The 57,241-nt window shown below is 72.1% G+C and carries 43 protein-coding genes, 1 tRNA gene and 1 pseudogene (1 of these 45 cut by a window edge); 25 read left to right on the plus strand and 20 right to left on the minus strand.

The features are described from left to right. The 3 genes from ACFW5B_RS15420 to pyk form a co-directional block, all read left to right on the plus strand. A protein-coding gene (locus ACFW5B_RS15420; RefSeq protein ID WP_386439012.1) for a lysine N(6)-hydroxylase/L-ornithine N(5)-oxygenase family protein crosses the window boundary here: on the plus strand, positions 1 to 408 show its 3' portion. The gene continues 1,029 nt to the left of window position 1, outside the view; 408 of the gene's 1,437 nt are visible here — the last part of the coding sequence; the start codon falls outside the window, past its left edge; its stop codon occupies positions 406 to 408. 615 nt (positions 409 to 1,023) lie between these two features. Further along, positions 1,024 to 1,740 carry an SIMPL domain-containing protein gene (locus tag ACFW5B_RS15425; RefSeq protein WP_386439016.1) on the plus strand — a complete coding sequence of 239 codons (717 nt, stop codon included), beginning with the start codon at positions 1,024 to 1,026 and terminating at the stop codon, positions 1,738 to 1,740. A 145-nt stretch (positions 1,741 to 1,885) separates the two neighbouring features. Then, entirely contained in the window at positions 1,886 to 3,322 is a 1,437-nt protein-coding gene (gene pyk / locus ACFW5B_RS15430; RefSeq protein WP_386439018.1) for a pyruvate kinase, read from the plus strand. Positions 3,323 to 3,374: 52 nt separating this feature from the next. Here pyk and ACFW5B_RS15435 read toward each other — a convergent pair whose 3' ends face one another. After that, complete coding sequence (locus tag ACFW5B_RS15435) at positions 3,375 to 4,163, minus strand: helix-turn-helix domain-containing protein (RefSeq protein ID WP_386439021.1); 789 nt, start codon at positions 4,161 to 4,163, stop codon at positions 3,375 to 3,377. A gap of 84 nt (positions 4,164 to 4,247) precedes the next feature. After that, a tRNA-Leu gene (locus tag ACFW5B_RS15440) sits at positions 4,248 to 4,330 on the minus strand. Positions 4,331 to 4,419: 89 nt separating this feature from the next. Here ACFW5B_RS15440 and ACFW5B_RS15445 point away from each other — a divergent pair. Beyond that, positions 4,420 to 5,073: an ANTAR domain-containing response regulator gene (locus tag ACFW5B_RS15445; RefSeq protein WP_386439023.1), complete on the plus strand. Its 654-nt coding sequence runs from the start codon at positions 4,420 to 4,422 to the stop codon at positions 5,071 to 5,073. An 88-nt stretch (positions 5,074 to 5,161) separates the two neighbouring features. Here ACFW5B_RS15445 and ACFW5B_RS15450 read toward each other — a convergent pair whose 3' ends face one another. The 7 genes from ACFW5B_RS15450 to ACFW5B_RS15480 all read right to left on the minus strand — a co-directional run bounded on the left by ACFW5B_RS15450 (position 5,162) and on the right by ACFW5B_RS15480 (position 14,231). Beyond that, entirely contained in the window at positions 5,162 to 5,878 is a 717-nt protein-coding gene (locus ACFW5B_RS15450) for an ABC transporter ATP-binding protein (protein ID WP_362830646.1), read from the minus strand. Next, positions 5,875 to 6,765, minus strand: coding sequence for an ABC transporter ATP-binding protein (locus ACFW5B_RS15455; RefSeq protein ID WP_386439027.1), 891 nt, complete (start codon positions 6,763 to 6,765; stop codon positions 5,875 to 5,877). Before ACFW5B_RS15455 ends, ACFW5B_RS15450 begins: the two co-directional genes overlap by 4 nt. A gap of 5 nt (positions 6,766 to 6,770) precedes the next feature. Further along, the gene (locus ACFW5B_RS15460; RefSeq protein ID WP_386439029.1) at positions 6,771 to 8,567 is read right to left on the minus strand and encodes a branched-chain amino acid ABC transporter permease; all 1,797 of its coding nucleotides are present in this window, start codon (positions 8,565 to 8,567) and stop codon (positions 6,771 to 6,773) included. Between the two features lie 5 nt (positions 8,568 to 8,572). After that, positions 8,573 to 9,502, minus strand: a complete 930-nt coding sequence (locus ACFW5B_RS15465) for a branched-chain amino acid ABC transporter permease (RefSeq protein ID WP_386439032.1) — start codon at positions 9,500 to 9,502, stop codon at positions 8,573 to 8,575. 127 nt (positions 9,503 to 9,629) lie between these two features. Beyond that, entirely contained in the window at positions 9,630 to 10,850 is a 1,221-nt protein-coding gene (locus tag ACFW5B_RS15470) for a branched-chain amino acid ABC transporter substrate-binding protein (RefSeq protein WP_386439122.1), read from the minus strand. Between the two features lie 486 nt (positions 10,851 to 11,336). Next, positions 11,337 to 11,810, minus strand: a complete 474-nt coding sequence (locus ACFW5B_RS15475; protein ID WP_386439035.1) for a PaaI family thioesterase — start codon at positions 11,808 to 11,810, stop codon at positions 11,337 to 11,339. A 123-nt stretch (positions 11,811 to 11,933) separates the two neighbouring features. Beyond that, complete coding sequence (locus ACFW5B_RS15480; RefSeq protein WP_386439038.1) at positions 11,934 to 14,231, minus strand: FdhF/YdeP family oxidoreductase; 2,298 nt, start codon at positions 14,229 to 14,231, stop codon at positions 11,934 to 11,936. A gap of 260 nt (positions 14,232 to 14,491) precedes the next feature. Between ACFW5B_RS15480 and polA the strand changes: the two genes are divergently transcribed. Continuing rightward, positions 14,492 to 17,230, plus strand: a complete 2,739-nt coding sequence (gene polA / locus ACFW5B_RS15485; RefSeq protein ID WP_386439041.1) for a DNA polymerase I — start codon at positions 14,492 to 14,494, stop codon at positions 17,228 to 17,230. A gap of 187 nt (positions 17,231 to 17,417) precedes the next feature. After that, positions 17,418 to 18,116 (plus strand): rhomboid-like protein, encoded by a 699-nt coding sequence (locus ACFW5B_RS15490; RefSeq protein WP_386439124.1) that lies wholly within the window; start codon positions 17,418 to 17,420, stop codon positions 18,114 to 18,116. 43 nt (positions 18,117 to 18,159) lie between these two features. Here the strand turns inward: ACFW5B_RS15490 and ACFW5B_RS15495 are convergent, their stop codons facing one another. Beyond that, on the minus strand, positions 18,160 to 19,137 hold the full coding sequence (locus ACFW5B_RS15495; RefSeq protein WP_386439043.1) for a DUF4184 family protein: 978 nt from the start codon (positions 19,135 to 19,137) through the stop codon (positions 18,160 to 18,162). A gap of 150 nt (positions 19,138 to 19,287) precedes the next feature. Here ACFW5B_RS15495 and ACFW5B_RS15500 point away from each other — a divergent pair, with 150 nt between their 5' ends. The 3 genes from ACFW5B_RS15500 (at position 19,288) to ACFW5B_RS15510 (ending at position 22,507) form a co-directional block, all read left to right on the plus strand. Further along, positions 19,288 to 21,141: a lytic transglycosylase gene (locus ACFW5B_RS15500; protein WP_386439046.1), complete on the plus strand. Its 1,854-nt coding sequence runs from the start codon at positions 19,288 to 19,290 to the stop codon at positions 21,139 to 21,141. A gap of 181 nt (positions 21,142 to 21,322) precedes the next feature. After that, positions 21,323 to 21,457, plus strand: a complete 135-nt coding sequence (locus tag ACFW5B_RS15505) for an SPW_0924 family protein (protein ID WP_386439125.1) — start codon at positions 21,323 to 21,325, stop codon at positions 21,455 to 21,457. A gap of 75 nt (positions 21,458 to 21,532) precedes the next feature. Beyond that, entirely contained in the window at positions 21,533 to 22,507 is a 975-nt protein-coding gene (locus ACFW5B_RS15510; RefSeq protein WP_386439127.1) for a DUF3068 domain-containing protein, read from the plus strand. A gap of 6 nt (positions 22,508 to 22,513) precedes the next feature. Here the strand turns inward: ACFW5B_RS15510 and hrpB are convergent, their stop codons facing one another. Beyond that, a complete protein-coding gene (gene hrpB, locus ACFW5B_RS15515) occupies positions 22,514 to 25,129 on the minus strand; it encodes an ATP-dependent helicase HrpB (RefSeq protein WP_386439049.1) in 2,616 nt (871 codons plus the stop codon). 81 nt (positions 25,130 to 25,210) lie between these two features. Then, complete coding sequence (locus ACFW5B_RS15520; RefSeq protein WP_386439052.1) at positions 25,211 to 26,032, minus strand: class I SAM-dependent methyltransferase; 822 nt, start codon at positions 26,030 to 26,032, stop codon at positions 25,211 to 25,213. Between the two features lie 374 nt (positions 26,033 to 26,406). Here ACFW5B_RS15520 and rpsA point away from each other — a divergent pair, with 374 nt between their 5' ends. From rpsA to ACFW5B_RS15545, 5 genes are all read left to right on the plus strand, one after another. Then, the gene (gene rpsA / locus ACFW5B_RS15525) at positions 26,407 to 27,924 is read left to right on the plus strand and encodes a 30S ribosomal protein S1 (RefSeq protein ID WP_384437751.1); all 1,518 of its coding nucleotides are present in this window, start codon (positions 26,407 to 26,409) and stop codon (positions 27,922 to 27,924) included. A gap of 433 nt (positions 27,925 to 28,357) precedes the next feature. Then, complete coding sequence (locus ACFW5B_RS15530) at positions 28,358 to 29,311, plus strand: PAC2 family protein (RefSeq protein ID WP_386439056.1); 954 nt, start codon at positions 28,358 to 28,360, stop codon at positions 29,309 to 29,311. 326 nt (positions 29,312 to 29,637) lie between these two features. Beyond that, the gene (coaE, locus tag ACFW5B_RS15535) at positions 29,638 to 30,228 is read left to right on the plus strand and encodes a dephospho-CoA kinase (protein ID WP_386439060.1); all 591 of its coding nucleotides are present in this window, start codon (positions 29,638 to 29,640) and stop codon (positions 30,226 to 30,228) included. A gap of 23 nt (positions 30,229 to 30,251) precedes the next feature. After that, positions 30,252 to 30,713: a cupin domain-containing protein gene (locus ACFW5B_RS15540; protein WP_386439063.1), complete on the plus strand. Its 462-nt coding sequence runs from the start codon at positions 30,252 to 30,254 to the stop codon at positions 30,711 to 30,713. Positions 30,714 to 31,208: 495 nt separating this feature from the next. Beyond that, positions 31,209 to 31,622 (plus strand): tetratricopeptide repeat protein, encoded by a 414-nt coding sequence (locus ACFW5B_RS15545; protein ID WP_386439066.1) that lies wholly within the window; start codon positions 31,209 to 31,211, stop codon positions 31,620 to 31,622. A 333-nt stretch (positions 31,623 to 31,955) separates the two neighbouring features. On the opposite strand, the gene ACFW5B_RS15550 is transcribed toward ACFW5B_RS15545, so the two are convergent. Further along, positions 31,956 to 32,270 carry a DUF6343 family protein gene (locus ACFW5B_RS15550; protein ID WP_386439069.1) on the minus strand — a complete coding sequence of 105 codons (315 nt, stop codon included), beginning with the start codon at positions 32,268 to 32,270 and terminating at the stop codon, positions 31,956 to 31,958. A gap of 47 nt (positions 32,271 to 32,317) precedes the next feature. Beyond that, positions 32,318 to 33,875: pseudogene (locus ACFW5B_RS15555) on the minus strand (UvrD-helicase domain-containing protein). A gap of 516 nt (positions 33,876 to 34,391) precedes the next feature. Between ACFW5B_RS15555 and ACFW5B_RS15560 the strand changes: the two are divergent. From ACFW5B_RS15560 to ACFW5B_RS15570, 3 genes are read left to right on the plus strand one after another with little or no spacing between them, the layout of a single operon-like run. Next, the gene (locus tag ACFW5B_RS15560) at positions 34,392 to 37,334 is read left to right on the plus strand and encodes a DEAD/DEAH box helicase (RefSeq protein WP_386439072.1); all 2,943 of its coding nucleotides are present in this window, start codon (positions 34,392 to 34,394) and stop codon (positions 37,332 to 37,334) included. Further along, positions 37,331 to 38,788 (plus strand): SWIM zinc finger family protein, encoded by a 1,458-nt coding sequence (locus tag ACFW5B_RS15565; protein ID WP_386439074.1) that lies wholly within the window; start codon positions 37,331 to 37,333, stop codon positions 38,786 to 38,788. Before ACFW5B_RS15560 ends, ACFW5B_RS15565 begins: the two co-directional genes overlap by 4 nt. A gap of 14 nt (positions 38,789 to 38,802) precedes the next feature. Next, positions 38,803 to 40,731, plus strand: coding sequence for a helicase-associated domain-containing protein (locus ACFW5B_RS15570; RefSeq protein ID WP_386439077.1), 1,929 nt, complete (start codon positions 38,803 to 38,805; stop codon positions 40,729 to 40,731). A gap of 157 nt (positions 40,732 to 40,888) precedes the next feature. Here ACFW5B_RS15570 and ACFW5B_RS15575 read toward each other — a convergent pair whose 3' ends face one another. Continuing rightward, positions 40,889 to 42,514, minus strand: a complete 1,626-nt coding sequence (locus tag ACFW5B_RS15575) for an FAD-dependent monooxygenase (RefSeq protein ID WP_386439080.1) — start codon at positions 42,512 to 42,514, stop codon at positions 40,889 to 40,891. A 747-nt stretch (positions 42,515 to 43,261) separates the two neighbouring features. Between ACFW5B_RS15575 and ACFW5B_RS15580 the strand changes: the two genes are divergently transcribed. The 4 genes from ACFW5B_RS15580 to ACFW5B_RS15595 all read left to right on the plus strand — a co-directional run bounded on the left by ACFW5B_RS15580 (position 43,262) and on the right by ACFW5B_RS15595 (position 46,549). Further along, positions 43,262 to 44,206, plus strand: a complete 945-nt coding sequence (locus ACFW5B_RS15580) for a zinc-binding alcohol dehydrogenase family protein (protein ID WP_386439083.1) — start codon at positions 43,262 to 43,264, stop codon at positions 44,204 to 44,206. A gap of 147 nt (positions 44,207 to 44,353) precedes the next feature. After that, positions 44,354 to 45,283 (plus strand): IclR family transcriptional regulator C-terminal domain-containing protein, encoded by a 930-nt coding sequence (locus tag ACFW5B_RS15585; protein ID WP_386439086.1) that lies wholly within the window; start codon positions 44,354 to 44,356, stop codon positions 45,281 to 45,283. Positions 45,284 to 45,322: 39 nt separating this feature from the next. After that, the gene (locus ACFW5B_RS15590) at positions 45,323 to 45,961 is read left to right on the plus strand and encodes a uridine kinase (RefSeq protein ID WP_386439088.1); all 639 of its coding nucleotides are present in this window, start codon (positions 45,323 to 45,325) and stop codon (positions 45,959 to 45,961) included. A 129-nt stretch (positions 45,962 to 46,090) separates the two neighbouring features. Further along, the gene (locus tag ACFW5B_RS15595) at positions 46,091 to 46,549 is read left to right on the plus strand and encodes a type II toxin-antitoxin system PemK/MazF family toxin (protein ID WP_386439090.1); all 459 of its coding nucleotides are present in this window, start codon (positions 46,091 to 46,093) and stop codon (positions 46,547 to 46,549) included. A 13-nt stretch (positions 46,550 to 46,562) separates the two neighbouring features. Here ACFW5B_RS15595 and ACFW5B_RS15600 read toward each other — a convergent pair whose 3' ends face one another. The 3 genes from ACFW5B_RS15600 to ACFW5B_RS15610 form a co-directional block, all read right to left on the minus strand. Further along, a complete protein-coding gene (locus ACFW5B_RS15600; protein WP_386439093.1) occupies positions 46,563 to 47,105 on the minus strand; it encodes a DUF1697 domain-containing protein in 543 nt (180 codons plus the stop codon). A gap of 52 nt (positions 47,106 to 47,157) precedes the next feature. Then, positions 47,158 to 47,751: a methylated-DNA--[protein]-cysteine S-methyltransferase gene (locus ACFW5B_RS15605; protein WP_386439095.1), complete on the minus strand. Its 594-nt coding sequence runs from the start codon at positions 47,749 to 47,751 to the stop codon at positions 47,158 to 47,160. Positions 47,752 to 47,833: 82 nt separating this feature from the next. Then, the gene (locus tag ACFW5B_RS15610; RefSeq protein ID WP_386439097.1) at positions 47,834 to 48,721 is read right to left on the minus strand and encodes a glycerophosphodiester phosphodiesterase; all 888 of its coding nucleotides are present in this window, start codon (positions 48,719 to 48,721) and stop codon (positions 47,834 to 47,836) included. Positions 48,722 to 49,317: 596 nt separating this feature from the next. Between ACFW5B_RS15610 and uvrB the strand changes: the two genes are divergently transcribed. The 4 genes from uvrB to ACFW5B_RS15630 all read left to right on the plus strand — a co-directional run bounded on the left by uvrB (position 49,318) and on the right by ACFW5B_RS15630 (position 55,651). Then, positions 49,318 to 51,450, plus strand: coding sequence for an excinuclease ABC subunit UvrB (uvrB, locus tag ACFW5B_RS15615; protein WP_386439099.1), 2,133 nt, complete (start codon positions 49,318 to 49,320; stop codon positions 51,448 to 51,450). A 238-nt stretch (positions 51,451 to 51,688) separates the two neighbouring features. Continuing rightward, positions 51,689 to 52,267, plus strand: a complete 579-nt coding sequence (locus tag ACFW5B_RS15620) for a TerD family protein (protein ID WP_386439100.1) — start codon at positions 51,689 to 51,691, stop codon at positions 52,265 to 52,267. Positions 52,268 to 52,367: 100 nt separating this feature from the next. Further along, complete coding sequence (locus ACFW5B_RS15625; protein WP_386439102.1) at positions 52,368 to 54,452, plus strand: TerD family protein; 2,085 nt, start codon at positions 52,368 to 52,370, stop codon at positions 54,450 to 54,452. 215 nt (positions 54,453 to 54,667) lie between these two features. Then, complete coding sequence (locus tag ACFW5B_RS15630) at positions 54,668 to 55,651, plus strand: TerC family protein (protein ID WP_386439103.1); 984 nt, start codon at positions 54,668 to 54,670, stop codon at positions 55,649 to 55,651. A gap of 90 nt (positions 55,652 to 55,741) precedes the next feature. On the opposite strand, the gene ACFW5B_RS15635 is transcribed toward ACFW5B_RS15630, so the two are convergent. Both ACFW5B_RS15635 and ACFW5B_RS15640 read right to left on the minus strand, forming a co-directional pair. Next, positions 55,742 to 56,398, minus strand: coding sequence for an MBL fold metallo-hydrolase (locus ACFW5B_RS15635; protein WP_386439105.1), 657 nt, complete (start codon positions 56,396 to 56,398; stop codon positions 55,742 to 55,744). A gap of 9 nt (positions 56,399 to 56,407) precedes the next feature. Then, a complete protein-coding gene (locus ACFW5B_RS15640) occupies positions 56,408 to 57,151 on the minus strand; it encodes a maleylpyruvate isomerase family mycothiol-dependent enzyme (RefSeq protein WP_386439107.1) in 744 nt (247 codons plus the stop codon). Between the last annotated feature and the right edge of the window lie 90 nt (positions 57,152 to 57,241).

Below are 57,241 nucleotides of genomic sequence, written 5' to 3' on the forward strand. Positions count from 1 at the left end.
CACCTCCAGCAAGGCACCCGCTCCCGCCTCACCACCGACGCCGTCGTCCTCGCCACCGGCTACCGCGAACGCCGCATGGACACCCTGCTCGCCGCCCTCGACCCCTACGTACGCCGCGACGCCGGCGCCCGCCCCCGCATCGACGCCCACCACCGCATGCTCCTCGACCCCGCGGTCTCCGGCTCGGTCTACGTCCAGAACGCCGAAACCCACACCCACGGCGTGGGCACCCCCGACCTCGGCCTCGCCGCCTGGCGCAGCGCCACCATCCTCAACTCCCTCACCGGCAACACCCCCTACCCGCTCCCCACCCGCACCGCCTTCACCACCTTCGGCCTCCCCCAGCCCACCACCGGCCGCACAGGCAGCGTCCCCCGCCAGGGCTCCACCCTCGTCCCCCGCCGCTGACCCCACCGCCCGACCGGGCCGGCGCCCCGCCCACCCCCGCCGCCCGGCCGGGCCCAGAGGCGCCCCGCCACGCATACGGCCGGAAGGCCGGGCACGGGGACCTCGCTTCTCCGGCATCCCTCGCCGCCCTCATGCCGCTTGCGGCCCGCGTATCCCTCCCCTCGCTCGGATGTGTGCACGGCAGCGGAAAACCCCGCTCGCCGCGAACTTCCGCCGCATCGGAATCCCATAAGGAATTCGCGATTCCCTTCCCCGGTGCCGCGCCGCGTCATGGCCGATCGCATTCCTCGCCGCGCCGCCGCCCGCGCGACCGCCCGAGCCATCGGCTGCACCGGACCGCCCGCATCCGTGATCGGACCACCTCGCGCGCGAATCCGCCGACTGCGTTCCCTTAACGGGGCACCCGTATCCATCAGCAGCGTGCGCTGCCGCATTTCCTCCCGCCGCATCCGCATCCGCCCCGCATCCGCCCCCGCATCCTCGCCACCGGCCGCGGAAATCCTCGCCGCCCCCGGACGGATGACCCGCCCCCGGCCGCCCCGATGTGCGACCCTTCACCACCCGCACTCCCCAACCCACACCGCACACCCGACCCGCACCACCCGGGAGCCACCGATGACCGACCCCGCAGTCCCCACCACCGGCGCCGCCCCCACCGCCCTTCCCTACGGCACCCCCGACGCCCCTCGCCTCGCCGTACGCGGCGAAGCCCGGCTCGAAGTCGACGCCGAAATCGCCCGCATCGCCGTCACCGTCAGCGCCCGCGGCACCGACCGCACCACGGCCCTCACCGACCTCACCCGCCGCAACGAAGCCGCCCTCACCCTCATCAAGAGCTACGGCGACGCCATCGAGAAGCTCGAAACCGGCACCTTCAGCCTCACCCCGCAGCTCACCGACAAAGGCCGCCACGAACGCATCCGCGCCTACCACGGACACGTCACCCACACCGCCACCCTCAACGACTTCACCCTGCTCGGCGAACTCACCACCCGCCTCGCCGACCTCGACCTCACCCGCGTCGACGGCCCCTGGTGGGCCCTGCGCCCCGACTCACCCGCCCACCGGGCCGCCCGCACCCAGGCCGTCCACGAAGCCGTCCAGCGCGCCCGCGAATACGCCGAGGCCCTCGGCGCCCGTCTGGACGCCCTCCTGGAAGTCGCCGACCTGGGCGCCGAGAACAACGCCCCCACCGCCCCCGTCATGCGCTCCGTCGCCGGCTACGGCGGCGCGACCCAGGAATCCGCCCCCGCCCTCGACCTCGAACCCCAGCGCCAGACCGTCTACGCCCACCTCAACGCGCGCTTTACGATGACCCGTCCCGCACTGTGAGACCCTGCCGCGCGAGGGCTATATTCCGCTCATCGGAGCGCCTTCGCGCGCATTCCAATACTTGTCAACAGCCTTTCACCCAGCGCTCGTTGAGCAGTCACTTCCTTACAGTTCCCTACCGCTCGGTAAGTCGTAGGGTCGAAACATGCGCCGAGCAAAGATCGTCTGCACTCTGGGACCCGCCACCGACTCGTACGAGCAGATCAAGGCCCTCGTCGACGCCGGAATGAACATCGCCCGCTTCAACCTCAGCCACGGCACTTACGCCGAACACGAGGCGCGATTCGACCGGGTCCGCAAAGCGTCCGAAGAAACCCGCCGCAGCGTCGGCATCCTCGCCGATCTTCAAGGTCCGAAGATCCGCCTCGGCCGATTCCGCGAAGGCCCCGTACTTCTCGAACGCGACGACGAGTTCACCATCACCGTCGAACCGTCCGTCGAAGGCGACCGCGCGATCTGCGGCACCACCTACGACGGCCTCGCCGCCGACGTCACCACCGGCGAACGCATCCTCGTCGACGACGGCAAGGTCACCCTCGAAGTCATCGACGTCGACGGGCCGCACGTCCGCACCAGGGTCATCGAAGGCGGCATGGTCTCCGACCACAAAGGCCTCAACCTCCCCGGCGTCGCCGTCTCCGTCCCGGCCCTCTCCGAAAAGGACCAGGACGACCTCCGCTGGGCCCTGCGCTACGGCGCCGACCTCATCGCCCTCTCCTTCGTCCGCAGCGGCCGCGACATCGAAGACGTCCACCGCATCATGCGCGAGGAGAACCGCTTCCTGCCCGTCATCGCCAAGGTCGAAAAGCCCCAGGCCGTCGACAACATCGACGACATCGTCGCCGCCTTCGACGGCATCATGGTCGCCCGCGGCGACCTCGGCGTCGAAATGCCCCTCGAAACGGTCCCGATCGTCCAGAAGCGCGCCATCAAGCTCGCCAAGCGCAACGCCAAACCGGTCATCGTCGCCACCCAGATGCTCGACTCGATGATCGACAACTCCCGCCCCACCCGCGCCGAGGCCTCCGACGTCGCCAACGCCGTCATCGACGGCACCGACGCCGTGATGCTCTCCGGCGAGACCAGCGTCGGGAAGTACCCCACCGAAACCGTCAAAACCATGAGCCGCATCGTCGAGGCCGCCGAGGAAGACCTCCTCGCCAAGGGCCTCCCGCCGCTCACCGAGGCCAACAAGCCCCGCACCCAGGGCGGCGCCGTCGCCCGCGCCGCCGCCGACATGGGCGACTTCCTCGGCGCCAAGCTCCTCGTCGCCTTCACCCAGTCCGGCGACACCGTCCGCCGCCTCTCCCGCTACCGCTCGCCCATCCCGCTCCTGGCCTTCACCCCCGACCCGGCCACCCGCTCCCAGCTCAACGTCAGCTGGGGCGTGGAGACCTTCCTCGGCCCGACCGTCGACTCCACCGACGAGATGGTCGCCCAGGTCGACGAGCAGCTCCTCCGGATCGGCCGCTGCCAGAAGGGCGACGTCGTCATCATCACCGCCGGCTCCCCGCCCGGCGTCCCCGGCTCCACCAACCTCGTCCGCGTCCACCACATCGGCGAGGACGACACCCCGAAGTAGCCCCACCCGCACCACGCTCCCACTGGGCCGAGGTACCTGACTGCCGTCCCTGTCAGTACTTCGGCCCGATGTGTCGGTCCATGAGCGCGACGGAGGCCTTGCGGGCGACGGAGATGTTGAACGGGTCGCTGCCGCGGGCGAGGGTCGTCCACTCGGCCCCGACCTTGGTGAGGGTGTCCGAACAGAGCCTGCGGATGTCGTCGGACTTGTTGGTGAAGAGGTACCGCGGGTATTCGTAACGCTTGCGCTCGCCGCCCACGAGCCGGGTGGTCCAGTTGGTGATCCGGCAGCCGTCGGAGTGGATCAGCCCGCGGAGGAACTCCCACGGGTGTGCGTCCACGATCTGCTGCTGCCAGGGTTCGAGCACGATCGGTCGCTCGTGCTTCTTGCCCTCACCGTGCTGCGGGAACATGCACCATAAGTGCTTGGAGTAGACCTTCACGTTGTGGCAGCCGGTCCTGCTGACGCGGCAGACGGAGTTGTCGGGGAAGACCGCGCGCATGGCGGCTTCGCAGTCGTCCATGAGGCCCGGCCAGCCGTCGCCGCACGTGATCATGAGACTTGGCACCCGGTGAGCCGAGTACCGGATGATGTGGCCGTCGCCGAGGTAGAGGGCGAGGAGGTAGGCGTAGGCGGCCGCGTCGAGTTCGCGCCCGTCGCACCGTGGGCATTTCGGGTTGTGGGCGCCCGGACACTCTCCGCGCTCGGCGCGGTCCAGGTGTCGCCAGTAGCCGATGGTGCCGAGAGGGACGCCCAGCGTGCGGGCCACCTCCGCGTTCCTTGCCCCCGCGCGGAGTTGGGCGATTGCCTGGTGTCGCACGTCTGTGCCGTGGAAGTGCATGACATCACTGTGCGTGACGAAGCGTGAGAAGGAAACGAAAGCGCGTGCGAATCACGCGAAGGTGCAATTCCACTTGTTCAAAGGTGCCCGGTGTGGGATTCGAACCCACATGCCCAAGGGCACGGCTGTTTGAGAGCCGCGTGTCTGACCAGTTCCACCAACCGGGCCGGTTGCGAGAGACACCCTACCGCGTGCGTCATGACGGCCGCCTCTAGGTAGGCTGCAATGGCACCACCTGCCTGGAATGAGGAGTCCCGTGAGCGCCGCCGAGCCCGAGCAGCCCGTCGCCGATGACGATCAGTCGCATGTCCCGCCGCTGACCACGCGGGTCGTGATCGCCGAGGACGAGGCCCTCATCCGTCTCGATCTCAAGGAGATGCTGGAGGAGGAGGGCTACACCGTCGTCGGCGAGGCCGGGGACGGGCAGACGGCCGTGGAGCTGGCCCGGGAGCACCGTCCCGATCTGGTGATCCTGGATGTGAAGATGCCGGTGCTGGACGGTATCTCGGCGGCCGAGAAGATCGCCGAGGAGAGCATCGCGCCGGTGCTGATGCTGACCGCGTTCTCGCAGCGTGAGCTGGTGGAGCGGGCGCGGGACGCGGGTGCGATGGCGTATCTGGTGAAGCCGTTCTCCAAGAGCGATGTCGTGCCGGCGATCGAGATGGCGGTGAGCCGGTTCACCGAGCTGAAGACGCTGGAGAAGGAGGTCGCGGACCTCACTCAGCGGCTGGAGACCCGGAAGCTGGTGGACCGGGCGAAGAGCATTCTGCAGACGCAGTACGGGCTGACGGAGCCGGCCGCGTTCCGGTGGATCCAGAAGACGTCGATGGACCGGCGGCTGTCGATGCAGCAGGTCGCGGAGGCGGTCATCGAGGATGCCGAGGAGAAGAAGCAGCAGAAGGAGCAGTAGGGACCGGTAGCGGTTCCTGCGAGCGCGCGAGCGGCCCCGTACCGGTGTTGACCGGTGCGGGGCCGCTCGCTTTGTGGTGCGGGGCGGGTCAGTCCTCGCCGAGGTAGGCCTTGCGGACGGATTCGTCGTGGAGGAGGGAGGCGCCGCTGCCGGAGTGGACGATGCGGCCGATTTCCATGACGTGTCCCTGGTCGGCGAGGGAGAGCGCGGCCTGCGCGTTCTGTTCGACGAGGAGGATGGTGGTGCCCTGGGAGCGGAGTTCGCGGATGGTTTCCATGATCTTCTGCATCATGATCGGGGAGAGGCCCATGGAGGGCTCGTCGAGCATGAGGAGTTTGGGACGGGACATCAGGGCGCGGCCCATGGCGAGCATTTGCTGTTCGCCGCCGGAGAGGGTGCCGGAGGCTTGTTTGCTGCGTTCGCCGAGGATGGGGAAGAGGTCGTAGACGCGCTGGATGTCCTTCTCGATGCCGTCGGCGTCCTTGCGGAGGAAGGCGCCGAGCTTGAGGTTCTCGGCGATGGTGAGGCGGGGGAAGAGGCGGCGGCCTTCGGGGGAGTGGGCGAGGCCGCGTTCGACGATCTTGTGGGCGGGGACGCCGTTGAGGGGTTCCCCGTCGAAGGTGATCTTTCCGGCGAGGGGCTTGAGGAGGCCGGAGAGGGTGCGCAGGGTGGTGGTCTTTCCGGCGCCGTTGGTGCCGATGAGGGTGACGGCCTGGCCCGCTTCGACGGAGAACGAGATGCCTTTGACGGCTTCGATCTTGCCGTAGGCGACGCGGAGGTCCTCGACCTCGAGCAGTGCGGTCATGGGGTGTCTCCGGTCTGTCCCTGGGCCGGCCGGTCGGTGGGTGCCGGCCCGTCTGCTGCGTCGGGTGCTGCGCTCTCGTCGGGGGCCGCGACGTCCTCGACGGGGGTGCCCAGGTAGGCGGCGATGACGCGTTCGTCGGCCTGGACGACGTCCGCGGTGCCTTCGACGAGTTTCTGGCCCTGGACGAGGACGGCGACGCGGTCGCACATGTTGAAGATGAAGCGCATGTCGTGCTCGATGACGAGGACGGCGATGCCCTGGGCGCGGATGGCGAGGACGAGGTCCTGGGTGGCGCGGGTTTCCTGGGGGTTCATGCCGGCGGTGGGTTCGTCCAGCAGCAGCAGTCCGGGTTCGCTGGCGAGGGCGCGGGCGATTTCGAGCTTGCGCTGTTCGCCGTAGGGGAGGTTGCGGGCGAGGTGGTCGCGTTTGTGGGCGAGGCCGGTGAACTCCAGGAGTTCCATGGCGCGTTCCTCGCTGCCGCGTTCGGCCTTCTTGAAGCCGGGGCCGCGGAGGAGGGCGGACCAGAGGCCTTCCTTGGTGCGGGTGTGCCGGCCGACGAGGACGTTTTCCAGGACGGTCATGTTGGCGAAGAGCCGGATGTTCTGGAAGGTGCGGGCGACGCCGGCCTGGGTGACGAGGTGGGGTTTGTGGGAGAGGCGGGTGCCTCGGTAGCTGACGGTGCCTTCGGTGGGCACGTAGAGGCCGGTGAGGCAGTTGAAGAAGGTGGTTTTTCCGGCGCCGTTGGGGCCGATGAGGCCAACGATTTCGCCGGCGCCGACGGTGAGGTCGACGCCGCGTACGGCGGTGAGTCCGCCGAAGCGCATGGTGACGCCGTCGGCCTGGAGGACGGTGTCGGTGGCGGATGCGAGGGTGGTTGGTGTGGTCATGGTCGTCACGCCTTTGCCTTGGTGGCGCCGAGGGTGGCGTCTGCGTCCGGGAGGCGCTGGTCGGGCACGTCGAGTTGGCCGGTCTCGTGGAACTCCAGCTGTTTCCTGCGGTCCGGGATGAGGCCTTCGGGCCGGTAGCGCATGAGGAGGACGAGGGCGATGCCGAAGAGGAGGAGCTGGTAGTCCTGGATGAAGTCGAGCTTGGCCGGGATGAGGAAGAGGAGCGCGGCGCCGACCAGGGGGCCGCTGAGGGTTCCCATGCCGCCGAGGATGACCGCGGCGAGGAGGAAGGCGGAGTTGGGCGGCTGCGGCCCGGCGAACTGGAACTGTTCGGGGGTGGCGGTGGTGACGACGTGGGCGTGCACGGTGCCGGCGAGTCCGGCGAGTGCGGCGCCCAGGGCGAAGGCCATCAGGCGGAGCCGGAAGCTGTTGATGCCCATGGCGACGGCGGCGGTCTCGTCCTCGCGGATGGCGATCCAGGCGCGGCCGATGCGGGAGGCGGCGGCGCGGCGGAAGACGAGGACGACGAAGGCCGTCACGAGGATCATCAGCAGGTAGTAGTTGCCGTAGGTGGCGATGGGGATGCCGAGGACGGTGTGGGGTTCGCCGAAGTTGAACCCGAAGATTTCGAGGTTGGGGATGTTGGGGATGCCCATGGCGCCGTTGGTGACGTCGGGGCCGGTGGTGCCGTTGAGGTTGAGCATGGCGATGCGGAAGATCTCACCGAAGCCGAGGGTGACGATGGCGAGATAGTCGCCGCGCAGGCGGAGGGTGGGGGCGCCGATGAGGACGCCGAAGACGAGGGAGGCCGCGGCGCCGGTGAGCAGGGCCGCCCAGAAGGGGAAGTGGAGCCCGAGGGCGGATTCGGGGGAGCCGGAGACCAGGGCGGCCGCGTAGGCGCCGACGCCGAGGAAGGCGACGTAGCCGAGGTCGAGGAGGCCGGCGAGGCCGACGACGACGTTGAGGCCCAGGGCGACGGTGGCGAAGATCAGGATGTTGGCCCCGATGATCGTGTACTGGTCGGTGTCCTGGGTGAGGGGGAAGCAGGCGGCGGCGATGAAGGCCGCGCCGAGGGCCACCCCGCGGTGGGTGTGGGTGAGTGCGGTGAGCCGCGCGATCAGTCCGGCCCGGTTGAGGGCGGGGATGGCCAGCACCATGAAGAGCAGGTAGCCGACGAAGGGGGCACCGTCGTCGGTGTCGATGCCGTAGGTGAAGGCGAGCAGCCCGGCGGCGAACGCGGCGGCGATGATCAGGATCTCGGCCCAGGAGGGGAGTTCGCGGGTGCGGCGCCGTAGGGGGGAGGCGGCGAGGCTCGCGGTGAAGCGCTGCCAGGGGTTGGCCGGCGGTGCGTCGGCGGTCTGGTCGGGCGGCAGGGCGAGGGCGCCGGCGAGGGTGATCAGGGAGGCCGCGCCCGCCACGGCGCCGCCGGGTTCGAGGTTGACCAGCCCGCCGAGTTCGACGGCTATGGAGAGCAGGGTGAACCAGGTGGCCGCGAAGGTGGCCAGGGCGGCCAGGAGGGTGGGGGCGTGGCGTCCCGCGGGGGTGAGCCACTGCAGGCCGCGGACGCCGAGGGCCGCGAGGGCGAACAGCAGGGTGAGGACGCCGCCGGCGAGGGTGACGATCTGCAGCCCGGCGGGGGAGAGGTAGTAGGTGAGGTCGCCGGGGAAGTCGCTGCTCCAGGTCCAGGCGAGGGCGGTGCTGGCGGTGGTGGCCAGGGCGCCGGCGGCGGTGAGGAGGCGCGCGGTGCGCCCGGGGAGCGGGATCAGGCCGCGGGCGGGGGTTGTGGTGGTGTGGGTGGTCATCGGTATCACGCCCGATCCGCGACGCGTTCGCCCAGGAGGCCTTGTGGTCTCAGCAGGAGTACGAGGATGAGGAGGACGAAGGCCCAGACGTCCTTCCAGGCTCCGCCGCCGAATTGCTGCATGCCGGGGATTTCCTCGATGTAGGCGGTGGCGAGGGCTTCGGCGACGCCGAGGACGACGCCGCCGAGCATGGCGCCGTAGATGTTGCCGATGCCGCCGAGCACGGCCGCGGTGAAGGCCTTGAGGCCCATGATGAAGCCCATGCGGAACTGGACCTCGCCGGTGCGCAGTCCGTAGGCGACGGCGGCGACGCCGGCGAAGGCGGCGCCGATGGCGAAGGCGAGGACGATGATCCGGTCGGTGTTGATGCCCATGAGGCGGGCGGTGTCGGGGTCCTGCGCGGTGGCCTGCATGGCGCGGCCGCTGCGGGTCTTCGCGACGAAGAAGCCGAGGGCGATCATGCAGGCGGGGGCGGCGACGAGGACGAAGATGTCGCCGCGCTGGACGGTGGCGCCGAGGATGTCGAAGGCGTGGCCCTTGAACTGGGGGAAGACGCGGGCCTGTTTGCCGTCGGGGTACCACTTCCAGATGGCTTGCTGGAGGGCGATGGACAGGCCGATGGCGGTGATGAGGGGGGCGAGGCGGGGGGCACCGCGCAGGGGTCGGTAGGCGAATCGTTCCGCGGCGATGCCGACGAGGACGGATACGGCGATGCCGCCGAGGAGCATGGCCGGCAGGGCGAGGATCAGTGAGGTGCCGGTCGGCAGCGCCAGGTAGACGCTGAGGGCTCCGAAGCCGCCGACCATGAAGATCTCGCCATGGGCGAAGTTGATGAGCTGGACGATTCCGTAGACCATCGTGTAGCCGATCGCGATGAGTCCGTACATCGCGCCGAGGATGAGTCCGTTGGCCAGCTGTTGCGGCAGTTCGCTCACCGCAGGGCCTCCGTTGCGTGGGAGTGAGGAGAGTCCGGGGTGTCCCGGTGTGCCACGGGCCGCGCCAGGGGTCGTTCGGGGGCGTCCTGGCGCGGCCCGGGTGGGGTGGTGCGGTGTTGCCGGTCGGTCAGCTCTTGTCGAACTTCTTGAATTCGGCGCTGAATCGGGAGGCCCAGGCGCCCTTGCTGACCTGGTAGGCGGTGATCATGGTGTTCTTGGTGTCGCCGTACTTGTCGAAGGCGATGGGGCCGGTGACACCGTCGAAGCTGACCTTGTTCATGGCGTCGACGACCTTCTTGCGGGCGTCGTCGGGGAGCTTGCCGCCGTTGTCCGCGACGACGCTCTTGACGGCCTGGATGATGGCCCAGGTCGAGTCGTAGGTGGAGCCGCCGTAGGCCTCGTAGGACTCCTTGAAGCCGGCGGCCTTGTAGGCGTCGATGAACTTCTTGGCGGAGGGGAGTTCCTCGACGGGCTTGCCGACGGAGGAGGCGTAGTCGCCCTCGGCCTTCTTGTTCAGCTTGATGTAGTCGCCGCTGTACATGCCGTCGCCGCCCATGAGCGGGACGGTGACGCCGCCGTCCTTGAGCTGCTGGCTGAGCGGGCCGGAGGCCGGGTACTCGCCGCCGTAGAAGACCAGGTCGGGCTTGGCGGACTTGACCTTGGAGACGACGGCCTTGAAGTCACGGTCGTCGGGGCTGACGTGCTCGGAGCCGGCGATCTTGCCGCCGAGCTTCTTGAACTGGTCCTTGAAGGAGGAGGCCAGGCCGACGCCGTAGGTCTTCTGGTCGTCGATCACATAGGCCTTCTTGACCTTCATCTTCTCCCACGCGTACTGGCCGTCGAAGGCGCCCTGCACCTCGTCGGTGGTGGCGGTGCGGAAGTAGGTGGGGAAGGGACGGACGCGCTTGTTCTCTTTCCAGTCCTTGCCCTGGGTCAGGTCGGGCGTGGTGTTCGCCGGCGAGATCAGGGTGAGGTTGTTCTGCTTGGAGACCTGCTGCATGGACTGGGCGACGCCGGAGTTGAGCGGGCCGACGATGCCGAGCACGTCCTTGTCGCCGGCGAGCTTGGTGGCGTTCTGCTGGCCGACGTTGGGGAGGGCCTTGTCGTCGAGGGCTTCGAGCTTGAAGGTGACGCCCTTGACCTCGCCGGACTTGTTGGCGGTGTCGATGGCGAGCTGGGCGGAGTTGCGGATGCCCAGGCCCAGGGCGGAGAGCTCGCCGGTGGTGGGGGCGTCGAGGCCGATGACGACGGTTGTCTTGGAGCCGTCGCCGCTCTTGTTGTCGCCGCGGGAGCCGCACGCGGAGAGCGTGAGGGCGCCGGCGGTGACTGCGGTGGTGAGGAGAAGCAAGGAACGGTGACGCACGGATCAGTCCTTTCCCTGGCACGGCCACGGCTGTCGCATGGCCGTTCCGCGGCCGGACTGTGCTGGGCAGCGGGAGTGCGTGCTTCGTCAGGGAGCCCGGCGGCGCGGTGACTGGCGGTGACTCTAAGCCGGTGTCCGTCGTACCGGCAGAGGCGCCGACCAGGATGTGACGCTCTTGTTATGACCTTCGATGAGTGTTATGCGGTTATGGTCCTTACACCGCAGGGCGAACGCGATCGGAGCGCGAACTCGCACTTCCACGGGGGAATGGGGCGCGTGGTGACGCAGCGGCGTCCGGATAGCGGATGCGCCGGGTGCGGCGGTGCCGGTGCCCGTGGGGGGTACGGAAGTTGGACCGGGCGGCCCCTCGGGCCGGTGTCACGCAGCGTTACGAAAACGCGGACGGCCCCGCTCCCGGGATCCGGGGGCGGGGCCGTGGCGGTGGCCGTAACAGGTCGGCCGGGGTGGGGGTCAGGCGCGGTAGGCGTCGGCGTCCACGTCGCGCAGCATGCAGGTCAGACGGGCGGTGCAGACCCGCTTGTCCTGCTCGTCGGTGATCACGATCTCGTAGGTGGCGGTGGAGCGGCCACGGTGTACGGGGGTGGCGACGCCGGTGACCATTCCGGAGCGCGCGCCGCGGTGGTGGGTGCAGTTCAGGTCGACTCCGACGGCGAGCTTGGTGGGGCCGCCGTGGAGCATGGCGCCGACGGAGCCGAGGGTCTCGGCGAGGACGGCCGAGGCACCACCGTGCAGCAGCCCGTAGGGCTGGGTGTTGCCCTCGACGGGCATGGTGCCGACGATCCGCTCGGGGGCGGCTTCGGTGACCTGCACGCTCATCCGCTCGCCGAGGTGCCCGGCGGAGAAGAAGGCGGGCAGGTCGAGGCCGAGGCCCGCCCACTGGTCGAGGATCTCCTGCGGAAACCTGGTCGTGCTGCGCTCACCCATGCCTGTGGCTCCGTTCGCTTCCGTTCGCTCACCCGTGATCGTCGTCGATCCGTGCCTGTTCCTATCAGGCCCCTGAGCAAGCGCTCAGCGCGGGGTGGTGCTTCCCGCGGCCCGGCCGGGGCGTCAGTCCTCGCGGGGGCTCTCCAGGCGGATCACGACGGACTTGGAGGCGGGGGTGTTGCTGGTGTCGGCGGTGTGGTCCAGGGGGATGAGGACATTGGTCTCGGGGTAGTAGGCGGCCGCGCAGCCGCGGGCCGTCGGGTAGTGCACGACGCGGAAGCCGGGCGCGCGCCGCTCGCTGCCGTCCGTCCATTCGCTGACCAGGTCGGTGTACGCGCCGTCGGCCAGGCCCCGTTCGCGGGCGTCGTCGGGGTGGACGAGCACCACCCGGCGGCCGTTCTTGATGCCGCGGTAGCGGTCGTCGAGGCCGTAGATCGTGGTGTTGTACTGGTCGTGGGAGCGCAGCGTCTGCAGCAGCAGCCGTCCTTCGGGGACGGTGGGGTAGGAGACGGGCGCCGCGGTGAAGTTGGCCTTCCCGGTGGCGGTGGGGAAGCTGCGGCTGTCCCGGGGTGCGTGCGGGAGGGCGAAGCCCCCGGGGCGGGCGACGCGGGTGTTGAAGTCCTCGAAGCCCGGGATGACGCGGGCGATGCGGTCCCGGATCGCCGCGTGGTCCTGCGCGAACGCCTCCCAGGGGGTGCGGCTTTCGGCGCCCAGGACGCGGCGGGCCAGACGGGCGACGATGGCCGTCTCGGACAGCAGCTCGGGGCCGGCCGGCTCCAGGCGGCCGCGGGAGGCGTGCACCATGCCCATGGAGTCCTCGACCGTCACGAACTGTTCGGTGCGCTTCCCGTCCGGGCCGGTGCGTACGTCGCGTTCCGTACGGCCCAGCGTCGGCAGGATCAGTGCGCGGGCGCCGGTGATCACATGCGAGCGGTTGAGTTTGGTGGAGACGTGGACGGTCAGCCGGGCGCGGCGCATCGCGGCCTCGGTGACGTCCGTATCGGGCGTCGCGGCGACGAAGTTGCCGCCCATCGCGAAGAACACCTTGGCCTGCCCGTCGCGCAGGGCGCGGATGGCGCGGACGACATCGAGTCCGTGCTCCCGGGGCGGGGCGAAGCCGAACTCCTTCTCCAGGGCGTCGAGGAAGGCGGGCGCGGGCCGTTCGAAGATGCCCATGGTGCGGTCGCCCTGGACGTTGCTGTGGCCGCGTACGGGGCAGACGCCGGCGCCGGGGCGGCCGATGTTGCCGCGCAGCAGCAGGAAGTTGACGACTTCCTGGATGGTGGGGACGGAGTGCTTGTGCTGGGTCAGGCCCATGGCCCAGCACACGATGGTGCGGCGCGAGCCGAGGACCATGTCGAGGGTGCGGTCGATCTCCGCGCGGGTCAGGCCGGTGGCGCGCAGCGTCTCGTCCCAGTCGTCGCCGGCCCGCGCCAGCGACGCGAACTCCTCGAAGCCGTGGGTGTGTTCGCGGATGAAGTCCTCGTCGAGGGCGCCTTCGGTGTCGAGCAGGAGGCGGTTGAGGGCGCGGAAGAGCGCCTGGTCGCCGCCGAGGCGCACCTGGAGGAAGAGGTCGGTGAGCGCGGTGCCGCGGGCCAGACCGCGCGGGGTCTGCGGGTTCTTGAAGCGCTCCAGTCCGGCCTCGGGCAGCGGGTTGATCGAGATGATCTTCGCGCCGCCGGCCTTGGCCTTCTCCAGGGCGGTCAGCATCCGCGGGTGGTTGGTGCCCGGGTTCTGGCCGGCGACGATGATCAGGTCGGCCTGGTAGAGGTCCTCCAGGAGGACGCTGCCCTTGCCGATGCCGATGGTCTCCGTCAGGGCGGAGCCCGACGACTCGTGGCACATGTTGGAGCAGTCGGGGAGGTTGTTGGTGCCGAATTCGCGGGCGAAGAGCTGGTAGAGGAAGGCGGCCTCGTTGCTGGTGCGGCCGGAGGTGTAGAAGACGGCCTCGTCGGGGGAGGTGAGGGCGGTCAGTTCCTCGCCGATGATGTCGAAGGCCCGCTCCCAGCTCACCGGTTCGTAGCGCTCGGCGCCCTCGGCGAGGTACATGGGGTGGGTGAGGCGGCCCTGCTGGCCGAGCCAGTAGCCGCTGCGGGTCGCGAGATCGGCGACGGAGTGCGCGGCGAAGAAGTCCGGGGTGACGCGGCGCAGGGTGGCTTCTTCGGCGACGGCCTTGGCGCCGTTCTCGCAGAACTCGGCGGTGTGCGTCTTGCCGGGCTCGGGCCAGGCGCAGCCGGGGCAGTCGAAGCCGTCCGGCTGGTTGACGCGCAGCAGGGTGAGGGCGGTACGGCGCACGCCCATCTGCTGCTGGGACATGCGCAGGGCGTGGGTGATGGCCGGCAGTCCGACGGCGGAGTGCTGGGGTTCGCCGACCTCGGGGGCGTCCTGGACGGGGTCCGACGTGGGCGGCTTGCCTGCCATGGAGCTCTCCCTCGAGCCGTGAGCTGTTGCGTGCTCCGCCGGGGCGGGCGGATCGTTGCCGTACGCATCAGATCCTGTCACGGACCGGCGGGGGCGGTGTAGGGGTGTGGAGGGGGCGTCGCGCGGGTCCGGGGGGTGGCCCGGGAGAGCGGCGGGGTGGCGTCGCCGGGGTCCGGTGCGCGCGGCGGACGGGCCGGGTGCGGCGGGGGCCGGAGCCGCCGCGGCGGGGATTGTCAGTGCGGCGTGGCAGGATCGGGGGCGTGGCAGCAAAGGCAGCGAAGAAGAGCGAAGCGACCGGGACCGAAGCGGCGGCGGGCGGCCGTCCCCGCCTGCTCCTGATGGACGGGCATTCCATGGCATACCGGGCGTTCTTCGCCCTGCCCGTGGAGAATTTCACGACCGTCACGGGACAACCCACCAATGCGATCTACGGCTTCGCGTCGATGCTCGCGAACACCCTGCGTGACGAGGCACCCACGCATTTCGCGGTGGCGTTCGACGTCTCCCGCAAGACCTGGCGGTCCGAGGAGTTCGCCGACTACAAGGCGAACCGCTCCAAGACGCCCGACGAGTTCAAGGGCCAGGTCGAGCTGATCGGCGAGCTGCTCGACGCGATGCAGGTCAAGCGGTTCGCGGTCGAGGGCTTCGAGGCCGACGACGTCATCGCCACGCTCACCGAGCAGGCCACCGCGCAGGGCTTCGAGGTCTCGATCGTCACCGGCGACCGCGACTCCTTCCAGCTGGTCTCCGACGACGTCACGGTCCTCTACCCCACCAAGGGCGTCTCCGAGCTGACCCGCTTCACCCCGGAGAAGGTCTTCGAGAAGTACGGCCTGACCCCCGCCCAGTACCCGGACTTCGCCGCGCTGCGCGGCGACCCGTCCGACAACCTCCCCGGCATCCCGGGCGTCGGCGAGAAGACCGCCACGAAGTGGATCAACCAGTTCGGTTCGTTCGCCGAGTTGGTGGAGCGCGCCGACGAGGTCAAGGGCAAGGCGGGCGCCAACCTCCGCGAGCACCTGGAGGCGGTGAAGCTCAACCGCCGGCTGACGGAGATGGTGCGCGACGTCGAGCTGCCGTGCGGCCCGGCGGAGCTGACCCGCGAGGCGTACGACCGCGAGGCGCTCACGGTCTTCCTCAACGCCCTGGAGATCCGCAACCAGGGCCTGCGCGACCGGCTGCACGCCGTCGACCCGGGCGCCGAGGAGGCCGCCGAGCAGGCCGTGCCGGCCGCCGGCGTCGAGGTGGACGGCACGGTCATCGGCAGCGGAGAACTCGCTCCGTGGCTGGCCGAGCACGGCACGGGGCCGCTGGGTGTGTCCACCGTCGACGTATGGACGCTGGGCAGCGGAAGCGTCGCCGAGGTGGCGCTGGCCGCCCCCGACGGCCCGGCCGCCTGGTTCGACCCGTCGCAGCTCGACGAGGCCGACGAGCAGGCCTTCGCCGCCTGGAGCGCGGACGCCGCCCGCCCCAAGGTGATGCACAACGCCAAGGGCCTGATGCGGGTCTTCGGCGAACACGGCTGGCGCATCGACGGCGTCCACATGGACACCGCGCTGGCCGCCTATCTGGTCAAGCCGGGCCGCCGCTCCTTCGCGCTGGACGCCCTGTCGCTCGAATACCTGGGGCGTGATCTCGCCCCGGCGGCGGCCGGTGACGGCCAGCTGGCGTTCGGCGCGGACGAGGAGGCCGAGGCGGACGCCCTGATGGGCCAGGCCCGGACGGTCCTCGACCTGGGCACGGCGTTCGAGGCGAAGCTGGCGGAGGTCGGCGCCGCCGAGCTGCTGCGCGATGTCGAGCTGCCGACGAGCCGGCTGCTGGCCCGGATGGAGCGGGCCGGTATCGCCGCGGACCGGGGCTGGCTGGAGCGGATGGAGCAGCAGTTCGCCGGTGCGGTGCAGCAGGCCGTCAAGGAGGCGCACGCCGCCGCGGGTCATGAGTTCAACCTCGGCTCGCCCAAGCAGCTCCAGGAGGTCCTCTTCGGTGAACTGGGCCTGCCCAAGACCAAGAAGACCAAGACCGGCTACACCACCGACGCCGACGCGCTGGCCTGGCTCGCGGCCCAGACCGACAACGAGCTCCCGGTGATCATGCTCCGGCACCGTGAGCAGGCCAAGCTGCGCACGACGGTCGAGGGCCTGATCAAGACCATCGCCGCCGACGGCCGGATCCACACCACCTTCAACCAGACCGTGGCGGCCACCGGCCGGCTGTCCTCCACGGACCCCAACCTCCAGAACATCCCGGTGCGCACGGACGAGGGCCGGGCGATCCGCCGCGGCTTCGTCGTCGGCGAGGGCTTCGAGTCGCTGCTGACCGCCGACTACAGCCAGATCGAGCTGCGGGTGATGGCTCATCTCTCCGAGGACGAGGGCCTGATCGAGGCGTTCACCTCCGGCGAGGACCTGCACACCACCGTCGCCTCGCATGTCTTCTCGGTCGACAAGACCCAGGTCGACCCGGAGATGCGCCGCAAGATCAAGGCGATGTCCTACGGCCTGGCGTACGGCCTGTCGGCCTTCGGCCTCTCCCAGCAGCTGGGCATCCAGCCCGATGAGGCCCGCAAGCTGATGGACAACTTCTTCGAGCGGTTCGGCGGAGTGCGCGACTACCTCCAGCGCGTCGTGGAGGAGGCCCGCGCCACCGGCTACACGGAGACGATGCTCGGCCGCCGCCGCTACCTCCCCGACCTCAACAGCGACAACCGCCAGCGCCGCGAAATGGCCGAGCGGATGGCGCTGAACGCCCCGATCCAGGGCACCGCCGCCGATATCGTCAAGATCGCGATGCTGCGGGTGGACGCGGCGCTGCAGGCCGCGGAGCTGGAGTCCCGGCTGCTGCTCCAGGTCCACGACGAAATCGTGGTCGAGGTGGCCCCGGGCGAACGGACCGCGGTCGAGGAGCTGGTCCGCCGCGAAATGGCCGCCGCCGTCGCACTGAGCGCCCCGCTGGACGTCTCGGTCGGCTCCGGCAAGGACTGGGAGTCCGCGGCGCACTGAGCCGAAACGGACCGGTGGTGGTGCGGGGCGGCCCGCGCCACCACCGGCCGCGCCGCCCCAACCCGGCCCGCACCGCGCCGGGTTGGGGACGGCTCCGCCCTGCTCGACGGCGGCCGGAAGCCGGTTGTCGCCCGGTGCGTCATGGATCTTGTTCGGCGGGAAAGCGCTCTGCTTTGATCACGCCGTGATGCGCAAAGCCGCCCGCGCCCTGGGCACCTGTCTCTCCCGCAGCCCGGTCACGGCCGGCTATACCGTCCTCCTGCTGGCCACCCATCTGTGGTGCACCGCGGTGCTGTCCACCGCGGAGGCGCAGCGGCTGCTGCTCGGCGTCAGCACCCATCTGGACAATCTCCACGACCGCCCGCTCCGGGTACTGGCGGGCAGCATGCTGTTCTTCGACGGCACCCTGACCGACCTCGCCTCGGAAGCCTTCGTCGGCACGCTGATCACGCTCGGCCTCGGCGTCGCCGTATGCCTGGCGTGGCTGGAGCGGCGGTACGGACCGGGGCGCGCCTACGGCATCTTCGTCCTGGGGCATCTCGCCGCCACGCTGCTCACGGTGCCGCTGATCCAGGTCGCCCTGGCCCACGGCTGGTATCCGGAGAGCGTCCGGCACGCCCCCGACTTCGGCATCAGTTACGGGGCCGAGGCGGTGCTCGCCACGGGGGCGCTGCTGCTGCGCCGGGGGCGGTGGTTCGCGGCGGCGGGTGTCGTCGCCTGGCCGGTGCTCGGCGGCGACTGGAGCGGGGTGCTCCCCGACTTCACCACCGTCGGCCATCTGCTGGCGGCCGCCATCGGATTCGTGTGCGGCGCCTTCCTGCTGCGGACCGCCCCCCGCGCCGCCCCGGCCCCGGCACCGGCGGCCGGCCCGGCGCTCGTCGAATAGCCCGACGGGAAGCGCAGGCGCGCAACAAGCCCCTCGGGTGCGGTCATTCGGGGCTCGACGGGGTCTTCTGCGGTGCGGCTGCGGCTGCGGCTGCGGCGCCCGAGCGTGCCACCGGCCGGGGCACGGTCCGCGGCGCGGGCCCCGGCGGCCGGTCCGTGGCGCCGGCCGCCCGGGTGCGGAGTGCGCGGCGGTGCAGCAGCCGTACGGCCACCGCGTGGGCCAGCAGCCCGAGGACGAGGCCGGCCCCGGCGCCGAAGAGCGCGGTCGGGAGATGGTCCAGCGCGCTCGCCGTCGGCCCGTACATCGCGTGCGCCCGCAGGACCCGGTGCACGGCGCCGGCCGCCGTCCACAGCACGAGCGCGGCGGTCAGCAGCAGCCGCAGCCGTACGCTCAGCACCGGGACCACGGCCGCGGCCCCGGAGGCCGTGGACGCCCCGCCCGCAGCCGCGCCGCCACCCCGCCCCCGGAGGGCCGGCCACAGGAACACGGCCATTCCCGCCGCTGCGAGCGCCGAGGTGCCGTACTGCAGATACGTACTGACGGGCAGTCCGCCCACCACCCCGTCCAGGCCGGGAACCAGCCGGGTGCCCCAGCGGCCCGGGTGGGTGAAGGCGTCCCAGACCACGTGGGTCGTCGCCCCGATGACCGCCGAGACCACGAACCAGCCCACCAGGTCGGCGAGTTCACGGGGCCCACGGGGCCGCCGGGACCGGCCCCGCAGGAAGCGGTGGACCGGGCCCTGCCACGCCCGGGGCAGCAGCGCGGTCAGCGGCTCGCGCACCAGCAGCCAGCCACCGACGAGCACCGCCGTGACCAGCACATCCACCGTCAGCACCCCGGCCGGCGTGTGGGTCACCGCGCCGAAGGCCATACCGCCGGGAACCAGACTGTCCGCGTAGTACGTCATATCGGGTGCGAACGAACCCGCCACGAGCGCCGAGGCGACCAGCGGGCCCCGGGCCGCACCGGTCCGCCGTATCGCCGGGAGCACCGCGGCGGCATGGCTGAGCGTGAACGGCATATGCCTCTCCTTGATCGTTTCGGTTCATTATGTGCGATGTGGGTGGTAGATGCCGGGCCCGAGTTGTCGTAGTCTCGCCTGAGTTGGAGCGCTGGGGGAGCGCGATACCGCGTCAGGAGCGCGGTACGGCAATGCGGAGGGGAACCACGTATGGCAGCCACTTTCCGACGGCGGCTCCAAAGGGGAGCGGCCTCGACGGCCGTGGCGGCCCTGGTGCTTGCCGCGCTGACCGCCTCTCAGGCGCCGGGGGCCACCGGCGCCGCGGACGCCAGGCGGCAGCCGGCCCCGCCACCCACTGACGTCCCGATCGACGGCGGTTCCGGATACTTCACCGACCTGCCGCCCCTCAAGAGCCCGGTGCCACCGCACGGTTCGCACCACGGCGGCAAGGGCCCGGCCACCGGTACGGGACACGCCGAGGCCGGTCTGCCCGCCACCGTCCTGGCCGCGTACAAGAAGGCCGCGTCCACACTCGGCTCCTCCGAACCGGGCTGCCGGCTGCCCTGGCAGCTGCTCGCCGGGATCGGCAAGGTCGAGTCCGGCCAGGCGCGCGGCGGCGCGGTGGACGCCGAAGGCACCACCCTCCAGCCGATAGTCGGCCCGCAGCTCAACGGCAACGGCTTCGCGCGGATCACCGACACCGATCAGGGCCGCCTGGACGGCGACCGCACCCACGACCGTGCCGTGGGCCCGATGCAGTTCATCCCCTCCACCTGGTCCGGCGGCGGCCCCGACGGCACCGGCTGGGGCGCCGACGGCAACGGTGACGGCAAGAAGGATCCGCACAACGTCTTCGACTCGGCGCTCGCCGCGGGCCGCTACCTCTGCGCCGGCGACCGCGATCTGACGGTCCAGCAGGACCTGGACCGGGCGATCCTCGGCTACAACCACTCCGAGGAGTATCTGCGCACGGTGCTGTCCTGGTTCGCCTTCTACCGCAACGGCGCCCATGAGGTGCCGGACGGCAGGGGCGTGCTGCCGGTCCACCGTGACAGCGGCCGGCACGGCGACACCAACGGGGCCCGCTCCGAAGACCGCCGTCACCACGGCAAGGCCCCCGGCGGCACCCCGGACAAGACCCCGCACCCCGGCGGAACCGGCAAGCCCGGCAAGGGGCACGAGCCCGAGACCGGCCACAAGCCCGGCAAGGGAGACGAGCCCGGCAAGGGCCGGCCGCACGACCCGGACAGGCCGGGACGCCCGGACGGCACCGAGCCCACACCGGGCGGCAGCAGGCCGCCCGCCCCGAAGCCCACCCCCGAGCCACCCACCGTGCCCGCGCACCCCACCGCCCTCGTACCGGTCGGCGACAAGGACCTGAGTGCCACGGCGGGAGCCGAGTTCGCCACCCCGCCGCAGATCCGCGCCCAGGACGCCGAGGGCAAGCCGGTCGCCGGCGCCCGCGTCCGCTTCACCCTGCCCCCGGCCACCGACGCCCGCTTCGATGGTGGTGTCACCGCCGTCACCGTCAAGACGGACAAGAACGGCCTGGCCACCGCCCCCACCCTGCGCGCGGGCGACCGGACCGGCGCCTTCCGCATCCATGTCACCGCCGCCGGACACCCCGCGCCCGCCGCCGACATCGCCGCCACCGTCAAGACCAGGCCCGCCCCGAAGGCCGACACGCTCGCCCGCACCTCCGACAAGGAGCTGATCGCGACCGCCGGAAAGGCCTTTGCCGAGGACGCGGTCGAGATCAAGGCGACCTACCAGGGCAAGGCCGCTGCCGGGGTCCCGGTCACCGCCACCATGGTCACCGATGACCCGAAGAACCCCCGGGAGAACGACAAGGGCCCCTACTTCAAGAACCCCGGGGCCACCGGCGCCGCCAGGAACAAGCCGGTCCGCACCCTCACCGGGCTCACCACGAACGCCGAAGGCCTGCTGAAACTCCCGAAGATCTACACCGACGCGCACCCCGGGACCTTCCTGCTCCGGCTGACCACCGCCGACGGCGCCGTACTCACCGTCAAGCTGAAGGTGGCCGCCCCGGCCGCTTCCTGACCGCACCACCCGGCCCGTCCGCGCGGCCGGTTCCCCTCCCCGGGCCGGCCGCCGTGCCCGGACCGTCTCCGCCGCCCTGCCCGCCGTTCCGGGCAGGGCGGCGGTGCAACGTGTTCTCATCTCCGCCGCCCGTTGCTACGGTGCCCCCGCCCTGACGCCGTATCAGCTCCGGGAGGCGGCCATGCGCGCCCTGACAGCAGCAGCGGTCGGACTGGCCGCGGCGTTCGTCCTCGTCCTCGCCCTCACGGCGACCGGCGCACCCGGCGGCACGACCTCGCCCAAGCCGCTGCTGACCACCGTCCCCAAGCACCCCTGACGGAGGGACGTGACCGCCATGCGCCCTGCCGAGCCCACCCCGCCGCGGCCCGGCCGACGCCGGCCCGCCCGCGGTATGCGCCGCCGCGCGAGCCTGGTGCTGCTCGCCTGCGCCGTCTTCTTCACCGCGCTGTCCCCGCTGATGCGGTGGTATGCCTTCCCCCGGCTCGCCAAGATCCCGCCCGGCCAGTACCAGGACATGGTCCTGGAGGCCCGGCCCGCCACCCTCCTCAACTACGGAACAATGAAGGCCGAGCGCGTTCCCAAGGTCACCATCGTGCAGACCCTCAAGGGCGATGTCGCGGCCTCCGACCGGATCGAGAAGTCCGCCGGCCGGGACATCGTCGTCTGGGACGCGCTGTCCTACGTCGCCGGACCCGACGGCAAGATGGTCTCCGCGATCCCCGAGCGCTACCTCTTCGACGCGCACTCCCAGGAACCCGTGCACGCCACCGGGGAGATGGTCGACGGGGACCCGGTGCGCCGCGAGGGCATCGAGTTCAAGTGGCCGTTCCTCACCGAGCGGCGCGACTACACCTACTTCGACGCCCAGACCCGCACCTCCGCCCCCATCCACTACAAGGGCACCCGCACCTTCCGCGGTCTGGAGGTCTACTACTTCGAGCAGACCGTCCCCTGGACCAAGGTCGCCCTCCCCAAGAAGATGCCGGTCAAGGGCATCACCCCGGAGTCGGTCCGGAAGATGGGCACCACCCGCTGGTACACCACCAAGCGGATGTTCTGGGTCGACCCCGTCACCGGTGCCCCGGTCAACGGTCAGGAGATCCACAAGGAGGAGCTGCGCGGCGGCGATCTGCTGCCCGGCGGCGGCAAGGTCACCGCCTTCGCCGGCCATGTGAAGATGCGCGCGGACTACGTCGACTCCACGGTCGCCCTGGTGAGTTCACAGCGCACCCTCGTCCTGCTGCTCACCCGCTACCTCCCCTGGGGATTCCTGCTCCTCGGCGCCGCACTGCTCGCGCTGAGCCTGCACCTCGAAGCCCGCGGCCGCCGCCCCGCCGCCGCAGAGGCCACGGCCACTGGCCCGTGACGCCGCTCAGCCCCGCCGCAGCCGCGCCGACGTGTGCCGGGTCGGCTCCGCCGTCGAAGGGTCCTCCGGCCAGGGATGCTTCGGATAGCGGCCGCGCAACTCCGCGCGCACGGACCGGTATCCGTCCCGCCAGAACGAGGCCAGATCGGCCGTCACGGCGGCCGGACGCCCCGCGGGGGAGAGCAGATGCACCAGCACCGGCACCCGTCCGCCCGCCACCCGCGGCGACTCCTGCCACCCGAACAACTCCTGCAACTTGACCGCCAGCACCGGCTGCGCCCCGCCGTAGTCCACCCGCACCCGGGAACCGCTCGGCACCTCGATCCGCTCCGGCGCCAGCTCGTCGAAGCGGGCCGCGTCGCCGGTCGCCCACGGCAACAGCCGGGACAGCGCCTGCCCCGCGTCGATCCGCTCCAGATCGGCCCGCCGCCGCGCCCGTCCGAGCTCCACCCCCAGCCACTCCTCGACGCACTCCAGCAGCGCCGCATCCGACACATCCGGCCAGGGCGCCCCCAACTCCCGGTGGACGAACGCCATCCGCCGCCGCAACGACACCGCGGCGTCCGGCCAGCGCAGCAGACCCGGCCCCTCCCGCCGCAGACCCGACACCACCGCCTCCCGCAGCAGCCCCGGGTCGGGCGCCGTCAGCGGCCGGGCCGCCAGCTCGATCGCCCCCAGCCGGGTCACCCGCCGGGCCACCACGTCCCCGTCCGACCAGCCGACCTCCTCACCGGACGCGTACAGCGCCGGCGCCGCCGCACGGGCCGTCCTCTCGTCGATCACCGCCGCGAGCAGCACCCGCGCCGAAGCGGCCGCCACCGGCCGGTCCGCCACCGCCACCGCCAGCCACTCCGCGTCCCGCAACCCCGAACCGGCCCCCTCGGCGCCCGCCCGGTGCCCCCACCCGGCGCGCTTGCCCGCCCCCGCAAGCTCGGCCCCGGTCCCGGACGCCATCAGGAAACTCCCGCCCCCACGGGCCCGCGCCACCCGTTCCGGAAACGCCAGCGCGGCCACCAGACCGGCCACGGCATCATCGGTCGGCGCCGCGCCGGCCCCACGGCCACCGTCCGCGCCCGCGTCCGGACCGGCCGCTGACACCAGGCGCCGCACCTCCCGCCGCCACCTCGCCCCGTACGCATCGCCGCCCCGCCGCGCTGTACGCCAGGCGCCCGCCAGATCGTCCCCATAGGCCCGCGGCGGCTCCTCGCTCAGCAGGGCGACCACCTCCGCCGCCCGCCGCACCCCGACCTCCGCCGCCCCGTCCAGCAGCGCCCGCGCCAGCCGCGGATGCAGTCCCAGCCGCGCCATCCGGACACCCCGCTCCGTCGCCCGCCCGGCCCCGTCCACCGCGCCGATCGCCGTCAGCACCTCCCGCGCCGCGGCCAGCGCCCCGGCCGGCGGCGCGTCGAGCAGCGCCAGACCGTCCGCCGCCGGATCGCCCCAACAGGCCGCCTGCAGCGCGAACGCCGTCAGATCGGCGACCTCGATCTCCGGATCGGGGAAAGCCGGCAGCCGCCCGTGCTCCCCCTCCGGCCAGCAGCGGTACACCGCACCCGGAGCCTCCCGCCCCGCCCGGCCGGCCCGCTGCCGCGCCGCCGCCCGGGACGCCCGCACCGTGGTGAGCGCGCTGAGCCCGCGCGCATGATCCGTCCGCGGCACCCGCGCCAGCCCGCTGTCCACCACCACCCGCACACCCGGCACGGTCAGGCTCGACTCCGCCACCGACGTCGCCAGCACCACTCGCCGTACGCCGTCCCCGCCCGCCAGCACGGCGTCCTGTACCTCGGCCGGCGCCCGCCCGTGCACCTCCAGCACCTCGGCGTCCACCCCGGCCAGCTCCCCGGCGACCCGCCCGATCTCCCCGACACCGGGCAGAAAACACAGCACATCCCCCTGCCGCTCCCGCAGCGCCCGGCGCACGACCCCCGCCACATGCGTCAGCAGCGCCGGATCGACCCGGGTCCCGTGTGCCGGCCGCACCGCCCGCTCCGGCGGCGCCCACACCACCTCCACGGGATGCGACACGCCCGACGCCTCGACCACCGGCGCGGCCCCCTGCGCACCGCCCAGCAGCCGCGCCCACCCCTCCGCGTCCGTAGTGGCGGACGCCGCCACCAGCCGCAGCTCGGGCCGCAGGGTCTCCCGCACGTCCAAGAGGAACGCCGCGGCGGTATCGGCGTCCAGATGCCGCTCATGGCACTCGTCGAGCACCACCACATCGACCCCGGCCAGCTCCGGATCGCGCTGCAGCCGCTGCAGCAGCACTCCGGTGGTCACCACCTCCACGGTGGTACGCGGCCCGGCCCGGCGCTCACCCCGCACCGTGAACCCCACCGGACCCCAGCCCCGCGCCGGTGCGGCTCCCGTGCCGACCTCCTCGCCCAGCAGCCAGGCCATCCGCCGCGCGGCCGCACGGGCCGCCATCCGGCGCGGCTCGGCGACCAGCACCCGCCGCACCGGCCCCTCGCCCGTCAGACCCGCCAGATCCAGCGGCACCAGTGTGGTCTTGCCGGTACCCGGCGGCGCACACAGCACCGCGCACCCCGGCCCGTCGAGGGCGGCGCGCAGTGCGGGCAAAGCGGTACGGACGGGCAGCTGGCCAAGGGCGTCACGGCGGATCACGCCCCCAGTCTGCCGCCCCGGCCCCACCCGCCGGCCCGCTGCCCCGGGCTCGCACCCCGGCACGGCGCCAGCAGGAAGCTCCTAATCCTCCGCCGTACACACGAAGATCGCCGTCCCCGGGATCAGATGCCCGCGCAGCGGGGACCAGCCGCCCCACTCCTGGGTGTTCCACCCGGGCCATTCCGGTTCGACGAGATCCTCCAGCCGGAACCCGGCGGCCACCACGTCCCGCACCCGGTCACCCAGCGTCCGGTGGTGCTCGACATACACGGCCCGGCCGGACTCGTCCTGTTCCACATACGGCGTGCGGTCGAAATAGGAGGACGCCACCGACAGCCCCTCGGGCCCCGGCTCGTCGGGAAACGCCCACCGGACCGGGTGCGAGACGGAGAAGACGAACCGGCCCCCCGGCCGCAGCACCCGCCGCACCTCACGCAGCACCCGCACCGGATCGGCGACGAACGGCAGCGCGCCATAAGCGGAGCACGCGAGATCGAAGCTGTCGTCCCGGAACGGCAGCGCCCCGGCATCCGCCTCCACCAGCCCGACGGTGTCGTCCGCCGCGCCGCCGGAGATCCGCAGCGCGTGCTGAAGCTGCCGGTGGGAGAGGTCCAGCGCCACCGGGAGCGCGCCCTGCGCCGCCAGCCAGCGGGAACACTGCGCCGCGCCGGCCCCGATCTCCAGGATCCGCCGTCCCTTCAGCTCGGCGGCCGGCCCGAGCAGCGCGGCCTCCGCCTCGTCCAGCCCCTCGGGACCCCAGATGAACCGGTCGTCCCCCAGGAACGCGCCGTGCTCGCTCTGGTACTCGTCCGCGTTGCGGTCCCACCACCCACGGCTGGCCCGGCTGCTTTCGGTGTCCGAGGCGTGACGGCGGGTCGCCTCGGGCTCGTGGTCTTGGTTCATCGCGCCCGTCGTCGTAGTCTTTGCTCTGCTTGTCGCTGCAGGGACTGTGAGGCCGTTCGACCTCGCGGAACATCGCGTGTGCCGGTTATGGGGTTTTCCGCCCCCGGTGTGCGCGTTCGCGCATTGACCGGGTCCGGCTGCCCCCGTATGCTACAAGTTGCGCTGCGGGCTTGCGCGCCTCAGACGGAGCAGGCCGCGCTCGCATCTGTATGTATGTCCCCTCGGTTTGAGGCGTTTCGGGTCGCTCCGGATGCTTTGCATTTGCGAGCCCCTCGTATTCGCCCTTCACACTGTCCGGCTTATGCAGAGGCGATACGGGCTCTCGGCGTAGCAGTACCTACGACTTCAATGTCCGTACCGGAGCCCTTTCCCACATGACGAGCAGCACCGAGACCACCGCCACCACCCCGCAGGTTGCGGTCAACGACATCGGTAACGAGGAAGCTTTCCTCGCCGCGATCGACGAGACGATCAAGTACTTCAACGACGGCGACATCGTCGACGGCGTCATCGTGAAGGTCGACCGGGACGAGGTCCTGCTCGACATCGGTTACAAGACCGAAGGCGTCATCCCGAGCCGTGAGCTCTCGATCAAGCACGACGTCGACCCCAATGAGGTCGTCGCCGTCGGTGACGAGATCGAGGCCCTGGTCCTCCAGAAGGAGGACAAGGAAGGCCGCCTGATCCTCTCGAAGAAGCGTGCCCAGTACGAGCGCGCCTGGGGCACCATCGAGAAGATCAAGGAAGAGGACGGCATCGTCACCGGTACCGTCATCGAGGTCGTCAAGGGTGGTCTCATCCTCGACATCGGCCTCCGTGGCTTCCTCCCGGCCTCCCTGGTCGAGATGCGCCGCGTCCGCGACCTGCAGCCCTACGTGGGCAAGGAGCTCGAGGCCAAGATCATCGAGCTGGACAAGAACCGCAACAACGTGGTCCTGTCCCGCCGTGCCTGGCTGGAGCAGACCCAGAGCGAGGTCCGTCAGACCTTCCTCACCACCCTCCAGAAGGGTCAGGTGCGCTCCGGCGTCGTCTCCTCCATCGTCAACTTCGGTGCCTTCGTGGACCTGGGCGGCGTCGACGGTCTCGTCCACGTCTCCGAGCTGTCCTGGAAGCACATCGACCACCCGTCCGAGGTCGTCGAGGTCGGCCAGGAGGTCACGGTCGAGGTCCTGGACGTCGACATGGACCGCGAGCGCGTCTCCCTGTCGCTCAAGGCGACCCAGGAAGACCCGTGGCAGCAGTTCGCCCGGACCCACCAGATCGGTCAGGTCGTCCCGGGTAAGGTCACCAAGCTCGTTCCCTTCGGTGCGTTCGTGCGCGTCGACGAGGGCATCGAGGGCCTGGTCCACATCTCCGAGCTGGCCGAGCGCCACGTGGAGATCCCGGAGCAGGTCGTCCAGGTCAACGACGAGATCTTCGTCAAGGTCATCGACATCGACCTCGAGCGCCGCCGCATCAGCCTCTCGCTGAAGCAGGCCAACGAGTCCTTCGGTGCCGACCCGTCGGCGGTCGAGTTCGACCCGACCCTGTACGGCATGGCCGCGTCCTACGACGACCAGGGCAACTACATCTACCCCGAGGGCTTCGACCCCGAGACCAACGACTGGCTCGAGGGCTACGAGGCTCAGCGCGAGGCCTGGGAGAACCAGTACGCCGAGGCGCAGCAGCGCTTCGAGCAGCACCAGGCCCAGGTCATCAAGTCCCGCGAGGCCGACGAGCAGGCTGCGGCCGAGGGTGCTGCGGCGCCGGCGGCGCAGGGTGGCGGCCAGGCCGGCGGCGGCAACGCCGGCGGCGGCTCCTACTCCTCGGAGTCGGCGGACAACTCCGGCGCCCTGGCGTCGGACGAGGCGCTTGCCGCGCTCCGCGAGAAGCTGGCCGGCGGCCAGAGCTGAGCTCGCGCCGACAGGCAGCGGCCCGCCGCTGCTAGGCACTAGCCGATAGGCGAAGGCCCGTTCCCCTTGAGGGAGCGGGCCTTCGTCGCGTTTGGGGGAGCGGGGGCGGGGTGATGGGGGTGAGGGGCTGACGTGTGCGGTGGGGCGGTGCGCTCTGGGGCGCGGGACTGACGTGTCGGGGTGGGGGAGCCGCCGGGCGGGAATGCGTCAAGGCTTGGGGCCTGAGGAACGGTTCAGGAGCGGACGCGCGAACTCCCCCTCCTTGCTGGTGAGTTGATGAGATGACGCTTCCGGGAGCGGGGGAGCGCGGTGGGGGCGGCCCCTGGTGCGGGGTGGGTGGCGCGCACGCCGGTGTCGGGGCCATCTCCGTTGCCGGGAATGACTGCGCCGGGCTGTGCGTTGCCGCTCATGAGAACGAGAAGGAGCGGTCACTGTGTTGGATCCCCAGAGTTTGTACGAATGGGAGCCGAGCGGGCTCGCGGAAGTCGAGGCGCTCGCCTCCAGGGACTCCGCCGGACTGGTGCTGCTGTACCACTTCGACGGGTACATCGACGCCGGCGAGACCGGCGACCAGATCGTGCAGCGGCTGCAGGACGGCCTGCCCAGCGAGGTCGTCGCCCGTTTCGACCACGACCGCCTCGTCGACTACCGCGCCCGCCGCCCCCTGCTCACCTTCGAGCGCAGCCGCTGGACGGCCTACGAGACCCCGAGCATCGAGCTGAGGCTCGTACGGGACACCACCGACGCGCCGTTCCTGCTGTTGTCCGGCCCGGAACCGGACGTCGAGTGGGAGCGTTTCGCGGGCGCCGTGCAGGAGATCGTGGAGAGGCTGGGCGTGCGCCTCTCGGTGAACTTCCACGGCATCCCCATGGGCGTTCCGCACACCCGCCCCGTAGGCCTCACCCCGCACGGCAACCGCACCGACCTGATGCCGGGCCACGGCGGCTTCTTCGACGAGGCGCAGGTGCCCGGCAGCGCGGAGGCCCTGATCGAATTCCGGCTGGCGGAAGCGGGACACGATGTCCTGGGCGTGGCGGCGCACGTACCGCACTACATCGCCCGGTCCGCGTACCCGGATGCCGCGTTGACCGCTCTGGAGGCGGTGACGGCCGCGACCGGCCTGGTGCTGCCGGGCGCCGCCCATTCCCTGCGTACGGAGGCGCTGCGGACGCAGGAGGAGATCGAGCGACAGATCTCGGAGGGCGACGAGGAGTTGGTCGCCCTGGTCAGCGGGCTGGAGCACCAGTACGACGCGGTGGCCGGCGCGGAGAGCCGAGGAAACCTGGTCGCCGAACCGGCAGAACTCCCGTCCGCCGATGAACTCGGCCGCGAATTCGAACGCTTCCTGGCGGAGCGTGAGGGGGATGGCGGCGGGGGCGGGGTGTGAGCCGGCCTTGTTGTTGAGCCGGCCTTGTTGTTGGGCCGGGCTGGTTGTTGAGCCGGGCTGGGGTTGCCTGGGGACGGGCATGGGCCGGGGCGGGAGCGTGAGCCGCCCGGGGGCTGGGGCTGGGGCGGGGTGCTTGGGTGCAGGGAGTCTGTGTCGGGCGGGGCTTGGCCTGGCCCGGAACGAGTCGGGCGGCGTCCGCGCCGGGTGGCCTTGAATGAGGCGAGGCTTGAGACGGCTGGTGTTTGAGGCGGTCGGAGTCCCGGTCGGCCAGGGTCTCAACCCGTCGGAGTCTCCTGCCGTCCCGGTGCACCGTATAGCGTGGGCGCATGGTGAAGGTGGGGCTGACCGGCGGAATCGGCGCGGGTAAGAGCGAGGTTTCGCGATTGCTGGCGTCGTACGGCGCGGTGATCGTGGACGCGGACAAGATCGCACGCGAGGTCGTCGAGCCGGGTACGCCCGGACTGGCCGCGGTGGTTGAGGAGTTCGGGGACGACGTTCTCACAGCGGACGGCACGCTGGACCGGCCGAAGCTGGGCGGGATCGTCTTCTCCGACCCCGAGAAGCTCAAGGCGCTGAACGCCATCGTGCATCCACTGGTCGGGACACGGTCCGCCGAACTCGAAGCATCAGCAGGCCCGGACGCGGTGGTGGTACACGACGTACCGCTGCTGACGGAGAACGGCTTGGCGCCGTTGTACGACCTCGTGGTGGTCGTCGATGCCGCACCACGGACCCAGCTGGACCGTCTGGTGCGCCTGCGCGGCATGGCGGAGGACGAGGCGAAGTCCCGGATGGCGGCCCAGGCGACCCGCGACGAGCGGCTGGCGGTCGCGGATCTCGTCATCGACAACGACGGACCGCTGGAGGCGCTGGAACCCCAGGTCCGCGCCGTATGGGAGCGCCTACGGGCCGCCTGAGGCCGGACGATACCCTCGCCGCCATGACTGCTGCTTCCGGCCTTGACGCCAATACCCCTGACATCGAGCCCGCCCCCACCGCGGAGCCCGGCTCCCCCACCGGCGCCGAGTCCCCCTCCGCCGACAGCTCGGCGCCGGCCTCGTTCGTGGTCAACATCCCCGGCATCGCGGACGACGAACTGGAGCCGGAGCCCCTGGACCCCTCCCAGATCGTCTCCGGCGAGCCGGTGGTGACGGGCAAGGTGCTGTGGGAGGCCCCCGACCGTCGGCAGATCCGCGGAATCTGGCAGATCACCCCGGGGGTGGTGACGGACACCGAGGCCAACGAGTTGTTCGTGGTCGTCAGCGGGCGCGCCACCATCGAGGTCGAGGGCGGCCAGGTCCTGGAGGTCGGCCCCGGCGACGCGTGCATCCTGCGCGAGGGCGACCGCACCCGCTGGACCGTCCACGAGACGCTGCGCAAGGCGTACCACATCAGCTTGTAGGGGACAGAGCGCCCGGACAGAGCGCCCGGATAGGGCCCCAGGACGAGGGCGCCGGAAAAGCAGGGCGGCGGCGGGAGCTGGTGGAGGGCGGGAGCGGGAGCGGGGGCGGTCGGTCGGCCGGGAGAGTTGGCTGGTGAGGTGGCACGGGTTGGGGCTGGGCTCGGGGCGGACCTGGCTCTGGGGCCTGCCCCGAGAGTTGGCCGGGCTCTGGGCCCTCCCCCTCCCCTCCCACCCACCGCCGCCTCTCCCTCCTCCGCCCTCTCCCTCCTCCTTCCTCCTCGCGCCGTCCCCCTCTGCCTCCCTCCGTCTGATTCGTGGCCCTCGTCGGTGTTCCTCCCCGGCACGTGGTGACGACCTCCTGCCGGGGTGAAGGTTGGACCGGTTGAGTCCGGGCCGGCGGGGGAATGCCGGGACCGACGGGAGTGTTGTGCCGCAGGCAACGCCGTACGGTCCGTAGCAGTTGGATCTCCCGACGGCGACGGAGAGGAGCAGACCGTGCCCGAGACCAGCCCCGAGACGCATGTCATCGACTTCCGCGCCGCGGAGCAGCTGCTGGCGGCCCGCGACCCACGCGGTGCGATCCGGCTGCTGGACTCGGTCATCAGCGCGCATCCCGAGAACACCGCGGCCCGGCTGTTGCGCGCCCGTGCCTTCTTTCTTTCCGCTCAACTGCGTCCTGCGGAACTTGAGTTCCAGATCGTGCTGGAACGTGAACCGGACAATGCTTTCGCGCACTTCGCGCTCGGCCGCACCTTGGAACGCGCCGACCGGTCCGAGGAGGCGCTGCGCCACTTCCGACTGGCCGCAGCTCTCGATCCACGCCCGGAGTTCATCGAAGCCGCCCGCTTCGCACGCGATACCGGCGACGGCGAGCGTGCCCCCGAAGACCCGCACCGCGATCCGGAGTAGCCGACGCCGTGGCCGTTCCGCGTGAACGTCGCTGCCCAGGAACGCTGGTCGCGTGAACGCTCCAGGTGCCGTGCCGTGCCGTGCCGTGCCGTGCCGTGCCGTGCCGTGCTGTGCTGTGCCTGTGACGGGTGCCTCCACGGGGCGGCGTTCTCCCGCGGCGGGTGCGCGCCCCGTTCGTTGCCCCTGGGTTGCCACGTGCCTCTCGCGCGGTGCGTGCCCCGCCCAGCCCGTTGCTGATCGCAGGGTCCGTGCCGCTTGACCAGCTCCGTGCCTCACCGTCGTCCGGTGGGTGGGGTGCGCGGTGTGGAATGTCCGGACCGCCCGGCCGAGGCCCTACGGCCTGGTGCCCCGTCTCCGGTCCGTGCCGTTGCGTATGCCGAAGGCGTCGTTCCGGCCTCGGTCAGGGGCGTAGGGCGGTACGTCCTTGCCGGGTTGGTAGTGCGCTCCCTGGCGGATGTGGCGGATCACCATCATCAGGTCCGTGACGGCCACCAGTGCCAGTGCGGCGCACGCGGCGGCCCACTCCGGCCTCCCGGCATTGCTGAAAGCCACGGCTCCGGCGATCGCCCAGAGCAACCCCCACAGCGCCAGTCCACAGCGGATCTTCAGCGGGCTGCGTGCGTGAAGCGGCTCATTTCCTGTACGCATCGGAACCCATCTCCCACCTCCAAGGATCCTCCCGATCGACGAGCCAGTCACCTGTCCCCGGCACCTCTTTCCACACATTTCACCTGCTGCTTCCTGGGCTGCTCCTCGGGTTCCTCCGTGGCCGGATGCGGGTCGCCGGCGGGGTGGCTGTTGAGCCATGAGAGCCCGCCGATGTCGAGCAGTGACCGGGCGCGGGTCACGGCGACGTAGGCCAGGCGTGCCTCGTCGATGTCGATCGGGCCGGGGAGCGGCGTGCCGTTCTCGTCGCGTTCGTCGAGATCACCGGGCCGGTGAAATCGTCCGCGATGCGCACGCGCTCCCACTCCCGGCCCTTGGCCCTATGGGTGGTGGCGACCGTCACCTCGGCGGAGTCCTCGGGGGAGAGCCGGTCCAGGGCGCACAGCAAGGCGTCCGTGCCGTGTTCGTCGACGAGCTCCACCAGGGGCAGTAGATCCCGTCCCGCCGGGTCGAATTCCGCGTACTCGCGCAGCTCGCCCCAGGTCTCGAAGAGTATCGGCTCGGGGTGGGCCGTACGGTGCCCCGACTCAAGGGGGTGAGGGCGGCGCGGGCCAGGGCGCTGAGTGCCGTGCCGCCGCCGGCCAGCGCGACCCGGCGGCCCAGCTCCAGCTGCCGTATCACCTCCACCATCGCTCCCACATTGGTCCGGCACAGGATCGCGTCCGGCGCTCGGGCCGTGCCCAACTCCGTCTCCAGGCCGGGGGAACCGGTGAGCCGGATCGGTGCGCCGATGATCGTGAGCCAGCGGTTGGCCTCGGCGGCGAGGGGCGGGCCGAAGCGGAATGAGCGGGAGAGGCTGAGCTGTCTGCCGTCGAATCCGGTCATCACGTCCCGGGCGCCGCGCCAGCCGTAGATGGCCTGGGCGGAGTCCCCGACCAGCACCAGCTGAGCATGGTCGCGCTGGGCCGTGACGACCTGCTCGACCACGGGGTTGGTGTCCTGCGCCTGGTCCAGGAGCAGGAAGTCCGCCGGGATGACGGGTGCGCGCAGCGCCCACATCTTGAGGTAGTGGTCGTGCTCGAAGCGGACCACGCCGTGGTCGGGGTGCTGCAGGTCGGCCCAGGCCTTGCGCGCGTAGGGGAGGGCGAGTTCGGCGAGTTGCGTCTGCAGCGGCTCGGATTCGGCTCCGCGCAGGGGCGGGACATGGTGCGGCGCGATGTCCGTGTCTGCTGACTGGCAGTAGCGGGTGACGGTGCGCAGGACCGTGTGGGAGAGGGCCCTGTTGGTGATCTTGCGGGCTCCGAGGCGTACAGACAGCGTCTTGTCGATGCCCAGGGCCGCGCCCGTGCGCCACCCCGCCTGGCGAGGGGCGTTCATGCGCGCTTGGTAGTCCCTGCCCACGGCGGTGTAGGCGAGGGCATGGGCGGTTCCGCAGGTCACCTCGGTGGGGAAGGGCCGGGCGGCGTGGCGCGCGACAGCTCTGTTGAAGGCGAGATAGCGGCCCCGCCGGCCTTGCCGCCGCGCGGTGCGGGCGAGCAGGGCGAGGGTCGTCGTCTTGCCGGTGCCGGCGCCGGCCTGGATCACGAGATGTGAGCCGGTCGGGAAGGCCTCTGTCGCGGCGGTTCGTTCGTGCGTGGGGGTGCGCATGGGGGCTCCTCACCAATATCGACCGATCGGTCACTGAGAGTGATGACGTCACTGACCGTAGCGGATTTCGCGGTGCGGGCGAGGAAATTTTCCCGGGCTGTGGAAAACCCTGGCCGGGCGCGCGGAAAGCGCAGGTCGAAGGCGTTGTCAGTGCCGTCTGCTTCCATCGGACTCAGGCAGCGGGCGATGGTCGGGAGACCGTCGGCGGGCCGGGGCGGCACGACCGCCGGGGACGAATGACGGCAGCAGCCGGTGCGTTCCTCCGCCCTGGCTCCTCGCGCTCGTCCTCGCCGCCGCGGCGCCGGGACCGTGCGGCGCTGCGGGCTGGGTCGGGAGGGCGCCCCGTGGAGGCCTTGTCGGCGCCTTCGGAGGGCTGCGCAGATGCGGGAGAGGGGCACAGGAGGGGCAGTGGGGACGACCGTAGACTCGCAGGTCGGAAGTGTAGGAGCGGAGCGGGAGCGGCGGGTGCGGAGGGCACCGCGACCGGGGTGGAACGACCGAGCGGTAAGGGATGGCATGGCGAGGCGGTGGGAGGCGGCAGCGGGGGAGAACCGGCCGTCGGGCAGCCCGCCCGCGCCCCTGCCCGCGGGCGCAGGGGAAGGCGGTGGGAGCGGCGGTGCCGCCCTGGGCGGCTGTGCCGTGGTCTTTCTGCCCGCGCAGCCGCCACGCGCCGGGAGGCTCGCGCTGTGGCGCCCTGATGGCGGCCCGCTCCCTGATCTTGCTGCAGGAAGCAACGGAACAGGGGCGCCGGACGGGGAGGCCGCCGCCGAGCAGGGGACGCTGACCGTCGCCCGTCGCCACGGGAACGGCGCCCGCAGCCGTACGGTCCCCACCGTCCTGCTTCCGCCGGCCGCGGCCGTCCCCCTGCTGGTCCGTGCCCGGCACGACCCGACGGCTCACCCGGCCGCCGCCTGTTGGGGAGCGGCCACCCTGCACGCGCTGCACCTCGCCGCCCGCGGCCGGCTGCTGCCCGGCCTGACCCTCGCGGACGCCGATGCCTGGCGGGCCGGCCCGCTCGACCCCGAGGACATCGCGCACCTCCGGGCCATCGCCGCCGCCATGCCCGCCGAGGCCCATGCCATGCCGGTGCCCGGCAGCCGTCCCCTTCAGCTGACCGATCCCGCGGTCCTCGTACGGCTCTATGTGGACGCGGTCGTCGACGCGCTGCCCCGTACTCCCGCCGCCGAGTTGCTGGCCGGTGCCCCGTACGCCGCGAGCGCGCCCCAACAGCTGCCCGGTGCCCGGGAGTGGGCCGCCGAGGTCGCCGCCGGTGCCGACGCGGGCGTGCGGCTCTCCCTGCGCCTCGACCTCGCCCCGCACAAGCTCTTCGACACGGCGCCGGAGAGCGGGGCGGGCGGCACCGAGGAGCGCAGTGCGGCCGCCGCCGTCCTCCAGGTGCAGAGCCTCACCGATCCCACTCTGGTCGCCGACGCCCGTGACCTGTGGGAAGGCGAAGGCCCCGACCATTTCGGGCCGCGTTCCCGGGTCGACACCCTCCTCGCTCTGCGCCGCGCCGCCCGCGTCTGGGCTCCGCTCACCCGCCTCCTGGAGCGGCCGGTCCCCGACGTACTGCCGCTCGGCGAGGACGAGTTGTACGAGCTGCTGGGGGAGGCCGCGCCGCGTCTGGGCGCAGCCGGAGTGGCCGTCCACTGGCCCAGGGAAATCGCCCGCGGCCTGACCGCCGCGGCGGTGCTGCGCCCGTCGCCGGGCTCGGCCGCGGACGGCTTCGGCTTCTTCGACACCGGTGAGCTGCTGCAATTCCGCTGGCAGGTGGCGATGGACGGGGCGCCGCTGACCGAGGCGGAAATGGACGCCCTCGCCGAGGCGCACCGCCCCGTCGTCCGGCTGCGCGACCAGTGGGTCCTGGTGGACCCCGGGCTCGTCCGCAAGGCCCGTAAGCGCGAACTGGGCTATCTGGAGCCCGTCGACGCACTCGCCGCGACGCTCACCGGCACCGCCGAGGTGGACGGCGAAGAGGTCGAGGTGGTGCCCCAGGGCGTCCTCGCCGCGCTGCGCGGCCGCCTCACCGGCGAGGCTCGCCCCGTGCCCCAGCCGCCCGGACTGCGGGCCACCCTCCGTGACTACCAACTACGGGGCATGGCCTGGCTCGACACCATGATCTCCGTCGGCCTCGGCGGCTGCCTCGCCGACGACATGGGCCTGGGCAAGACCGTCACCGTCATCGCCCTCCACCTGCACCGGCGGCCGAGCGCACCGGTCCTCGTCGTCTGCCCGGCCTCCCTGCTGGGCAACTGGCAGCGCGAGATCGAGCGCTTCGCCCCCGGTACGCCCGTACGCCGCTTCCACGGTGCCGGCCGCAGCCTCGACGGCCTGGACGGCGGCTTCGTGCTGACGACCTACGGGACGATGCGCAGCAGCGCCGCCCAACTGGCCGGGCGGTCCTGGGCCTGGGTCGTCGCGGACGAGGCCCAGCACGTGAAGAACCCGAACTCCTCGACGGCCAGGGCGCTGCGCAGCATCAAAGCCCCTGCCCGCATCGCCCTCTCGGGCACACCCGTGGAGAACAACCTCTCCGAGCTGTGGGCCCTCCTCGACTGGACGACCCCCGGGCTCCTCGGCCCCCTCAAGACGTTCCGGGCCCTGCACGCCCGGGAGGTCGAGGGCGGCGAGGATCCGGCGGCGGCCGAGCGGCTGGCCAGGCTGGTGCGTCCGTTCATCCTGCGCCGCAAGAAGTCCGACCCGGGCATCGCGCCCGAGCTGCCGCCCAAGACGGAGACCGACCACCCGGTGGCACTGGGACGCGAACAGGCCGCGCTCTACCAGGCCGTCGTCCGCGAGACCCTCACCCGCATCGAGACCGCCGAGGGCATCGCCCGCCGCGGCCTGGTGATGAAGCTGCTCACCGCCCTCAAACAGATCTGCAACCACCCCGCGCAGTACCTCAAAGAGGCCGCGCCCGGACTCGCCGCCCGCTCCGGGAAGCTCGAACTCCTCGACGAACTCCTGGACACCATCCTCGCCGAGGACGGCGCCACCCTGGTCTTCACCCAGTACGTGGGCATGGCACGGCTCCTCGAACGGCACCTGGCCACCCGCGGCATCCCGGCGCAACTCCTGCACGGCGGCACCCCCGTCGCCGAACGGGAGCGCATGGTCGACCGTTTCCAGTCCGGGCACACCCCGGTCTTCCTGCTGTCCCTCAAAGCGGCGGGCACCGGCCTGAACCTGACCCGCGCCGGACATGTGATCCACTACGACCGCTGGTGGAACCCGGCCGTGGAGGAGCAGGCCACCGACCGTGCGTACCGCATCGGCCAGACCCAGCCCGTCCAGGTCCACCGGCTGATCGCCGAGGGCACGGTCGAGGACAACATCGCCCAACTCCTCAGCGCCAAAAGGGCGCTCGCCGACGCGGTGCTCTCCGGTGGCGAAACCGCGCTCACCGAACTCTCCGATGCCGAACTGGCCGACCTCGTCTCCCTCAGGAGGCCCGGATGAACCCCCGCCGCACCTCCGCCCGCGCCGCCGCCGCGGACCGCACGGCCCGCGCGGACCGCTCGCGCACCTTCCCGCCCCTGCCGGCCCGGACCGGTGCCCGGGGCCTCTTCGCCGAATCCTGGTGGGGCAGCGCCTGGCTGGACGCCCTGGAGACCACCGCCCTCGACAGCGCCCGGCTCGCCCGCGGCCGGACCTACGCCCGTGACGGTCACGTCGACACCATCAACGTCACCCCGGGCCGCATCATCGCCACCGTACGCGGCAGCAGACCGCGGCCCTACAGCGCCGACATCCGCCTCCGGACCCTCAACGACCCGCAGTGGGACGCCCTCCTGGACGCCATCGCCGCCGAGCCCGGCCAACTGGCCGCCCTGCTGGCCAAGAAGCTGCCCCAGGCGCTGGCGGACAGCGACACGGGCCTCCTCCCCGGGCCGGGCGACCTCGTGCCCCGCTGCTCGTGCCCCGACCACGGCCGGCCCTGCAAGCACGCCGCCGCGCTCTGTTTCCAGGTCGCCCGCCTCCTCGACGCGGACCCGTTCGTCCTGCTGCTGATGCGCGGCCGCGGCGAACGCGAACTCCTCGATGACCTCTCCCGCCGCAACGCCGCCCGCACCGCCCATGAGGCCCGCGCCCACTCCGTCGCCGCCACCCCGCCATCCCCGCACGGCCAGGAGACCGAGGCCGGCCAGACGACGCCAACTGCCGCCAACGGAGCGGTCCCGGAGGAGGACCGCGATGCTGCCCCCGGAGACAGCGCCGTACGGTCGGCGTCCCCGGCGCGGGGTGTCCTGGCCAGGGTGGCCCTCGCCGACCGTCCCCGCCCGCCGCTCCCGCAAGCGCTTCCGGCACCCCCGCAGCCCGGTCGCCCGCCGGCCCTGCCGGACGGCGACGGTCTGCCCTTCGACCCCGCCACCCTCGAATTCCTCGCTGCCGACGCCGCCGCCCGTGCCCACGCCTGTGTGTCCGCCGCGGGTCCCCCGGGCCCCGCCGGTGAACGCCCCGCCGTCCACAGCCCGTTCCCGTCGCTGCCCCCATGGGAGGACGCCATCCGTCTCGCGGCCACCGCCCACCCCACCGCCGGCCTGACCTCCACCACGCGCGTTCTCTACCGCGACCTCGCCGCGGCCACCGGCCGTACAGCCACGGACGTGGCCCGCTCCGTCGCCGCCTGGCGGCAGGGCGGACCCGAAGGCCTCGCCCTCCTCGACACCACCTGGAACCCGCCGGCCGGCGACTTCGACCGGGCCCGCAGCGCTCTGCTCGCCGCGGATCTCCCGTCCCTGCGCCCGCGCCACAACCACCTCAGCGCCCCGGACCGCGGCATCCAGCTCCGCTTCGGCCACGACCACCGCTGGTATCCGTACGAATCCGAGCCCGGTACCGACGACTGGTGGCCCACCGGCCCGGCCGACCGTGACCCCGTGGCCGCCCTCAGCGGACTGCTCGCGCGATGACTAACCTCGACGCCGTGGAAGGTCTCGACGCACTCACCCGGTCCCTCGCCCGGCGCACCCCCGGACAGCTCGCCGCACTCCTCACCCGCCATGCCGAGCCGCTCGCCCGCCGCCCCGCCCCCACCGAACTGCGTGGCCTGGCAAGCGCCTTGTGGTCCTACGAGGCACTCCACCAACTCGTGCTGCACCTGGACCACCCCCGGCTCCAGGTGCTCACCGCCACCGCCCGCATCAGCCAGGAGCGCGTCCGCCGCGCCGCCCCCGGCCCCGCCGCACCCGCCCCGGGCGCCGACTACCAGTCCCTGATGGCGCACCGGCTGTCCTTCGCCCACCTGGCCACCGAACCCGTGCCGCCCGAGGACGTCTTCACCGTCCTCGGCACCACCCCGGCCGGCCCCGCCCGCACCGCCGCCGAAAGCGCCCTGCAGGCCCTCTACGACGACGGACTCGCCGCGCCGGCCGAGGACGGCGCGATCGTGGTCCCGCCCCGCACCCCGCAACTCCTCGCCTCCCACGACCCCGGTCCGTTCGCCCCCGACGCTCCGCGGCCCACCCCGGACGGCCCCGAGGGACCCGCGACGCCCGCCGCAGCCGTCCCGCCGACCTCGCTCGACGACGAATCCCGGGCCGCCGCGGCGACACTCGCCGCCACCCTGGACCGCCTGCTGGCCTCTCTGGCGACGCAGCCCGCCGCGCTGCGCAAGTCGGGCGGGCTGACCGTACGGGAGATCAAACGGCTGGCGAAGGCCGCCGGCGCCACCGAACCGCACACCCGACTCCTCCTCGACCTCGCACTCGCCGCCGACCTGATCGCGCTGACCCGTACCCCGTCCGGCATCACCGCGCTCCCCACCGGCGCCTACGACGACTGGCTCGGCCGCCCGCCCGGCGCCCGCCTCGCCCCCGTCCTGGCCGCCTGGTCAGAGCTGTGGGACATCCCCACCCACACCCCGTTCGGCGAGACCCCGACCGCCCTGGTCCGCGGCCACGACAGGTACGCACCCGCTCTCCGGCACGCCCTCCTCGCCGCCCTCGCCACCGTCCCCAACGGGGCGGGAGCGCCGCTTCCCGCCCTGCCGTTCACCGAACCTCCGGAGGAGAGCGGCGGCCACACCCCCTGGAACGATCTCCTCCGGGCCGCCGACTGGCACCGCCCCCTCGCCGTCACCCACCAGCCGATGGCCGGGGAACGCGCCGCCCACACCCTCCACGAAGCCGCCTACCTGGGCCTCGTCGCCCACGGCACCCTCACCCCACTCGGCCGCGCACTGCTCGCCGACCCGCGGTCGCTGGACCGGCCGCTCGCCGATCTGCTGCCACCGCTCCTCGAACAGGCCCACTTCCAGGCCGATCTGACCGCCGTCGTACCCGGCCGACCCGCCGCCGCGCTCGCCGCACTGCTCGCCTCCGCGGCCGACCGCGAATCCGAAGGCCACGCCGTGACCTGGCGCTTCACCCCGCACTCCGTACGCCGCGCACTGGACACCGGCCACACCGCCGACACCCTCCTGGAGGACCTCACCCGCGCCTCGGCGACCGGCACCCTGCCGCAGCCGCTCGACTACCTGGTCCGGGACGCCGCCCGCGCCCACGGCCGGATGCGCGTCCTGCCCGCCGCCTGCTGCATCCGCTCCGACGACGAAGCCCTCGTCGAGGAACTCGCCGCCCACCGCGCCCTCCAGGGACTCGGGCTGCGCGCCATCGCGCCGACCGTCCTGGTCAGCGCCCGACAGCCGGCCGCCACCCTGGACGCGCTGCGCGCCGCCGGCTACGCACCGGCCCTGGAGTCCGACACCGGCACCACGACGGTCGAACGCCTCCCGACGCACCGCGCCACGGCCCCCGCCCCCACTCGTGACCACCGGGCACCGCTCGCCCTCGCCCACCGCCTCCTGGGCGTTCCGGTACCACCCCAAGAGACCACGGCCAGCGGCGAGGTGTGACCGGAGGGCGAAGGGGCCGGCGTCCGTACTCGGCGAGGGCGATGGCCCGTTGGAGGGTCGGGGCGGCCGCCGTATGCCAGGGGTGACGCGGCGGTCGGCGGGGCCGTGCCGCCCAGGAGCCGAGGGACCGCGTTCGCCACGGCGCTCGGGCACGCCCTCAGTCGCCGGCCGGTTTCCGTCGGGTCGTCCCGCCGATCCGGCGCAGTGCCCGCGGCCCGAAGCCCAGCGGGCGGGGGAGGCGGCGCGGAGTGGGTACGGAGGCAGGCCGGTGGGGCGGGGCCGGAGGCTGTCCCGTCGTGGGCGGCACGGCAGAGAGCGCGGTGGCCGGCTGCGCCGAGAGCGCCGAGGCGGCACCGTCCGGCGTCGCAGTGTGCGGACCGACGTCGAGGCCTCCGGACGCCGCCGTCAGCGGTGCCGCAACCGGCCCCGGCGACGCCTGCCGGCCCGCCGCACCAGCGGTCGCGGGACGCAACCGTGCCGGCCCCAGGAACAGCTGGAGCGTGGCGCCCGGCCGCAGGGACGGAGCCGTGGGGGCGGTGGGTGCGAGGACGTCCACAAAGGAGCGGCGGACGGCGCGGCGGGCTGCGGCGGAGGGGAGCGGTTCGCCGGTGGCCACGGACCAGGGCTCCTGGACGAGGCGCCCGAGGGTCCGCTGCACCTTACGGGCGAGCGTCGGCTCGTCCATTCCGTGCCGTCGCAGTGCCCCGCGCAGCGCGGCGGCACCGTGGGCGGCGAGGGACAGGCCCTGCCCGCAGTCGTGGGCGAGCGACGTCACGGCGCCCCCCAGGACGATGAACCCCGTGGGCCAGGAGGTCAGTTGCTCATAGCGCCGCCGCCGGTCCGTGGTGTCGCGGGTCAGCCGGACCTCGCTCAGCGGCTCGGCGCCGGCGATGAGGTCGCCGATGACGGCGTGCCCCGTATGCCGGGCGAACGGCGCGAACCGGCCCGCGTGTTCGGAGGGCCGGTCGTCCCCGGCGCCGGTGAGCGTGACCAGCCAGCGGCCGCCTTCGATCGGCAGCAGCGTCGCGGTCTTACCGGGAACCGGGCGGCGCGGGCCACCAGGAGCGGGGAACGGGCCGGTGAGCGCCGAACGGGCGGTGAGCACCGGGCAGTTCTCCGCTCCCTCGGGGGCGCGGAAGACCCGGGTCGCCGAGACGATCCCGGAGTCCACCACGTCCTCGTGTGCGGAGGGCAGTCCCAGCGCGGTCAGCCGCTCGCGGGTGGTGGAGTGCCGGCCCGTGGCGTCGACGACGAGATCGGCATCCAGGAGGGAGGCGGCGCCGCTGGTGGTGTCCCGGACCCGTACGCCGGTGATGTGTTCCGCGGTGCCGGTCAGTCCGGTCGCCTCGGTGCCGTCGAGGACGGTCACTCCGGGGAGGGCCGCCACCTGCCGGCGGACGACCCGGTCGAGCAGGTCGCGGGAGCAGGCGAGCAGAAACCGGGAACGCGCCCGGCGGCTCGGCCTGCCCTGGGGGACACGGCCGGTGAACTCCGCCGGTAACGGCAGCCGGCGGGCTCCCTCGGCCCACCAGCGCGCGGCACTGCCGGGCAGCAGGGCCTCGATCAGCCGGGCGCCGTCCGCCGTCAGCAGCTGCGCGTGCCGGGCCTGCGGGAGATCCGTGGAGCGGGCGGGGGTCCGCGGCAGCCGGTCCCGCTCGACGACGATGACATCGGCGTGCTCGGACAGTGCCGCGGCGGCGAGCATGCCCGTGAAGCCACCGCCGAGCACCACGGCGAGGTAAGGGTGGGTGAACTCGAGCCCGTTGCTGCTCAGCGCGTTCATGGGCAGTCCCTTTCTCGGCGGCGGAGCGCCGTTCCCCGGTGGGGGCGCGGCACGTCCAGGAAGGGCGGTGCCGCATACGGTCGGGAGCGCCGGCGGGCGGCGGCGATGACGGCCTCGGTGGCGGCCGTGAAGGAAGCCGTGAAGGAAGCTGTGACGGTGGCCGCCAGTGAGGACGGCAGGGCCGTGGAGGCGGTCCGCAGGATGCGCAGCGGTGCCGCCGGCAGCAGTTGAGCTCGTTGTGGGTCCCGGCAGGCCGGCGCGAACGCCGGCCTGCCGCCCCCCGATTTCCCCATCATGATTCCCCCTCGGGCCGTGCCCGCCCCGCCCAGTGCACAGCCACGTCCTCCTCCGCCACCCGTCCGGACCGGACGCGAGGGGCGGGCACAACTGCCTCGCGGAGCGTGCTCCGCCCCGGGGGACGCTGCCGTCACATCTGGTCAACGGCGGACACCTTTCCGGATCGTAGGCGGCGTCGATCACATCCGACAGCCGGGTTTGAGCGAGAGACACGAGGCAGCCACCCGCGGGATACCGCTGGGTAGATGCGCAACAAAACGGCGCAATGGGCGGAAACCGCCCTGGCGCTTTCTCGCACCACGAGAAAGCGGGCGGGAAAACCTCGCGGGAAGAGGGGCCACGGGGCCCGGAGCCCCGCATGGTTGGCGCGAAATGATCGGGCGCCCGCGGGCAGTTGGCCGCCGTGCCTACCCTGTGCGGGCACCGCACCGGAGAACCCGAGGGAGAGTCGTGCGCGCGATTGTGATGCGAGAATTCGGCGGCCCGGACGTGCTGCGTCTTGAGGACGTGCCCGAGCCCGCACCACGCGGCGGCCACGCGCTGGTCGACGTCACCCTGGCCGGCATCAACTACGCGGATGTGCACGTCCGGGGCGACTCCTATCTGGCGCCCGTCGAGCTGCCGTACGTACCCGGGAACGAGGTCGTGGGGACCGTGGACGGCGGACGCCGCGTCGTCGGACTGTGCCGCGGCGGCGGATACGCCGAACGGACGCTGCTGCACCGCCGCGTCACCTGGGACGTCCCCGACGCGATCAGCGACGAACAGGCCGTCGCGCTGGCCCTCCAGGGCAACAGCGCCTGGCATCTGCTGTTCACCTCGCTGCGCCTCACCAAGGGCGAGACCGTTGTCGTGCCGGCCGCGGCGGGCGGCGTCGGATCGCTGGCCGTGCAGCTCGCCGCGCACGCCGGCGCCAAGGTCATCGGTCTCGCGGGGTCCCCGGAAAAGCGGAAACTGGCCGGGGAATGGGGCGCCCAGGCGGTGGTCGACTCGACCGCCGAGGATCTGACGGAGCGCATCCTGGAGGCGGCCGGCGGTCCCGTGGACGCGGCACTGGAGATGACCGGGGGCGCCACCTTCGCGCGGACCCTCGCCGCCGTCGCGCCGCGCGGCCGGCTCGCGGTGTACGGGTACGCGGGCGGCGAGCTGGCGAGCGTGCCCACCCGGGAGCTGATGGAGCGCAGCATCACCGTCTCGGGCTTCTGGCTGCCGCAGCTCTACGCGGACCGTACGGCGCTGCCGACGTCCATGCGGGCCCTGTTCGACGCGGTCGCCGTGGGCACCCTCACGCCGCAGACCGGCACCCTCTACGGTCTCGGCGAGGCCGCGCGGGCCCACCACGAGCTGGCCGCCCGGACCCGGACCGGGAAACTCGCGCTGGACGTCACGCGTTGATGCGGACGGCCCGGTGCGCCGGACCGGAAGGGCCGGCGGAGCGCGGCCGGGGGCCGTCCGACGGGAGCCGCGGCCAACGGGCGCGGCCCGTACCGCACATACCGGGCGCCTCCGGGTGCCGAACACTGCCAGGGGAGAGAGCACACGATGGGTCACAGCACCACAGCCACGGGTTCGCCGGCCCCGTCCGACGCGCCCGCCACCGGTGTGGCGCCGCGTTCCGCGGGCCACTCCAAGACGGCGCGTCAGACGCCCAAGGGCGCTTCGGCCAACGGCTCCCGGGCGTCGGGATCCGGCCATGCCGAGCGGGTCTTCCTCGTGCAGACCGCCTTCGCCGAGCTGGGCGGGTCCGCTCACGGGCCCGGTGAGATCGCGGAGTTCACCGGCCTGGACGACTCCGTCGTCTACCGCATCCTGCAGTCCGGCATCTACCAGCGCATGTTCGAGCGGGTGGACCGCGGCCTCTACCGGCTGCGGACCTCGGCCGCGCAGCTCGCCTTCACCGCCCTCGACCACCGGCTCGACGGCGGGATCTCCCAGGCGGTGCTCCGCGACCTGCGGACGGCCACCGACGGCGGGCTGGCGTTCCTCTACATGGTGGCGCCGTTCTCCGGCGCCCAACGGCAGTGCGTCGACATGGCCGTCGGCGACTCCGACCTCGCGGAGCTGGGCATGACACCGCGCGATGTGCTGTCCGTGACGCGTTCCCTGCGCACCGGTGCCTCCGGGCGGACGATCCTCGCCTACCTGCCGGAGGTGCTCCAGCAGCGGGTACTGGCCGAGCCCGTGCCCGACCAGGCGGGACCCGGCGTCTACAGCGACAACGATGCGCTGCTGGAGTCCCTCGCGGAGGTACGCGACCTCGGTCACGCGCTCGGGTACGAGGAGTGCATGGCCGGCTGGAACTCCTGTGCGGCGCCGGTCATTTGGGACGGTTCCATCATGGGAGCGGTCCTGCTCCTCAAGCTCAAGTCGGTGATGCCGGTGGCCCCCGACGAGGTCATCGAGGCGACGAAGGAGGCGGCGGCCGAACTCAGCCGCCACGGAGCGGCCCGGCCGGACGCGGACCAGGCCTGACGCGCGGCCCCGCGCCGGGCCGCCGTGCAGAATGGCGGGGTGCGGCTCGAAGCGATCACCTGGGAACGACTCACCGAAGCGCTCGCCGAGCGCCTCGCCGCGATGCCGGCGAAGGACGGGAGCCCCTGGCTGCGGGTGGCGGTCGACGGGGCTCCGGCGGCCGCTCCCGGTGATCTGGCGGCCCGGCTCGCCGAGGCGCTGCGGCTGCGCGGACGGGCGGTGCACAAGGCCGGCGCCTTCGGCTTTCTGCGCCCCGCCTCGCTGCGGCTCGAATACGGCCGGGAGGACCCGGACGCCTTCCACGACGAGTGGTTCGACCGGCAGGCGCTGTGGCGCGAGGTGTTCCGGCCGCTGGAGCCGGGCGGCACCGGGCGGGTCCTCCCGGACCTGTGGGATCCGGTGGCGGACCGGGCGACCCGCAGCGCGTACGTGGCGCTGCCGCCCGGCGGCGTCCTGCTGCTGCACGGTCCGCTGCTGCTCGGTCACTGGTTTCCCTTCGATCTCTCCGTCCACCTGAAGCTGTCACCGGCGGCGCTGGCCCGCCGCACCCCGGAGGGCGAGCGCTGGACGCTGCCGGCGTTCGCGCGCTACGAGGCCGAGACCCGGCCCGAGGAAGCGGCGGATGTCGTCGTACGGGCCGACGATCCCCGCCGGCCGGCCTGGAGCGGACCGGGCTGAGCGCCTGCCCTTCCGACGGCCTTCCCTCACTGTGAAAAACCGTAAGGCCGACCACTGACAACCCACCGTGCGGCGGCCGGACCTGGACCGCTGACAGCCGTGCGCACGACGGCGGTTAGCGTGGCCCCCGTGACTTCCATCCCTGCATCCGACGAGCCCGCCGTGCTGCCCGGCAGCCAGGGCCCCACCGCCACCGTCGAGGCCCGGCCGCGCTCGGTCGGCACCGTGAAGATGACCTATGCGCCGGACCCGGACGGCGATCCGGACCCCGGCGAGATCGTGTGGACCTGGGTGCCCTACGAGGAGAACGACGGCCGCGGCAAGGACCGGCCGGTGCTGGTCGTCGCCCGTGAGACGGGCGGCACGCTGCTGGCCGTCCAGCTGTCCAGCAAGCGCCACAACAACGACCGGGAGTGGGTGCCGATAGGGGCCGGCCCGTGGGACCGCGCGGGGCGTGACTCATGGGTGGCCGTGGACCGGGTACTGCGGGTGCACCCGGCCGGCATGCGGCGCGAGGCCTGCGCCCTGGACCGGGGCCGCTTCAACCTGGTCACCAACCGGCTGCGCGAGCGCCACGGCTGGCGCTGAAGCCGCCGGGCAGTCAGCCGGTCGCCAGGGCCAGCAGCTTGGTGACGGTGTTCCAGTTACGGGCGGTGGCCGTGACCCCCAGCGGGGCACGGCTCACCGCGTCGGCCAGCTTGGAGCGGCCGATACCGCCGGGGCACCACAGATACAGTTCGCGCCCGATCAGCCGGTACCGGTCGGGCGCGAACGCGGCCGCGTCGAGCGCGTCCAGCCGGGAGGTGTCGGCCGGCACCGCCGACAGGAACGTGACATGAAGGCTCTTGGGCTCCGGCACCGCCTGCGGAAACGGATTCGCGGCGACGGCGGCCGCCAGCTCGTCACCGGTCCGGACGAGGACCGGCACCGTCAGGCCGAGCTCGGCGGCGATCCGCTCATGGATGACCCGGGCCGTCTCCTCCGGCGGCGTACCGGGATCGGCGAAGACGATGTTGCCGGTCTGGAGCAGGACCGAGACGTCCTTGAAGCCCAGTGACTCGGCCAGCTCCAGCTGCTTCGCCTTGGGAAAGGTGTTGTGGCCGCCGACGTTGATGCCGCGGAGCAGGGCGATCTGACGGGTCATGACGCTGTCCTTCGTAGGTGCGGGCCTCGGTGCGGCCGGACGACGGGCGGGATCAGAAGAGCGGAGCCGGCAGCACACCTTCCAGGGCCAGCAGCAGGCGCTTGGTCTCCAGACCGCCGCCGAAGCCGCCGATCCCGCCGTCACTGGCCACGACACGGTGGCAGGGGACGACGACCGGCAGCGGATTGGAACCCATCGCCGCACCCACCGCACGGGCGGCGCCCGGTTCCCCGACCCGGTCGGCGAGGTCCTGATAGCCGACCACGCTGCCGTGGGGGACGCCGTCGGCCAGGGCCTGCAGGACCCGGGCGGGGAAACCGGAGGAGAGCGACCAGTCCAGAGGGACGGTGAAGGACCGCAGCTCCCCGGCGAAATAGGCGGTCAGCTCGGTGGTGGCCGTCGTCAGATGCGGGAGCCCGTCGACCGGAGGGCCGCCGAAGATCTGCTCCAGACGGGCCGTCGCACCGCGGGCGGTCCCCTCGTCCGCATGGAAGACGACCTGGACCAGGCCCACCCGGGTCGCGGCGAGCAGCAGCGGACCGATGGGGGTCGTCAGCCGTCTCCAGGCCCAGTCGCGCCGCGCCGCCGCCTCCGGCGCGGCGTCCGGCCGTGTCGCCGGCCCGGAATCCCGCTCTGCATACGTCACCTGATCAGGGTAGGACGCACCACTGACAACGCGACGGGGAACGGACCGGCGCCCAGGCCTCCCGTCCCCCGCCACCAGGTGCTCAGCCGTTGGCGTGGTCCTCCAGGGCGTCGCGCACCACGTCGGGCTTGTTGGTGATGATGCCGTCCACGCCCAGACCGGCGACCTTCACCACGGTCGCCGGGTCGTCGACTGTCCAGGTGTACAGGTCCAGCGCCCGGTTGTGCGGGCCCCTGAGGCCGTGCACGGCGGCGACGTACTCCCGGGTGACCGCCGTGTGGACCGGGTTGATCTGGTCGCAGTACTTCGCGAACTTCGGGAGGTCGGCGACGGACGGATTGCCGAGGAAGCCCGTCTTGAGATCCGGCCGGAGGCTGTGCACCTTCTTGATGGCGTCGGCGTTGAAGCTCTGGGTGATCAGACGGCGCTTCACGTGGGCCTTGTCCAGCCAGCCCAGGCGGCGCAGCTCCGTGAGGGTCTGCCGCTCGATGCCCGGGTAGAGCTCGGGCGACTTGAGCTCCATCAGGAGGCTCTGGTCGTTGTGCTCGACCTCGTCCATGTAGTCCTCGAGGGTCGGCACCCGCTCCCCGCGGAACTTCGGTCCGAACCAGCTGCCCGCGTCCAGCTTCTCGATCTCCTTGAGCGTGAAGTCCGAGACGTTCCACGGGGAGCGGCCGGGGAAGACCTGCTCGACGTCGGTGGTCCGGGCGAGCGAGTTGTCGTGGAGGATGACCAGCTCGCCGTCCTTGGTGCGCTGTACGTCGTTCTCCACCCACTCGAATCCGAGCCGGTCGGCCGCGTCGATCGCGGCGAGGGTGTTCTCGGGCGCGATCGACGAGGCGCCGCGGTGGGCCACCGTCAGCGGGGTGTGTCCGGCCGGCGCGGCCTGGACGGCGGTCGGGGAGAGGACGAGCGTGGACAGACCCATGAGCACACCGGCGACAACGGTGGCAACGGGGCGAATACGCATACGGACTCCTCGTGACGTCGTGGAGTGAGCTGACGTGAAGTGACGGAACCGGTATCGGGCGGACAGAGGCTCGCAGCCTGGCCATAGCGGGAGGCGGTCATGTGGTGTCCGGGGCCTGAACGGGACGTGGCCGGTCTTCCGTGGAGCGTCGCGCAGTTGCAGGATGCCCGGTTCAGCCGTGCCACAGACGTACGCTCCGACGCCGTCCAACTTGCCGGAGCCACGGCATCCGCGCATCTTGGCCGATGATGCGTCACCCCTCGTGCTTCTGACCGGTTTTGGTCGAACGCCGTGCAGGGTGGCCCGGCGCGGCGGGGTTCCGGGTGCGGGCGGATCGCGCGCGAGGGCCGGCTGCCGGGCGGCGACGGGGGATGCTCCGCGCGGCGTCTCAGGGCACGCCCAGGCCGCGCGGCGTGCCGCGTCCGCCGGGCACCGCGAGCCCGGCGGTGCGGGCCCGTCGCCGCTCCTCGCCGCCCTCGCCTCAACGCCCCGCGGCGCCGCTCGCCCCGCACCCGCCGGGCACCGCCCCCACGGCAGAACCGCAGGTCGGAGCTTTGGCCCGTCGATTGTCAGTGCTGGGTCGTACCGTGGACCTCATGCGGCCCGAATCCAAGATCGAACGCACGGTGGCGCCCTTCGAGGTCGTCAGCCCCTACCAGCCCAGTGGTGACCAGCCGGCGGCCATCGCCGAGCTGGAGCGGCGCATCCGCGGGGGTGAAAAGGATGTCGTCCTGCTGGGCGCGACCGGCACCGGCAAGTCGGCGACCACCGCGTGGATGATCGAGAAGCTGCAGCGCCCCACGCTCGTGATGGCGCCCAACAAGACCCTCGCGGCCCAGCTCGCCAACGAGTTCCGCGAGCTGCTGCCCAACAACGCCGTCGAGTACTTCGTCTCCTACTACGACTACTACCAGCCCGAGGCGTACGTCCCGCAGTCCGATACGTACATCGAGAAGGACTCCTCCATCAACGAGGAGGTCGAGCGGCTGCGCCACTCCGCGACGAACTCCCTGCTCACCCGGCGTGATGTCGTGGTGGTCGCCTCGGTGTCCTGCATCTACGGCCTGGGCACCCCACAGGAGTACGTCGACCGCATGGTGCCCCTGAAGGTCGGCGACGAGATCGACCGCGACCAGTTGCTGCGCCGCTTCGTCGACATCCAGTACACCCGCAACGACGTGGCCTTCACCCGCGGCACCTTCCGGGTGCGCGGCGACACCATCGAGATCTTCCCGGTCTACGAGGAGCTGGCCGTGCGGATCGAGATGTTCGGCGACGAGATCGAGGCGCTGTCCACCCTGCACCCGCTCACCGGCGAGGTGATCAGTGACGACCGGGAGCTGTACATCTTCCCGGCCAGCCACTACATCGCGGGCCCCGAGCGGATGGAGCGGGCCATCGCGGGCATCGAGGCCGAGCTGGCGGACAGCCTCGCCACGATGGAGAAGCAGGGCAAGCATCTGGAGGCCCAGCGGCTGCGGATGCGCACCACCTACGACATCGAGATGATGCGGCAGATCGGCTCCTGCTCGGGCATCGAGAACTATTCGATGCACATGGACGGCCGCGAGCCCGGCTCCGCCCCCAACACCCTCATCGACTACTTCCCGGACGACTTCCTCCTGGTCGTCGACGAGTCGCATGTCACCGTCCCGCAGATCGGCGCGATGTACGAGGGCGACGCCTCCCGCAAGCGGACCCTGGTCGAGCACGGCTTCCGGCTGCCGTCCGCCCTGGACAACCGGCCGCTGAAGTGGGAAGAGTTCCTGGAGCGCATCGGACAGACCGTCTATCTGTCCGCGACCCCCGGCTCGTACGAGCTCGCCCGGGGCGACGGCTTCGTGGAACAGATCATCCGTCCGACCGGTCTGGTCGACCCGGAAGTGGTGGTCAAGCCCACCAACGGGCAGATCGACGACCTGGTGCACGAGATCCGTACGCGCACGGACAAGGACGAACGCGTCCTGGTCACCACCCTCACCAAGAAGATGGCCGAGGACCTCACGGACTACTTCCTGGAGCTGGGCATCCAGGTCCGCTATCTGCACAGCGACGTCGACACGCTGCGCCGGGTGGAGCTGCTGCGGGAGCTGCGATCGGGTGAGTACGACGTCCTGGTCGGCATCAACCTGCTGCGGGAGGGCCTCGACCTCCCCGAGGTCTCCCTGGTGGCGATTCTGGACGCCGACAAGGAGGGCTTCCTGCGGTCCGGTTCGGCGCTCATCCAGACCATCGGACGTGCGGCGCGCAACGTCTCCGGACAGGTGCACATGTACGCCGACAAGGTCACCCCTGCGATGGAGAAGGCCATCGACGAGACCAACCGCCGCCGGGAGAAGCAGCTGGCGTACAACAAGGAGAACGGCATCGATCCGCAGCCGCTCCGCAAGAAGATCGGCGACATCGTCGCCACCATCGCCCGGGAGGAGATCGACACCCAGGAACTGCTGGGCACGGGCTACCGCAAGGCCTCCGAGACCAAGGACGCCAAGGGCAAGGCACCGGTCCCGGCGCTCGGCGCCCAGAAGGCGAAGGGCAAGGGCGCCAAGGCGGGCGCGGAGCTGACGGACCGTCCCGCCGCCGAACTGGCCGCGCTGATCGAGGAGATGACGGAGCGGATGCGCGCCGCCGCGGCGGAGCTGCAGTTCGAGGTCGCCGCCCGGCTGCGCGACGAGGTGGGTGAACTGAAGAAGGAGCTGCGGCAAATGAGGGAGGCCGGGGTGAAGTAGGCGGGCCGGCGGGTGCCGGCGGGGGAGTCCGGGAACGGTACACGGCCGGTCCCGTCCAGGGCGCCCGCTCCGGCCGGATGCGGGCATCGCCGCACGTGAGCGCGGTGTGCTCAGCGGACCGGTGTGTTGCAGAAGCGCCACAAAACGCGGGCCGTGTGCGTCCCCGGCGCACCGCCGTGCGTAGGGTCGGAGGGCCGCCGGAATGCTGGGCGGGGACAGACGAGAGAGGGGACGGCGCGTGTCGGTCAATTTGTCCAAGGGGCAGGGCATCAGCCTGCAGAAGTCCGACGGAGGAACCCTGACCGCGGTGCGGATGGGGCTGGGGTGGCGCTCGGCGCCGCGCCGTGGCCTGTTCGGAAGGCGGACCAACGAGATCGACCTGGATGCCTCGGCGGTGCTGTTCGCCGACAAGAAGCCGATAGACGTCGTCTTCTTCCAGCACCTGGTCAGCGATGACGGCGCGGTCCGGCACACCGGCGACAACCTGGTCGGCGGCGCGGGTCAGGGCGGCGACGACGAGGCGATCCTGGTCGACCTGGCGCGGGTGCCGGTGCACATCGACCAGATCGTGTTCACCGTCAATTCCTTCACCGGCCAGACCTTCGCCGAGGTGCAGGACGCCTTCTGCCGTCTGGTGGACGAGACCACCGGTCAGGAGCTGGCCCGCTACACCCTCACGGGCGGCGGCAACTACACCGCACAGGTCATGTCCAAGGTGCACCGGGTGGGCAACGGCTGGCAGATGACCGCCATCGGCGAGCCCTCGGTCGGCCGCACCTTCCAGGACCTCGTACCGGCGATCGTGCCGCACCTCTAGCCACCACCCTCGCGGCAGCGCGCACCGGGCCGCGCCGCCGTTCCGGGCCCGGTCCCGGCGTCCGGCCCGGGGAACGCCACCACTACCAGGGGGAACGAAGATGACGGCCGAGCTGGTCCGGGGGCAGAACCATCCACTGGACCGGACGCGGGTGGAGATCCGGGTGACGGCGGGCGGCCCCGTCGTGGCCGGGGTCACCCTCGGCGACGAGCAGGGCAGGCTCTCCGGCGCCGAGGCGGTGGCCCATCCGGGCCGGCCCCGCCGTACCGGCATCGAGGTTCCCCGCCAGGCGGCCGCCGAGCACCGCATCGCGGTGGATCTCGACGCGCTGCCCGCCGACGTCCACCGGGTCAGTGTGCTGCTGGCGCTGCCCAGCGGGATCGGTGGGCTGGCCGCCTTCGGCGCCGCCGCCGCGCCCGCCGTCGCGGTCACCGGCCTCGACGGCACCGGCCTCGTCCGCTACACGATCACCGGACTGGGCACCGAGTCCGCCGTCGTCGCCGTGGAGCTCTACCGCCGGCAGGACGCCTGGAAGGTGCGTGCGGTGGGCCAGGGCTACGCGGACGGCCTCCCGGCGATGCTGCGTGACCAGGGGCTGCCGCAGGCGGCGGAGCTGGCCGCGGAGATCGAGGAGGCGGTCGGCCTGGGCCAGGCCCGTGCGGTCCCCGCGCCCGCCCCCATGGCGGCCGGCCGCGCCGAACGGTCCGGCACCGGTCCGGACGCCGCGCCCGCCCAGGACCGGCCGTCCCCCGCGCCCGCCACGGCAGCTGACGGACCGACACCGTCCGGTACGGGAGCCGGGGCCGCGGCAGGCCCCGGAACCGGAGCGGTGCCGAAGACCGCCGTAGGCACCAAGGCCGGAGACCTGCCGCCCGGCCCGGGGGACGGCGGCCCCATCGACTACCGGCACCCCCGCCGGCGCAGCGCCCCCGCCCCGTCCTCCGCCCCGCCGGCCGGCCCGGCCCGCTCGGCCACGGGCCCCGCCGCACCGGACGGCCCCGCGCTTCCGGTGGCCGGTGACGCCGCCGGCTGGAGCATGGACGAGCGGCTCTACAACCAGGTCTGGGGCATGTTCGAGGACCTGGCGCGTTCCGTCGCCGCCTACCGCAGCGCCACCGACTTCGCCGAGACCCGCCTGGAGCAGGAGCTCGACCGCGCCCTCGCCGACCCGCGCGACCGCCTCGGCAGGGCGGGCGAGGCCGCGCGCGCCACCGCCCGCGACAAGCACGCCACCCTCGTCACCCAGGCCCGTGCCGCCCTCGACCGCGACCTCGCCCAGCTCACGGCCGAGTCGGAGGTCGTGGAGCCCGCGCTGCCGCCCGCCTTCGCCCGCTGGGACAACCCCGTATGGCAGGGCTACCACGTCCCCCTGGAGCGCCCGATGGCGCTGCGCCTGGGCGATCTGCACCTCCCGGAGGTGCTGGACCTGCGCATCCCCATGCTGGTCCGGCTCCCGCTGGAGCGCGGGCTGTGGATCGACAGCGGGCCCGACGCCGGTGTCCGCGGCGGCCCCGGCCCGGAGCGCGACATCGCGCGGCGGGAGCTGCCCGGCGCGCTCGCGGACGGGCCGCCCGACGAGGCCGAGCTGCGCCGCCTGGCCATGGAGACGGCCGTCGCGATCGCCGCCCGGCTGCTGGCCATCCACCCCGCCGGAGAGTTCGCGGTCCAGGTCATCGACCCGGGCGGGGCCGCCGCGCCCGCGCTGGCGCCCCTGGTGGAGAGCGGTGCGCTGCCCGCGTACCCACTCCCGGGCGCCAAGGGGGTGGCCGCGGTCCTGGAGGGGCTGACCCGCCGGGTGGAGCTCGTCCAGATGGCCGTGCGCCATCGCGCCGCGGACGCGCTGCCGGCCGATCTCGACACCGCCGAGCAACTGCTGATCGTGCACGACTTCCCGCACGGCTTCGACGACCGCGCCCTCACCCGGCTCCGCTATCTGGCCGATGAGGGGCCGGCGGTCGGCGTGCATCTGATGCTGGTCGCCGACCGCGCCCAGAGCCGGGAGTACGGCCCGGTCCTGGACCCGCTGTGGCGCTCCCTGCTGAGGATCACCCCGGTGCCCGACGCGCACCTCGCCGACCCCTGGGTCGGCCATGCCTGGACGTACGAGCCCCCGCTCGCCCCGAAGGGCAGTCAGGTGGTGCGTCAGGTGCTGGGGCGGGTCGCGTCCGCCCGAAAGGGCTCCTGACCAGCCACTTTACCTTTCTCTTTACTATTACTTGGTCTTCCTTTACGCTTCTTTGTGCGGAGGGGAGTATTCCCGCTACGACGTACCCGTCATCACGGATTGCGAGTGTGACGAGATCCCGGGGCGTCGGCCCCGTCCCCTTCGGGCGGACGGGGCGGAAGAGACCTCCGGCAGCGACGACGCTGTGAGTGCCGTACGACTCTGCCGGAGGAGCAGTGGACGTTTCCCTGAACCTGTGGGTGCTGACCATCCTTGGTCTGTGCGCCCTGATCGCCGCCGATTTCTTCATCGGCGGCCGCAAACCACACGAGGTCTCCCTCAAGGAGGCCGGAATCTGGACCGGCGTCTGGGTCGCCCTCGCCGCGCTGTTCGGACTCGGGCTGCTGGTGTTCGGCGGCTCCGCACCGGCCGGTGAGTTCTTCGCCGGATTCATCACCGAGAAGTCCCTGAGCGTCGACAACCTCTTCGTCTTCGTGCTGATCATGGCGAAGTTCGCGGTTCCGGCGGCCTACCAGCAGCGGGTGCTGATGGTGGGCGTGCTGATCGCGCTGGTGCTGCGGGCCGGCTTCATCGGCGCGGGCGCCGCGATCATCGCCAACTTCTCCTGGGTCTTCTACATCTTCGGCGCGTTCCTCATCTGGACCGCGTGGAAGCTCATCAAGGAGGCCCGTGCCGAGGAGGAGGACGAGGAGTTCGAGGAGAACCGCTTCCTCAAGATGGTCGAGAAGCGCTTCCCGTCCACCGACACGTACCACGGCACCAAGCTGTTCATCGTCGAGAACGGCAAGCGGCTGATGACGCCGATGCTGATCGTCATGCTGGCGATCGGTACCACCGACGTCCTCTTCGCCCTGGACTCCATCCCGGCGATCTTCGGCCTCACCCAGGACCCGTACATCGTCTTCACCGCCAACGCCTTCGCCCTGATGGGTCTGCGGCAGCTGTACTTCCTCATCGGGGGCCTGCTCAAGAAGCTGGTCCACCTCTCGTACGGCCTGTCGGTCATCCTGGGCTTCATCGGGGTGAAGCTGGTGCTGCACGCCCTGCACGAGTCCGGGGTGCCGGTCCCGGAGATCTCCATTCCGGTCTCCCTCGGCGTCATCTGCGCCGTCCTGGTCGTCACCACCATCACCAGCCTGCGCGCCTCGAAGAAGCAGGCCGCGGCGGAGGCCACGGCCAAGGAGCGCATCGACGCCTGAGCCCGTACCAGGGCCCCAGGAACGGCGTCGGCGGCGCCCGGTTCCCCTCCTTCCGGAGCGGGAGCCGGGCGCCGCCGTCCGTCCGCCGTACTACCAGCCCCGCTTGCGCCACTCGGCGAGCTGCGGGCGCTCCGCGCCGAGGGTGGTGTCGTTGCCGTGGCCCGGATAGACCCAGGTCTCGTCGGGGAGTTCGCCGAAGAGCTTGTGTTCCACGTCGTCGATGAGGCTGGCGAAGTTCTCGGCGCTGCCGAAGGTGTTGCCGACGCCGCCGGGGAACAGGCAGTCCCCGGTGAACAGATGCGGGGCGCCGTGCGGGTCGTCGTAGACCAGCGCGATGCTGCCCGGGGTGTGCCCGACCAGGTGGCGCGCGGTCAGCCGGACCCGGCCGACGGTGAGCGTGTCGCCGTCCTCGACCAGCACGTCCGTGGGGACGGGGATGGCCTCGGCGTCGTACCGCCCCGCGTACGTCCGCGCGCCCGTCGCATCGACGACCTCGCGCAGCGCGCCCCAGTGGTCACCGTGCCGGTGGGTGGTGACCACGGAGCCGATGCCGCTGTCGCCGATCAGCGCGAGAAGGGTGCGCGGCTCGGCGGCCGCGTCGATCAGCAGCTGCTCATCGGTCGCCCGGCACCGCAGCACATAGGCGTTGTTGTTCATCGGACCGACCGCGACCTTGGAAATCATCAGGTCGGTCAGCTCGTGCACGTCGGCCGGTCCGCCGACCTTCACTGCTCCGCTGTAGCCCATGGGACCACTCTAGAGCGGCGGTACGCTCGGCAGCTCGCTGCCGCGGCTGTCCAGTTCGCCGCCGTCACCGCGCCCGGTGAGCCAGCCGACCAGGGCGGTCGCGGGGCCCGTCACCACCAGCGGCGCGGCCGTGGCATCCGGTCCGGTGGCCGTGCGGCCGGTGCGCCACCTGCGGCCGTCGTCGGACCGTAGCTCCAGAGGGGGCAGATCCGGGTGCCCGGCGAACTTGACCGCGGAGAGGAAGTACAGCTCACGGTCGACGAACGCGGGCGACAGCTGGTCGACGGTGTGGCCGACGCCGAGGTCGACATGGTGCAGTTCGAGCTCGGTCAGCCGGCGCAGCGGCAGCCGGTCGGCCCGCTCGACGACACCGTTGCGCATCTCCACCTCGAAGCCGTGGCGTGCCTCCGGCAGCGCCTCCATCGCCGCGTCGAACCGGGCGGCGGCCTCCCGGAGATCCTCCAGCTGCGCCGCCAGTGGCCGGCCGGCGCCCCGTTCGATATCGCGCTCGCGTACCTCGGCGCTGGCGTACATCGGGGTCCGCACGTCCGTACGCGCCCAGGTCAGGAGATTGCCCAGGGCGTCCGCGTTACGCGCCAGATGGGCGAGGACATGGCCGCGGGTCCAGCCGGGGAGCAGGGACGGTTCGCCGATCGCCGTGTCGTCGAGCTTGCTCACCGAGACCAGGAGCCGGTCGGTGGCCTCGCGGACGGCGGCCACATCGTGCGGGAAGTCAGGCGGGGTGAGGGTCATGGTCCGACGCTAGCGCCGTCGGGGCGGCCGCGGGAGTCGGCGGGCGCCGGCCGGGGCGTACGCGGGCGGGGCGGGTGGCGTGTTCCGGCC

This window comes from Streptomyces sp. NPDC058773 (genome assembly GCF_042746015.1).
Lineage (GTDB): Bacteria > Actinomycetota > Actinomycetes > Streptomycetales > Streptomycetaceae > Streptomyces.

Bases quoted from the DNA above. Each gene is read 5' to 3' on its own strand.
- ACFW5B_RS15425 (WP_386439016.1), top strand. From the start codon at position 1,024: ATGACCGACCCCGCAGTCCCCACCACCGGCGCCGCCCCCACCGCCCTT.
- pyk (WP_386439018.1), top strand. From the start codon at position 1,886: ATGCGCCGAGCAAAGATCGTCTGCACTCTGGGACCCGCCACCGACTCG.
- ACFW5B_RS15435 (WP_386439021.1), bottom strand. From the start codon at position 4,163: ATGCACTTCCACGGCACAGACGTGCGACACCAGGCAATCGCCCAACTC.
- ACFW5B_RS15450 (WP_362830646.1), bottom strand. From the start codon at position 5,878: ATGACCGCACTGCTCGAGGTCGAGGACCTCCGCGTCGCCTACGGCAAG.
- ACFW5B_RS15455 (WP_386439027.1), bottom strand. From the start codon at position 6,765: ATGACCACACCAACCACCCTCGCATCCGCCACCGACACCGTCCTCCAG.
- ACFW5B_RS15460 (WP_386439029.1), bottom strand. From the start codon at position 8,567: ATGACCACCCACACCACCACAACCCCCGCCCGCGGCCTGATCCCGCTC.
- ACFW5B_RS15475 (WP_386439035.1), bottom strand. From the start codon at position 11,810: ATGGGTGAGCGCAGCACGACCAGGTTTCCGCAGGAGATCCTCGACCAG.
- ACFW5B_RS15480 (WP_386439038.1), bottom strand. From the start codon at position 14,231: ATGGCAGGCAAGCCGCCCACGTCGGACCCCGTCCAGGACGCCCCCGAG.
- ACFW5B_RS15490 (WP_386439124.1), top strand. From the start codon at position 17,418: ATGCGCAAAGCCGCCCGCGCCCTGGGCACCTGTCTCTCCCGCAGCCCG.
- ACFW5B_RS15495 (WP_386439043.1), bottom strand. From the start codon at position 19,137: ATGCCGTTCACGCTCAGCCATGCCGCCGCGGTGCTCCCGGCGATACGG.
- ACFW5B_RS15500 (WP_386439046.1), top strand. From the start codon at position 19,288: ATGGCAGCCACTTTCCGACGGCGGCTCCAAAGGGGAGCGGCCTCGACG.
- ACFW5B_RS15505 (WP_386439125.1), top strand. From the start codon at position 21,323: ATGCGCGCCCTGACAGCAGCAGCGGTCGGACTGGCCGCGGCGTTCGTC.
- ACFW5B_RS15510 (WP_386439127.1), top strand. From the start codon at position 21,533: ATGCGCCGCCGCGCGAGCCTGGTGCTGCTCGCCTGCGCCGTCTTCTTC.
- ACFW5B_RS15520 (WP_386439052.1), bottom strand. From the start codon at position 26,032: ATGAACCAAGACCACGAGCCCGAGGCGACCCGCCGTCACGCCTCGGAC.
- rpsA (WP_384437751.1), top strand. From the start codon at position 26,407: ATGACGAGCAGCACCGAGACCACCGCCACCACCCCGCAGGTTGCGGTC.
- coaE (WP_386439060.1), top strand. From the start codon at position 29,638: ATGGTGAAGGTGGGGCTGACCGGCGGAATCGGCGCGGGTAAGAGCGAG.
- ACFW5B_RS15540 (WP_386439063.1), top strand. From the start codon at position 30,252: ATGACTGCTGCTTCCGGCCTTGACGCCAATACCCCTGACATCGAGCCC.
- ACFW5B_RS15550 (WP_386439069.1), bottom strand. From the start codon at position 32,270: ATGCGTACAGGAAATGAGCCGCTTCACGCACGCAGCCCGCTGAAGATC.
- ACFW5B_RS15560 (WP_386439072.1), top strand. From the start codon at position 34,392: ATGGCGAGGCGGTGGGAGGCGGCAGCGGGGGAGAACCGGCCGTCGGGC.
- ACFW5B_RS15565 (WP_386439074.1), top strand. From the start codon at position 37,331: ATGAACCCCCGCCGCACCTCCGCCCGCGCCGCCGCCGCGGACCGCACG.
- ACFW5B_RS15575 (WP_386439080.1), bottom strand. From the start codon at position 42,514: ATGAACGCGCTGAGCAGCAACGGGCTCGAGTTCACCCACCCTTACCTC.
- ACFW5B_RS15585 (WP_386439086.1), top strand. From the start codon at position 44,354: ATGGGTCACAGCACCACAGCCACGGGTTCGCCGGCCCCGTCCGACGCG.
- ACFW5B_RS15600 (WP_386439093.1), bottom strand. From the start codon at position 47,105: ATGACCCGTCAGATCGCCCTGCTCCGCGGCATCAACGTCGGCGGCCAC.
- ACFW5B_RS15610 (WP_386439097.1), bottom strand. From the start codon at position 48,721: ATGCGTATTCGCCCCGTTGCCACCGTTGTCGCCGGTGTGCTCATGGGT.
- uvrB (WP_386439099.1), top strand. From the start codon at position 49,318: ATGCGGCCCGAATCCAAGATCGAACGCACGGTGGCGCCCTTCGAGGTC.
- ACFW5B_RS15625 (WP_386439102.1), top strand. From the start codon at position 52,368: ATGACGGCCGAGCTGGTCCGGGGGCAGAACCATCCACTGGACCGGACG.
- ACFW5B_RS15635 (WP_386439105.1), bottom strand. From the start codon at position 56,398: ATGGGCTACAGCGGAGCAGTGAAGGTCGGCGGACCGGCCGACGTGCAC.
- ACFW5B_RS15640 (WP_386439107.1), bottom strand. From the start codon at position 57,151: ATGACCCTCACCCCGCCTGACTTCCCGCACGATGTGGCCGCCGTCCGC.